We start from the raw sequence: 54,780 nt of genomic DNA, 5'->3' as shown, positions 1-54,780 counted from the left end.
CCGACCGCGCCGTCACCGATGACGACAGCTGTGTCGCCGGGCTCCACGTCCGCACAGACCGCGGCGTGATGACCTGTTCCCATGACGTCCGTGAGCGGGAGGAGTGCTTCGAGCGCGTCCTCGTCGTCGGCGTACCGGTCAGGGACGCGGACGAGCGTGCCATCGGCCTGCGGTGCGCGGATCTTTTCACCCTGCGCGCCGCGGCCCTCGCCGCCCCAGAAGCCGCCGTTCACGCATGATGTATGAATTCCCTTGCGACAGAACTCGCATTCGCCACAGCTGATAGCGAACGGAGCGAACACGCGATCTCCCGGTTCGACCGACCGAACGTCGTCCCCGACTTCCTCGACGATACCCATCGGTTCGTGGCCGACCGGAGCGCCCTCTTCCTCCTCTTCTTCACCGCGGTAGAACCAGAGGTCTGACCCACAAACGGCTGTGTGGGTGATGCGAACGATCGCGTCCGTCTGTTCTTCGATTTCTGGTTCGGGTGTGTCTTCGATACGAATGTCGCCCGGTCCTCGGTAGACTGCTGCTTTCATGGGTAGTGTACAGTATACTGTGAGGCCGCGTACCGGATGTGCTTGATGCTATTTTGAAAGGGCGTTTAAGTGCGTCTCCGTATTGAGCGCGGATGTGAGGAGCTGCCGTTCGCCACGGCGAAGGAGGCTTGACAGAGAGGGCTGTGAGATGTCTAATTCTTCGGCGAGGTCCCCTGCTGTCACTTGGCGGGGGCTCTCGTAGTAGCCACGGGAGATAGCGAGAGTGAGAGCCTCTCGTTGTCGGTCAGTCAGTCCATCTTGTGACGAGTTGTCAGCTGTAGACGGATCGGGGGTAATGGAGACGAGATCGAGAGAAATACCGTGGCTCTCGCAGCTCCTCCGGAATTCGTTGAAACTCTCATACTCTTTGAAAACCTTCGTTTCGTACCATCCCTCTGTAGTGATGGTCGTTGGTTCGAGCTGTGCACCTTCGAAGTCGGGGGCGAATGCCCGCGATACTGATTCCTTTAGCTCGACAGTGAGCCTGAAGACCGCCTTATCACCTGTTTCTCCTAACGAATCTACCTCCACGACTTCGTCAAGAGGCAGGAGGTCTTCTTTGGAGACACCGTCATCAAGATCGAATTGAACTGTGAATATCTGAACATCTGGCTGCAAACAAAGTGCGTGAATGCACTCTAATTCGTTGGGTTGTAGCGTATTCGTGATACTGACGAGGGGGAGCGATGGAGACCGAAGGACGAACTCAGTAGTAATGGTCATGTATAGGTCCACGCTGTTTGGACGGTTAATCTTCTGGGTCTGCTCAGAACGAGTAGAAGGGGTGGCTTGATAACTCGTTCAATGGCGGTTTTTATTCACCGTCGCATGTATAGTATAAAGGCACGCATCAAAATCATCCTCCGAGGTTGTGCGAGGTCCACAGTTTCGGAGGATGGGCCAGTTCTTGGTTGAATCGCCGTCGACTTGTGGTTCTTCTCACCGATCACGCATCGACTTTGAATCCTTATGGTCGTAGTTATCGGGCGAGCGTAAGAAATTGCGTAGATTTTGGCGCTGCTGAATAGCGTTTCCACTCCCGAACAGCTAACTCGGCGAGAGCCCACCGGTCGTCGCTTCCGACCGCGTCACACGCTGCTTTCGCTTTTCGTTCGGAAACGTAGTAGTTGGCCTCCGCTTCGCCGAAGATGCCGAGGCCTCCCTTCCGGGTCTTCCCACTTGATGCTGTCGTGAACGTAGTGTCTGTCCCTGTTTGGACCATTAGATATCGCCCCCAATCGGGACGCTTTCGATCTGTTCTTCGAGATTCTCACTCTGTGATTCCAGCCGCTCGATCTTCGTTTGCGTCACTTCTGTATTATACGACTCTCCTTCAAGCCGGAATACGAACTCGTGACGTGCCGTCCGGTGTCCTACTAGCATGAGGTGTAACAGTAGAGTAACAGGTATCCGTCGGAGGGACAAATGCCGCCTGCTCGCAGCGGCGCGGGCACCCCACCTATGGCGAGGGCGATCACATTGGCACTCTCCAGTCGCCCTTCGCACCTCCCTTCCGGCGAGCGGCGAGCGACCGCCGGACGTCCCCTCCCTCCGGTCGGGGGGACGCTCAGGCTTCCGGGTCGGGGGGCACGCCCCCGCTTCCGGCCGCTCCGCGCGGACTGGGACCCGCGCTCCGCTGGTCCTTCGCTACGGTGAATAGGGTGAGAACCGACCGCCGTGATCACGCCGGGGCGGGTTCCTCGCCGGGGTCGTTCCCGACGAGTTCGACGTCGAGGTGGATCCGTTTGTAGGGAAGGTACGGCCGCTTCGACTGCCCCTCGTCGACGACGAACACCAGGCCGTAGTCCGCGAGTAGCGTGACGTCGTCGTGGACCGTCCGGTAGTCACGATCGAGGTCCTCGGCGAGCGCGCTGATACTCTCGGCGGCGCCGTCGGTGTTCATGAGCGCCCGGAGGAGTTCGATCCGGCGGTCGGTGAGGATCTTCCGCAGCTCGCCGACCGTCGCGAACGACACCACGGCGGGCGGTGCGTCGCCCTCGGCGATCGCGTCGGCCGCGTCGACCGTCGCCTCACGCATTTCGTCGAACGTCTCGACGGTCACGCGAAGGGTGTCGGGGTGCGGGCGGTCGCGAGGGTCGCGGTACTTGTCGGGCCAGCCGTCGTGGTCGGTGTCAGTCATGGGGTGAATCCTCGGTGGTGGTGAGTTCAGCAATGTCGGTCAGGAACCGCGCGACGTGCAAGACGATCCCGTGAAACTCGATGCCGGTGTCGTCGCCGAATCGGATGTGTCGGTGGTGCCAGCCGAGATCGACGTCGTCGTGTGCGTCGTCGTAGCGGAGTATTTCGCCGCCCTCGGGGTGGTAGTACTGGAACCGATAGAACCACCCGCCGGGATAGTCGTCGTCACGGATCGCGAACATCTCGACGCGCCCGCCTGGAACGGCGCGATTCAGTTCAAGCGGGTGGGTCTCCGGCATCCTGCTACCTATTATGACCTATGACCCCATAGACCATAAGCATTCGGGGCTGGCCGACGGCGCCGTCAGACATCGAGTCGCGGCCGGGACCGTACCGCTCGGCATACGCTGCCATCATGGCGAGGGCGTCTTCGGGGTCGTCGATCCCAGACCGGCACTTGCGCACGATCATGCGCGCCGCGCGCTTCGTCAGGTCCTCCTCGTCAATCCACTCCTGTGCCTCGTCGGGTAGGAGGAGGTACGAGAGACGTTCGCTGATGGTCGAACGGCTCTGACCGAGTTTCTCGTGGAGCGCCTTGACATCCGGGTGGTTCTTCCCCACAACATGTATGCCGTCTGTGGGGTCATGACCCCACAAATTGTTAATGTATTCCGCGTACGCCATCTCCTCGCCGTCAACGGTGACGCTGACGTTTTCGGCGAAGGCCCACGCTTCTTGCATGGGGGTGAGGTCTTCGCGTTCGAGGTTTTCGGCGGTCGGTGAGGAGAAGAGGCTCGTTAGGCGAGGGCGTCGAGCAGCTCGCGATCCTCTTCGATAAGCTGTCGAATCCGGTCGCGGTAGGCCGCGCGTTCCTCGTCGGCCTTCCGCTGGTCGTGGTGGCTCACTGTCTCCCTGCAGGCTCAGTCGGAGTCGGCAGACTCGCGATCCGCACGGGAGGGCGTCCGCCCGCGCTCCCACGCCCGGACGTCGACGCCTTCGCCTTTGAGGTAGTCGCGAATCTCATCACGCTGCTCACGCATCGCGTCGCGAACTGCCTCGATCTCGGCGTCCGTTACCGGCTCGTGATCCCGTGCCATTGTTCAAATCTCCGTGTAGGCCTCGCGTTCCTCGTCGGCCTTTCGCTGGTCGTGGGGGCGTTCACTGGGCATCGCGGTGTTCCCGGAGGTCGCGATCGAGGCGCTCGCTCACGGCGTCGACACTCTCGGCGATATTCGTCCCCCGGTACTTCCCGAAGCTCTTCACGTGCTCTCGGGGTCGCTCAGGGGATCAAGCCCCCCGACACACTCCCCGTAGCCGACGACCGTCCCCTCTTCCGGCGGGGCGATCTCAAGCTCGGCGGCCCCGCGTTCGATCTCCTCGGCGGTGGTCCCGGTCGCCTCGGCGAGGACCTCGCTCAGCTCCTCGGGCGTGAGAACCTCGTTCTCGGCCGGAGCTTTGCGGCTCATACGTCCTTGTAGCGGATCCGCAGTGATAAATGTGCGTGCAGAATCGCCCCCGTCGGGAGACCATCGGGGCGGTCTGCCGGGCGGGCGACGCTCCTCGTAGACGTCACTGAAATAGTCAGCTTCGCGTCGGAGGTACTGGTCGCACCCACGAACCACTATCCCCGGGTTCGACGGCAGCGGTGCGTGCCGGACCTGGAGGTGTACCGGCCGCTTCGAGCGTCGGGCAATATCGACGTGCAACCCCTCGCGATAGACGTCGTGGCCCTGAATCGACGTTTCGTTGTGGTCCATCCGCTGATTGGTACGGGCTCCCACCTGTGCAGGACAATGGCGGGGGGATCCCTGCTATTGTCCTTGGCCAGGTAATGGGGTCGGCGCGACGACACCACCGACTCGGGAGTGCTTTCCCGGCTGTCGACCGTACCGACGGCGATCACGAGATGACTGTCAGCTCCCCCGGGGGAGAAAGCTTATGCCGAGCAGGCCGTGGATCTGTGATATGGTCCCACGCACATTCGTGGCCGGATTTATCCTCGGAGCAGCTGCCACGTTCTTCGCCCTCGGGCTGCTGGGCGTGCATCTTGACGATCACGACGTCGAGACGGCACCCGACAACTTGGTCACTGTGGAGGTTGGCGACGGATCAGGAAACGTCTTCCCGTCTCCCGATGCTCGCTGACGGTCGTGTGCCCGTCGGGCCGATCCGACGCGTGGCTGCCGTGGCGATAACGGACCACGCGCGTCGTCTGTAGCAACAATGACGACGACAACGAGTTCGACAGTGTCCGCCTCAACGAGGAGACACTTACGGCATTCGGTGAGGAGGCGGTTGGGGCTGTCTCGCTCAACGTACCTCCACTAGTTTGTCGAGTCGCGTGACGATTCCTCCGACGACTACAACCAACTGCGCGTAGACGACGAGTCACCACTGACTACGAGCAACTACTGGCCAACGACGAGCGACTCCAGCAGCGCGCGGATCGCCTCGAACGGGAGAACTAGCTGATGCTCGAACAGCACGAAGAGCACAAAGACCATTGGGAACTCGTTAACTACGCCCAGGAGGAGCGGTCACTTTCTCGTCAGCGGGCGAGTGCAGAGGGGAAACGCGGCTCAAATGGTGGCTCTTCGGGACGCCGGACGACTAATGATGATCGGATGAATACACACGCTCAAGTCAATATAGGTGTTTAAGCACGGTCTAGTTAAACCGTTACTGGCGATTGCGAACAGCTGCGATGAGTTCGATTTGTGTCCTCGTTCACGATCGGATCCGACGGTGAGCTGTCAGCCCCCGCTCGGCATACACATGTTTCGCGCTATCGTAGCCTGTTGAAGGTGTGCTCATCTCACTCAGCGTCCTTCTCGGCGACCATCCAGACGAGTTCTCGCCCAATTTTCTTACTCAGAACGAACCCTTCTGCTTCGAGTTTCCGGTGCCGATAATCTGCCCCTTGTCGGGTGACGCCGACGGTCTCCGCCACCTCTCGGGTCACTGCTAGGTCGTGCTCGCGAACGGCGGCGCGGCACGACCGGGTCCTGTCGAACACCGAATTCCTACCGGGTCGCTGAGCACATCTCGGCGAGGATGGCCGCCATACGCTCCTATTCGTAACAACAGCTTCGCAGGACGTCACGGATTTGTCTCCCCCGGTACGCGGGTGAACCCGAGCGTCGCAAAATCGCTATCGAAGGCGAATACGTGTTCAATGTCATGCTCTTGGGCAAGAACGGCGCTTATATGATCAACGAGTGAGATCTGTTGATCGTCGTATCGAGCGAATTCGTCACAGGCGGTGGCGAACTGCTCCGGGGAGACTGAGAGAACGGTGAACACACTCGAGGTTCGTATCCGTTCGAGTGCGCTTCGGGCCGGAGCATGCCCCTTGCGATACAAAATCAGCCGGGTGAGTTCGGCCAGTACGTACCGACTCGTATAGAGTGGTCGGTAGGGGAGGTCAGCCGTTTGAATCCCGTGAAAGACAGCCACAGCGCGGTCGTGCTGCTCGTCGTCATCGTCGTACCATGCGTAGAACGCGCCGGTGTCGATGAACAGCGGGGTGGGACCGGGCGCACGACTGCTCATGTGTTCCCGTCAGAGGCCTCCCGATCGGCCTGCCACGCCTTGACGAGATATTCATCAACGTTCGTGGACACATCAGTCGGTTCGCCCCCCGAAAACAACCCGGCCGACGACCAGAACGGATCGTCAGGGTCAACCGCCGACGTGGACGCTGCTCGGCGAGCGACCGCCTCGTCGAGATTCACAAGCGCCTGGGTACGCGTCGGCCCACGAGCACGCACCCCGGTCTGTTCGTCGATTGCGATCCAGTCGTTGTCGTCTCTGCGGGTCAGGGTGATCGTCTCGGTGCTCATGGGGTGTCCTCCGGACGAATCCAGATCGCGCGCCGGGGTTCGGGCTTTTTCTTTCGAATGGCGCCGTGGGTGGCGAGTCCATCTAGGACCTCATAGGCTGTGCGGCGCGGGACACCGAGTGCGTCGGCGAGTTCGCGCGTCGTGTAGGGTTCGAGCGCATCCATCGCCGTGAGGAAATCCTCGGCCGTGATATCGTGCGACGCCTCGAACCGACCTTTGTTATCCCGTTGGCGCGGGTCGCTCATAGTTGTACATACGACGGCTACCGGTTAATCCTTGCCCTGTAAGGTACCGGTGGATTTATATTCCATGCCCTACAAGGCATGGATGGAGACAGCCAGTCCCTCCGGGGCGTTTCACTTGATAGGAAACGCCCACGTGGTAGGAACACGCGGGCTGGCTGTCTAATGGACTAACAGCCATGCCGACACACGAGATCACAGCAGAAGACTGTACCGACTATAACCTCGCTCAGCGCGACGTCCGAGCGCTCACTGAGTACCTGCTGGTCGTCGCGGAGGCGCCCGACCTGTACGTGGTGTACGGCGAAGGTGGTGATGAATACACGGTGGATGCGCGGACCGGTGCGTGTACGTGCCCCGACGACGAGTACCGCCAGCCCACGGGTGGGTGTAAGCACGTCCGTCGCGTTGCCTTCGAGACGGGTGCACGCGACGTCCCAACCTGGGCACATCGCACTGCGATGGATCCGCTACTCGTCGAGGCACTTGCGGAGCACGAGGAGAAGGGCGAGGACGAGACGGCCGCTGGCGCGGCCGTCGAGGGTGAGACAGAGACGGAGACGGCTATGCCCACGATTGCGACGGACGGTGGCGAGCTCGTCATCGTCGGCGATGACGAAGAGGTCCTCGACGGTTCGGCGTTCACCGAGTCCGTCGAACCGCTTGCGCAGGGCGGTGAGCGCTACGTCCGCTGCGAAGGGTGTGGTCGTGAGCTGCTGATAGCGCTTGGTGGGCGCGATGCACTCCTCCACACGGAGGGCTGTCCAAACGCGAAGCGGGAGGACGATGGGCAATGATTGCTGCGTGTGACTGCTGCGGCGGGATCAAGCGCGACGTTCGCCGGGTGAAGATTGACGGCGGACTGCGTGAGCTCTGTTCCGACTGCCGGGACGATCTCGAGGTGTGTGAATAACGGCGAGTTCGCCGTTCTCGCTCTTGACGATCAACCGCGTCATGTCGCTCTGCGCGGAGTGCTGCCGGCCTGCCATCACGACGCTTCGACTCCCAGTCGTGCTGACAGCGGCGGTCGCTGCGATCGGCGTAGCGGGCTCTGCGATCGAGCACTACACGAACTACGTACTCACCGCGCTTGTTGTCTATGTCGCGGTGCAGCAGTTCCACACCGACGTCTCGCGGGCAATCGCGGTCGCTAGACGGACTGGGATCGGCTGACGTCTGGACGGCAGCAGCACGGCCGAGAGCGGCTCTATGTGCTCAGGTAAGGAGCACCCCGTCAAGGTACTAACGACTGCGGAACGCAATTCGGTTCAATCCTTTCTATGCTACCCCTCTTATCACGCGAAATTTCTGTACATCGTTACCTTGCAGAGTTTGAGAGACGGACTCTCAGAGATCTCCATGAGTCCTACCTGTACCGTGCGATTCAGAGATCTTGGCCGAAGATAGATCCAGGCGAATCTGTCGACGTAATATCGTCTGAATCACCGCTGAAGATAATAGGACTGGCGTCCCCTTCCTAATCTGTTCATACTGATTCTCAGCCCAATTGAGCGCCTCAACTGAATCGTTGACCAAGATACCGCTGATCCCACCTTCCTCAAAGATGATGACACCTGCATGCGCATTGTCTGCAATCCAAAGTCCGAATGAAAATGGTATTGAGGCACTGAAAAACGAAATACAGGGATTGTCAACAGCTTCGCTCATCAAATTAGGATGAAGACTATAGAGTTGCTCGAAGAGAGTTGATGAAACTACTACTTCAACACAGGAGTCATCACCGTTCGTGACTCGATCATAGAACGGCTTGACGTATGCGGAAATTGCAGAGGGAGTGAAGATACGGAATCGAGTTGCAGTGGTAGCTGCCTCTAACAGGACGTGCATTACCTCATCGGGGACCGGTCCCCTGGAATCGTTAAGATCTGCGCCAATGAGGAAGGCAGAGTCAAGCGGACTCTTCGAATCGAGAACATCAGTTATTGATGAAATATCGCTAAGGCTAGTCAACTGGGCTAAGTACTCCTCGTGGACCTGAACCATGCACTGGCCAATGATTGTAGTATACCATTGGCCCTTGGTGAACGTGACTAGTTCAGCTTCACTAAGGTCACGGATAATATCATCAAGTGTTGAGCGAGGAATACTAAGATCATCAACCAGATCTCGTTTCGTTTGTGGTGTCTGAGTAAGGGCCTGAAGAACACCGTAGCGGGCAAGGAGGAGTCGTCCAAGTTCAGTCGAACTATGCATTAGGTCAATCCCTCACACTCCAAGATATTAAATCCTACCTATATGTGTGATAATAGTGAATGGCTAGCTACGAGTCTATCGTGTGAGGGAGGAAGTTTGGGAGGGGGTGGTGATTTTTCGTTGTAGTGCAGATATTTCGTGATTTTCTGGAGAGTTAGAGTAAATATAATGGAGTTCATCGGTGTGCCTGTGAAGTCCCCGTGACGAAAGGAAATGAAAAACTATCGCGTCGCAAGGTCCTGCAAACAACTAGTATCGCTCTCGGTTCGCTGAGCGTAGCTAATACGGTCAATGCTGAGGAAGGAGTGACAAACTCCAATACAATCAATCTCGACACTTCTTCGATTGATTATGTCGATAATGCGCAAATCGTGGTTTTTAGTGATGGGAATTATACAATCACTGCAAGCGGATCCGAAGTCCCCCAATCCAACGAAAAAATTCCCGTGCTGCAGATCGAGACCAAGTACGGAGATGGTCCTACAAGCAGTAAGCCTGTGCCTATAGAGGATTTTCAACCTGATCGAGTAGAAGGCACAATTGAAATAGTTGATACGGAACAAGTGATCAAAAAAGGCGGATCTGGAGGTGGATCAAATAAAGAGCATGCTTCCGGTCGAGATCCGAACACGCATTCATTCTTCTCGAGTAGCTCAGTGGAAGCGCAAGCGGAAGAGAGTGACAGTGGTACGGACTATACGACCGACTATGAGGGAGGACTACAGGTCGGGTTGAGTGAGGCGTCCTACAATGATATCAACCATGGGCAGACATCTCGGTGGTCTTCCTCTGGTGGAGAGGTCACTTCATACAGTGACCGATACTGGTGCTGGTACGTTGGACCCAATGCAGCTGGTGCTGATCACCAAGCTGGGGGTTTCCAAGAAACGGACTGGGGTGGAGATACACTGTATAGCAAATCGTTCTCACAGTACTACCGCGATCTAACTTACAAATCGTACTACGCGTATCTCTATGCCGCGTTGACAATGAACCCAGACGGAACTATGGGATGGTGGGGGCAAACAACCACACAGGGCAACGAGGGACAGTATGATCCACCTACATCGTACTTCAGCCTTAAAACACAATATTGGTCATACTGCAAGAACTGGGCATAACAGTACCAAGGTTATCATTTTTGCTCAATGATCTATGGCCCTACTATCGCAGTCAGTAATGGTTAAAGCTTTCAACAGGGTTCGTCAATCCAAATATACCGGAGAAAACCGATGTGGACTGTGTACCGTATTTAATCTCACCCTCGCGACTTTCATTAGTATTTTAATCGCATATAAATGTTTGGTCGGTGGTTTTTTAGCCTTTACTGGATCAATCATACTTATCTATCTCCGTGGTTATCTCGTACCCGGCACTCCAAAACTAACAAAACAGTATTTCCCATTAGAAACCCTTCGATGGATTGAAAAAGAGCTGATACCGATCGCTCGTAGTCATCTTAATCCAAATATTTATATAATTCCGAACGGACCAGTTGAATCAGCAGTCACAAAATATTCAGACAATAATAGAATGATTGAGGTTGATTCGTACAATTATTTCCTCAAAGAAGATATCCTTGAAGTTTGTAGAGATGGTAACGACCTTTGTCTCACTGATCAATTCAAAGTCAGATGGCACCGTGAGATGGAGCAGTTCTACGATACAAACCTAAAGGGGGGTGAGATAGCGTCTGTAATTGGTGTTCAAGTAAACCATAATAGGTGTGAAATTAAGAGACATGGTGAGGAGCGGTTACTTCTAATAGAACAAAAGATGGTTGGGAGATGGCCATCCTACGAGGCACTTATTGCTGATGTTGGCGCTGCACATGTGTTAGACGAGTATTCAAGGATCTGGAACACCTATTCTCCCAACCAAAAAGGGATAATCCTCGATAATTTACGTCTATTCATTGAACAGTGCCCAGATGGAAGCGGATCAGTCAGTATGAAACAAGAAACGATAGAAACGTGTTGCTCTTCTCAGGATATAATCACGATCAGGTGTGATAGCACGGGCGCTCGGGTCTTTGAACGTCCAACTGCTGATTAAATATTGATCTAGATATCTATCTAACACACATGGTTAGTTACTCAAAACATTCGAGATCAGAACAAAGGAGATAGCGACCTAACACTAAATAGTGTTAGTATTGGATGGCCCCTTCGTCACATCTCATCAATTCGATAAACTATGATTTGACTTTAACCAAAAAGTATGTCAATATGGATCTATTTCACTTCCATGACTCATTTATCGATTACCGGAGAGGGCAAGTTCGGTTGGTATCTATTACTCGAAACTACTGTTGGTAGAGCTACTGTTGAACCGAGCCTGTAAACCTACCAAAAGGTACTTATCCTCACCAAGTGTATTAGAATATATGGTCACACACTCGATTGGAAACATGACGAATACGAGCCTTCGGAGTGTTTTGTTTATGCTCGTAGGTATTCTCCTAATAGCTGAAATAGCGTCTTTGATAGCGTTAGATGTACGATCCCCATTAATTGCCGTATCAGTGATTGTCATTGGCGGACTACTTGGATATGGTGCAAATCGGATCGTTAGTTCCCGACCGAACCATTAGACTTGTCTGGCACTGTCTAGTGCTTCTTCAAGCGTGAATAGATGAGTCGATACCGGTTCCACTACCAATGTTCTACGTACTCAGTTTATGCTTGAAGCACCACTAGTTACGCCAGTTTGAGGAGCGAGCAGGTCGTTGAGTCGATCGACCAAGATGCTCACAGACCTGCTCAGCGAGTCGTTTGCGGTGAATGTAGAAGAAACTTGGGAGCGCGAGCGGACGGCAATTGCGTCAGAGCGGTCGCCGTCTGCCTCCACGCCCGGACACCGTGATCTCTTGGAATCTGCGCTCATTCCTGCTGCCGACTGAGCTGCCCTGTTGTTCCCGATTTCTACTGTCTCGCCGCCTCGCGTCCGTTCCGGGGAGTTGTATGGGTGGTCGAAGAATAATGACCATGAACCAGACACTTGAAGCGGTCGCTGCCGTGCTATCGTCGGGGGATACAGGGCGTGGTTCCCCGGCCCTGAACCGTCGTTCCTGTAATCGTACTCTGTCGGCGACATTGGGACTAGCGGATATCTCTGTTGTTCAGCTTCGTCAAAGCTTAGGAAACGATGGAGGGTGCGACACCGCGGTAACATTCGATCTGTTAACCAACAACTGCGATTTCCTGCTGGTATTTGTAGGTTAATCGTGGCTGCACCTCCAGACTGCTAGCTCTTCGGACGACAACTCAATCTACCTCCGACGCAGCTCCTTCTATCGGCTGGTCTCCACGTCATATCGATCTTGAACTGCCTCGAAAAACTCACTTGCGTTTACCAACTCAAGGCGATCCTCGTACCCGTGCGTCGCGAGCGCCCGATCGATACCACGAAACGCCGCTCGATCGTTCGTGTAGACGGCCACCGACACCGTATCACCCTTCGCGAGATGCTGTGCGGCTACACCGCCAACTTCGCCGTCAGCCTGCTCGATATCGTGTTCTGGGCGATCATCGGCGACTGCAATATACCGTCGTATCATATCCATCGTCGTCGAGACAACCGGATCGGCGTACTCAACGTTCTCAATAACGCGGGCCCAGCAAGCCGCAATCGCCGCATCGATCGGGGGTCGATCATAGGGCGCCTCCGCTGGTGTCAGTTCCGCGTAGACGCGTGGCGGGACGAGCAACACCGCGTCGGCTGCGGTGACGGGGCGTTCGAGCAGCGAAACGGCGTCCGCTCGCTCAAACTTGATGAATAGATTAGTATCGATGACGTGTGCCTCAACGTCAGGAACGAAGCGATCTTTCGCTCGTGATCCCTCCTCATCCAACTCTTCGACGGCAGCATCAAGCTCGTTGAGGTCGAGCTCACCTTCACCAGTACTGGAGATAACCGTTATATTCTCTGACTTCTAGAGGTAGGCATGAATCGACGCAGGTTTCTTACCGCCTTGGTTAGTCTATCTACCGTTCTTACGGGGTGTACATCGACCAGCGGTGATCCCGAGTTTGCGACCACCTCAACGTCTATTACTGCACTCTCTCGCGAGTGTAGCACTACGGCTAAGGACACGGCGACGATCCATCGAGGTGATACTCAGAAAGATATTATCATTAAAGGAACACTCGCAACTGATCAGGTATGTGATGATCTCTCGCTGACTGTGCCTGTAGCCATTGATGATAGCAATCCACGAGCGGCAGAGATCGAAATCAGAACGGTTGACTCGACACCGATAGATGGGTGTTCCTCGTGCGCTGGGCTAATCCAGTACCAAGTTGATGTTTCGTTTACTGAACCACCAGCGTATATTGCGGTCCAACACAAGAATAGTGCAACTACAGACGGTTATATCGTCGAGAAACAGTTTGGGATGAATACTGAATCTATAATTACGGAAAAAGAGTAATTACAGTGCAGTGTACCTTTATCAGAGCCGTGTTCAGTTAACCATCCATACGTTCCGTTTTTGTTGTTCTTCTCACTGCTACTCCGCGATAACTGAGGACTCTGCGGTGACTGTAATCGGCGGGTTCGTCGCGATGTACGTTGATCCATGATCTTTAACGTATTGGATGGATTTTGGCGTCATCGTGATATCGCGGCCATTAACACGAACAGGGATTTTTCCGCCCACTACGTTCCGGGCGACGTTTAACCCTCTTATATCAGCGCGCGTTACTTTAATTACACCGAAATATTCTTTTTCCTCAGGAGTCATTGACTCAGGATGTCCCCATTCATAGCGATCCGTCCCACCGACAAGACTTGCCGTCGCATAGATATCCCCCTCTGTGAATCCAAGATCCCAGCGCGTTTGAAGGATTCCTGCCTGTGAGTAGATGGACATGTTGTCTGTCCAATCGTTACTGGCATAATCTTCGTGAATATCGAAATCGAGGTGGTGACCGACCTCGTTTTTTGCCCCTGAATCATTATAGATTCCTTCCCACGTCTTCGGCATTGACGAGCTTGTATGGGTGAATGCATCAAGCAATCCATCGGCCAATGATGCCGCTGTCAGAACATTGGCTGCGACTGCTCTCCCCAGTGCGTCCGCTGCCGTCGCAAGCGCATCGGTCACCGTGCCCCAGGACTCACCGTTATCGTCATCAGGTTTTGGATACATCCGATTACCAGTCGCATCAATCGCGGCTAGCGTTGTGAGGTCGCTATCGCGCTCATCTATTGCCATAACATTCCGTTGCATATCTCGTTCCTTCCGCGTGCCGGCCAGATTCGTCGAGACACCATGGCCAGCGAGATGGAACTCGTGGTTCCAGTGTGTACTACCAAGAAACGTATCTTTCAGCTCAATACTTGATGAGAGTGTGATGAGCTTGTCTGTTACCGTGTTAGCCGTTGCAGTCTCTTGCCACGTGTGAGGAGCAGTAGCCGCTCTCACTGGCGGCGAGTACAACAGCGCTCCGGTAGCGAAGCTGGTGACCCCGAGTGACTGGAGGAGTGAACGACGACTCATTTTACTCTCCTGGTGTCTGTCTGGTCTCATAGTAGACGAACAATAAACATCTCCGATTATTAAAAACTTTGCTTAAATTGAATATAATCTATGAGATTATTTCTTAGATAGATTACTATCAATCTTATCAGGGACACGTTGATTGAGGATGGCGGAGAGCTTTGTTCTCCCGGTGATCGAAGCGGTCTCATCCCTTCTACGTCAGCCAGGACGGCAGCTAGTACACCGAGCGTTAAACTTGTTAATCGATGATACGCGATGGCTCACCCCGCTCGCCGCATGCCGCCCCTCCGCCTGCTCACGGTTCCCTTCGGTCACCGTTCGCGGCGAGGCGCTCTGTACCGTCGCGCCGCGCTTCACTCGCGACCGACCATTCCGGGTTGTGGTTCGCTCCTCACGTCGCTCACCGGTCCGGGCGTCTGGTTTCGACGCCAGCGGGTACCCGCGAGGGGTTGCACCCTCGTTGGCGTCTGGTCTATTGAGGAGTCGATACAGGAGAGATACAACTTTTCCGAAGACGAGTGTGACTCCGTTATGGCTCTTCGCCGGGCGTAGTTGCGGTTTGCTGTTGAAGCGTCACTGCGAGTGTTTGGGGAACTGCCCCGTCACGGCGGTACTCGCGAATCAGATTCGCGACGTACCACCCGTCATCGTCGGCTGACTCGGAGGAACGATACTGGCGACGCTGACGTGTCTCTGATTCGTCGATGATCCGTGCCGTGAGACTGAGTCGCTGTTCGGAGAGTGTATCCCGGACAGGATCCATCACCAATCCACGCGGGAGCACCACGCCGAACAGCGCCACGAAGGACGTCTGCAAGTCCACGGTCGTGAACGAGTTTACGCTCGCAGGATCCGTCTGTTCTATCCAATACTCCGAACGGAGGGCGTTCCAGTCATCGGCATCTCGGATCACGGTTCCGAACGTGAGTGCCTGCGGAACCTCATTTTGGGGTGTTCCCTGAAGATTGACGCGTCGGTTTCGAATTGCCAGGACTGTTTGACCCGCGGTTCGACGGGTGTGATGCTATCTGCGAGTGCGGTACAACCACTGAGTGCGGTAAGTCCGCCAAGGGAAAGCACTCCTCCTACCTCAAGGAATCGGCGGCGTGAGATCATCTCATTTGGTAGACGTCACATTACAAAATAACAGTATCTCCTCTATTTACATTATTCTGACATAGATTATATAAAAATGTAATATCTCTTGATCCAATAGATTATCGAGAGTGATAATACCTCAGAATAGACAATCAACAATCGGACGACGTTCGTTCTTAGCTGGACTCGGAGCGACGAGCGTCGCACTCAGTGCGCTTCCCATGACGAGCGCTCGCCCTCCGCGTCATGCGCGGATCTACCAAAACGCCCTCGACGTTCGTGACCGGACGCATAACCACGCAGATTTCGTCAAGTATCTCACGAAGCACGGTGCTACGGTGTCTACGCAACGAACGGTCGATGCGTTCCCGAATCGCGACTCAACGACCACGCTGGCGAATGAGAGCAATGGGAGTGACGCCACAACAACGCAGAATGGTGGTGTGACAACGCAGAAGATCGATACTGACGAGATCACGGGCGATATCACGTTGACGCGATTCCACGGTGGCGGTCAGGTCGATACCTATGTCGACTATTATTTCGACATCGAAACCCACCAGTTCGTCGGCGAAGGGAACGCGGATCATATCGGTGTCGGATGGAACGACGACCACTACCTCATCATCGACTACACGTGGTACTGTAACGACAGTAGCCACATTGGCTTCGAAGAATCAGAACCAAATGGCTTCGATCACTGGTTCAACGACAAGTGGGCAATTACGACGAACACGACGTGGTATGATTACGTCGGCTGCCGTATCGAGGAGCTTTCAACGAGCCAAGAGCGTTATGTCCGTGGTGAACACCTTCACACATGGAACGATGCAAGTCTCGCGGGCTTTGGCGTCTCGCCAAGTGGTGGTATCAACTTCAACGTGAACAACTCGAGTAGTTCGTGGGAAGGTGCGTACGCAACCGTCAGAGAAAGCGATGCAGACGACGTCTGGTGTTGTTGACTCTGGTATGCCTGCACCGGGCCACTTCTCGTTGTCCTGTCACACGGCGAACTACAGCCACCAGATCGCGGTCAAGGGGGCTGATACGTCCGCCATGAAGCCACGTTGCTAGCTGGTGCCGCAACGTGAGTTGGGTTCCGGTAAGCATTCGAGAGGAACGTCACCACTCTACTGCCAGTGACTCAAGTGGCCATTTTGTTGGTCTTCGACCTCCTCTCAAATTCAGCGAATGGCACGCTGATTCTGACGAAAGTGGTGTTAGAGATGCTTGAGCGACAGAAGATCGTCCTAGGAACGATCGTTCCGATTGCGGAGGTGCCGGACGTGCCGGTTAGCGAGGTGACGGTTCAAGGTGAGATCACCACCTATGGGATCCTCCCTCACCGAGTATCCAGTAGGTGGGATTGATCGAAGACGAGAGCGGGCGAATCAAGTTTACGTCGTTGACCCACGACGTAAGGGTCAAGCAGCCGATCGTTCGAGAAGGCCAGACGGTGCGATTCCGGGCGGCAGCGAAGAACTGGTACAACGGTCGCTGTTCAATCGCGTTGACCGGATGGAGCCGGGTAGAGTTCCCCGAACGCGGTCGGTGGTGGGAATAGCCGGTCGTCGCAGTCTTCTTTTTTGCTGGTGCCCGATCACCCACTTCCCACCACCCCACCCTCCGCTCCGTGCTCGCTTCGCTGCGCGCGCAGCCACAACCTCGGTGACTAGGTCGTGCGTGCTAAAGCAGGAGATTGTAATCACCCGATACTGTCGAATTTGGCGTGTTTTTCTGCGCCCTGCTGGGTGCGGGCGCAGGACTGAGTGCTCACATGAGGGTGTCAATGAATGTCCGAGAGCAATCACGTGTACCGATGCGAGATCTGTGGAAAAGTCTTCGACACATCCGGTGGAAAGGGCTGTCACAAACGGTGGGACCATTCAGAAGTATACACGCGTGAGTCGATACAGCGCGAAATTCAGCGACTTGCCAAACAGAAAGGACGAGCTCCCATGGTCGCAGAGATGAACGACGAAGGCCGAGTTTCTGCGGCGACTGTTGAGAACCAGTTCGGTAGCTGGAATGCCGCCGTGCAGGCTGCCGGATTTAAGCTAAATATCAACCAGAACGTCTCGCAAGTAGATCTTCTTGATGAGCTTCGTCGACTGGCCCAGCAACTCGGACATCCGTCGACATCAACGGAAATGCGAACTCAGGGAGCGTATTCGTGTAAAACGTACCAGAACAAATTCGGGAGCTGGAACGATGCACTTCGACAGGCCGGATTCAAACCACATCGTGAGGCCGGGGTGACTAAACAGGACCTACTCAGTGAAATCCATCGGCTGGCTGAGGACCTAAACCGAGTGCCGACTGTGACGGAGATCAAATCTATCGGGATGTATTCCCACCGCTGTTACTACGACCTCTTTGAGGGGTGGGAGGCCGCCGTCAGGACCGCAGGCTACGAGCCAGTCGGACGAGTAAGTGGAGAGGATCATCCCCACTGGAAGGAGGAAACCGAATCCTTGCCTTGGGCACCAAACTGGTCCCAGCAACGCCAGCGCGCGCTCAAACGCGATGGGTTCCAGTGTCGGACACTCGGGTGTGGCGTAACTCGTGAGATCCATCGAGAACGCTATGAGAAAGATATCCATGTTCATCATATCATCCCGCGCCGGCAGTTCGTCGACAGCGAGGGGAACTACGACGCAGAGCAAGCTAATACGCTGGATAACCTCGTGACTTTCTGTCTCGAACACCACCAGTTCTGGGAGCAGGTGTCCCCGCTTCAACCAGATATCCGGTAGTGGCGCCGTAACCTGAGTCGTTTATTCACCCGTTGAGGAGCGGAGGGCGGGTGATTCGCCCTCTGGAACTACGATGGCTTCCAAGAACTCAACGACAGTCCGGGAGAGAATTCGAATGCATCTCACCCAAGCCTTCACACGGGTCGAGTCGGACGATGCACGAGAACACATTCAAGCAGCGCTGCGAGAATGGGACAACCTGCCGCCAACGCCGCTGCAGGAGTGTCCCGTCTGTGGGAAGGTCAGTCTGCCAGAACGCATCCAGCAACATCAGTGTAGAAGATGAAATATGACTGAGAGCGTCCTCGGAGCTCAGATCATCTCTTCCAGCGCTGCAAGGGATTCACGATAGGTATCAATGGCTCGCTCAATCGGGGTCGCGGAGGTGAGATCGACACCTGCATCCGCGATTAGTTTCACAGAATACTCGCTCGATCCGCTTCGCAAGAAGCGAAGATACCGTTCAGCCGTGTCACCTGGTTCACTACCATCCCATTCGGTGCGGATATCCGTGGCCAGCGCGAGTGCAGCACTGAACCCGGTTGCGTATTGATAGACGAAGAACGGTTCGTCGAATGCGTTGAGATACCCAGTATGCATCCACTCGCCAGCTATCTGGTCGTCGCACTCAACCGGTGCGTTGAACGTCTCCCAACTGTCGACGAAACACCGGTCGAGCCGCTCCGCCGTCAATTGCTTGCCGTCGGCGACCTGTTCGTGCATCTGGCGTTCACAGACTGCATACCGTGTCCGGCGATAGAGCAAGTCGCGGAAGCGTTCGAGCCACATATCGAGTACCACCCGCCGAAGTGCAGAATCGTCAGTCGTCTCCAACAAGTGCTGAACGAGCAGGATTTCTGTGAGCGTGCTTGGTACTTCCGATACGAATCGGTCAAAATAACCGTAGACCATTGGCTGCGAGTCACTAGTGAGTTCAGCGTGCATTGCGTGGCCAACCTCGTGTGCAAGTCCGAACAACCAGTTGACGTCTCTCTGGTAGTTCAAGAGAACGAATGGTTGGGTGCTGTACGCTGGAATCGTGAACGCGCCAGAAGCTTTGTTCGGAGTTTCGTAGACATCGACCCATCCCGATTCTAATCCACGAGCTAACCGTGTTTGATACGCATCACCGAGGGGTTCGACGGCCTTAACGACGTATTCTTTAGCCTGCTCGTAGGAAATCGTGGGGTCATCGTCAACCAGTCGGACCGTGATGTCCCACGGCCGAAGCGTCTCTATGCCAAGTCGTGCACGCTTCCGGAGGAGATGGTCGTGAAGCGGGTCAAGATTGGCCTGTACCGTCTCAACCAGCGTGTCGTATACTCCTGTAGGAACATTTTCTTCGCCGAGCGCGGCAGCGAGCGATGAGTCATAGCCACGAAGTTCAGCCGTCCTGACTGCCGCTTCGACGTGCTTGTTGAATGTGGCTGCGAACGTGTGTCGGTACTCGCCGAGAGAATCATAGAAGTGTTTATGGACGGTTCGACGAAACGGTCGATCAAACGAACGAAGAAGCGTCCGCTGGTTGTTCAGCGTCAATTCCGTCGACTTTCCATCCGGTTGTTCGACCGTCGGGAACGAGAGGTCGGCATCCCGTACGGTCTGATAGATATCACTACCTCCGGTCGCAGGTGCGAGCGTTGAGAGTGCGTTCTCAACCTCTGGTTCGGCGGTGTGTTCTGCCCTCCGTAGAATGTCGTGAAGATATTGCTTATACTTCGAGAGGAGAATAGAATCTGTGAGCATCTGCTCAATACACTCAGTGTCGGCCTGCTGGATCTCGGTTTCGATGGTTGAACGCGTGGTTTTGAGCCGGGATTCGAGATTGCTTGCCCGGCCTGAGAGTTCTTGAGCGTGTTCGTCGGTAGCATCGACACAGGAACGAAGAGAGGCATAGACGTTCACCCGCTCGAAGGCAACCCAGATTTCGAAGTAAGCGTCAAGTATCTCAGCGAGTGTGGCCGCGGTCGCCGTCACGTGTTCGGTGTTCAGGTTGTTGAGATGAGTTTCAACCTGCTCTGCGGCGTTTTCCCATTCTTCTTCGTCTGAGAAGAGGGTCTCTGGGTTCCATTTGTAAGGCTGTTCGATATCGGCTCTATCTTTCAGTTGTGTCATTAGCTACTGTCAGCTAGTCGGCTACAAGACGGTGCGAACGCACGCCAATCCCCGCGGCGGTAAGCACGGCAGGGTTAGAAAGAGATACGGGTCATCGTTCGCCTTAGCTACGAATTTCATTGGCAGGTACTTAAATATGGGGTACCCATCAGGATTTTGAGTCTGGGAGCGCTCGAACCATACGATGGTCAGCGAGGGCAAGCAATGAGCCATCCCAGGTCACTACATCCGTATTCTAGCTGCGAGTAACGCGGATTCTGTAAATTAGGGTCCTGGGGTCGGCTATTCATCCGCTCAGGTGTGCATTCAGGTCGGGGACCGTTTCGAATGTGACTGGAGTTTGGATGCTCTTAACCAACAACTGACCAATGCAATCGGGATTGTTGGTTAAGTCACATGTATCGTCAAACGTTAATTGTCGTAGCTGATACCATTCACCACCCATCTAAATCAGCGCTAGCCTTTTGTATAACTAGCACGAAGTAATACAATGAGAAAGCATGAGCAAATCAGAGTCTGAACGAGTGGTTTCGGTGTCCGCTCGTGGGCAGGCGACGATTCCCAAGGAGTTCCGCGAGGAACTCGGCATCGATACCCCTGGTCGTGTGAAGTTCGTCCGTACTGACGAAGGCGATATCGTCGTGCGTCCTATCCGATCAGTCAAGGATCTTCGCGGAATTTTGACCGGCAAAACCGACGCACAGGGCCGGTCGGCGACCGAGCGCCTGCGCGAAGAACGCAAGCGAGACAACGCTCGCGAGGATGAGCTCCGACGCCGGTATGCTGATTCAGACGAGGACGAATGACGGCAGCTGAGGAGATCCCCAAGACAATCGTCTTCGACACCGAACCGCTTGTTGCCTACTTCTGTGATGAGCCCGGCAGTGACACCGTCGAAACGTACGTCGAGGCGGTGATGGGATCGTCCGAGGGATACATTTCAGCAGTCAACATCACCGAAGTCCACTATATCGTGCGCGCCATCGAGGGCGAAGAGCGTGCCGACGCGGTTGTCGACGTCATTGAGGAGACGGGTATCAGACAGGTCGATACGGCGGAGACGTGGCGATTTGCGGCAGACTTCAAATACCGCCATTCCCCAGCACTCGGGGATGCCTTCGCGCTTGCGACTGCTGAGTCTGTCGATGGGATGTTGCTTGTCGGTGCCGACGATGACTTCGACGATATCACCGATGTCTCACTCAAACGGTTCCGAACGAAACCAGCATAGCTTCTCTACCGTATCGTTCTTGAGTGGTCATTGCGTACGTCTCGTTCATGCAGGGACTCTCTGACATTCTCTCGTCTGCGAATTGTCTCTGAACACTTAGTAAGATCTGTATATTACCATGCATGGCACTGTCTAGATAAGCGGCAACCGTCCGATCAGCCCTGCTCTTGGCAGACTGGAAGGACGAGTATTCTGGGGAAGGCGGCCGACGCACGCACTGCGCGAGCGCCAGCGAGCGCGGCGTACACCGGCCCCCGACCGGCGCGCAAGGGCTTCCTGGAGCAGACCGCCGGCCTCCCCCTCCCTACCGATATCTCGTAACTAAACAGTGCCTACAGAACCAATAGACAAACCCGATTATGAGAAATCGAAATGCCATTTAAAACTGCTCAGCGTAGTATTGATCCTGAAGCCATGGTTTACAGTCGTCCATTGCCCAGTTCACGCATCGGCTCCGCGTCTTTTGATGAACACTGTCAATTTCGTTATCCTCGAATCTGCCCCAATGACACGCTTCGAGGCCGACACGACCTGTGACGAGACTCCCGGTTTGGTCATAGTTGCTCTCCTCGAAGAGCACCATCGTTCTTGCAGCCTCCATCTCCATCTCACGAAGCCAGTAGTTCAGCTCCTCGATGACAGACCCGTTCGCGTCCTGTGGTGTCTTGTATGTCGACTGCCCGTGGAGATGGTCTTTCTGTGGGTCGTTTTTATCTTGGAAGGCTGACGGTAGATTCGACCGGTTAATCGTTGGGTCGAGAAAGAAAAAGACTGCCACGTCTGCGTTTTGGAGGAAGCGATAGCTCACTGTGGTCCAGAACTCCCTTAGCTCTTGTTCTTCGGTGGATGAGAGGGTGTTGCCCTGAAGATGAGCTGGCGGTGTGTCGTCTCGATCAGTACAGAGCTTGGCTCGCTTGAAGCCTGCTTCTTGGAGGCGGTATTTCACTTCATTCAAGAACGGATGACAATCATTGATATACGGACCGAGGATGTGTACCCGGAGATATTTGTAGAGCGCCCGGTCGGAGACTGCGTCTACATTCTGTCGTTCTGCATCGAATCCGTTCGGGAACCGACCTGCCATTTACGTTGACAGTCGACAATGGATCGCCGCTATCTTTAAGGTTGTGGGTCAAGTACATTTGACTGGATAGAGTGGCCCAGTACGAGGCAAGTGGGCCGGCTTGGATCTGATCGGGGGATCCATGGCCTAAGAACTAAGACGGTCCAGTCAATCTAGATTGACAATGACGACGCATACGGTACGCAACACGGCTGACAAACTCCCATTTGAGATCAGAGCTGCAGTCAGTGCATTCGATAATGGGACGCGACAAGCGATCATGATCACACTCCTCAATGAGGGTAAGTTGCGTTTCTCGGAGCTTCGTGACTCGCTGAGTGATGAAGACGAGCAGCTCCACAATCAGACGCTTACGAATGCACTCGAAGCACTCCAAGAGGGCGGCTTAGTAGACAAGCGTGTTGCTGATACTGCTGGTGAGCAAGTCCGATCCTATTACGAAGTGAGCGAGTATGGGGAGCGGTTTGTTGATTGCCTTCTCAACTCCCTTGGCTCGGTTGATAGCTTCACACCCCGATTTCACTACGAGCAGGTTGAAAACATACACAATCAAGAATATGGGCCAGTAGCTGTCGAAGCCCCTGTTGACCTTGGTCTGAGCCGCTCCGAGGACGATGAGCCTGCTCCAATACCGGATCAATGATTCCAAGCTTCGAACTTCCAGAGTACTATTTGAAATCAGTCGATATTGACGTCTCTCCAACCGTCGGTGAGACGGTCATTGGGGTTCTTGGGAGTAACCTCCAGGTTGAGCCACCCATCTTTGAGGAGGATCCGGAAGGGTTCCAGTGTGAGGCAAGCCTCTCATTACATCTCTTTCACAATGGGAAGGCACCATGGCAAGTAGATGAAGAGAAAGCAGAAGAGCGGTTTGGGACAGTAGACACCGAGTTTATTATCCATATCCCGGGGGAGATGGCCACGTTTGTGCCCTACGTTGACGAGTGGATCACCACTGAGGAATACCAGGATGCAGACCAGAAATTTAGAGATCATCTTGAATCAGGAATCCTTCAATATATCCTTGATCCAATCGGTGAACTGCTTGAGAATTCCTATAACGGCATTGTCCCGAGAATTTCATTCACATCTAGGGTAGGAGCGGAAGACAAAACAGCGCAGTAAATTCATGTGGCTTCATATGAAGCCCAGTTCCCTTCACATAACTTCCCATTTTGAGTCCGCCATAATGGTGGCTGGGTCGCTGTGCGTTGATATCAAATTAAGATGAGTCGTTACGGCCCGCCCCACTCGCCGCATGCCGCCCTCCGCTTGCTCGCGGTTCACTTCGTTCACCGCTCGCGTCGAGGCGCTCCCTGCGGTCGCGCCTCGCTTCGCTCGCGACCGACCATTCCGGGCTGCGGTTCGCTCCTCACGTCGCTCACCGGTCCGGGCGTCTGGTTTCGACGCCAGCGGGTACCCGCGAGGGGTTGCGCTCCGGTCGGTGCTCACCCCCCACGCGTACTCCGCTGGTCGCTCGCTCCGGGCGGACGGCGCGCGGGGCTGGTTGACTGTGCTCCTCGAGGCGCGCTCGCTCGCGCCCACAGGGCGCTCGCGAAGGCGCGAGCGAGCGCGCGTCGTAGGTGAGTTGGTCGTTGTCGAGAGCTACGGCTGGAGAGTCGTAGTGTCGGAAGAAGACGCCGAGTGAGCGCCTTCGGGTTTGGAACCCATGTCGAGTACGAACTTTGTGCGGTATGAATCTTCGGTTGAACAGGGAACAAAACATGACGAGGAGCACAGCCAGGCGGTCGTCGAGCACGAGCCAACGTGGCAGTCGACGTGTCTCGAGTGCGATGGACAGGTCGTCACCGGCGATCAGGAGTCCTACTGCGTGGATTGTGGGCTCGTGGTCTCTGCGGAGCATGTCGATCACCGGCCGACGCGCGGCGTGCACGGGCCGTCCGAGGGGAGTGGTCCGGCAGAGTGGAGCTGTGAGTCGATCAATCCGCTGCGGGTGGACAAGGGCCTGCATACGACGTTCTTCCTCGGCACTGACGGCTACGGACGGGCACTGTCGAGCGAGCAGAAAGACAAGTTCGGTCGGTTGCGGCGGCGGCACAAGCGCTTCCAAGTCGAGGACAAGCGGGCCATCCGGCTCAACGAGGGCTTCCGAGACATCGAGTCGATCACTGGTAATCTGTCCCTCCCCGGCTACGTGGCCGAGGATGCGGGGTTGATCCTCAAACAGGCGGCTGCGGCGCGGCTTCCCGGTGGGCGGATGTCCTGGGAAGCACTCGCCGCGGGCGCGGTGCTGCTCGCTGCGATCGATGCGGGCGTTCCGCGATCCGACGTGGAAGTGACCCAGTACGCGAAGGCGGACCGCGAGCGAGTGTGCGCAGCAGCGCGGAAGCTGCGGTGTGCACTCGGTCTGGATGTACCGCCGGTGCGGGCGGCCCCCGTCGACGCGGTGGTTGCAGCACTCGGTGAGGATGCGCCGGACGTGAAAACGTGTCTGGAGCTTCGACGGCTGGGCGAGCACCTCTTGGAGATCGCTGACGAGACGCCAGTTGGACCGGGAACGTCGCGGCTGACGATGGCGGCGGCGGCCGTCTACGCAGCTGACCGGCTCACCGACGGGAAGACGCTGACCCAGGCGGAGGTGGTCACCGCCGGACGGACGATTCTCGACACCACCAAGAGCCGCATTAGTCGATACTCCCAGGCACTGTACGACGCCTACGTGGCCACGCATGGGACGGACGATCCGGCAGCCGTCCTTGAGCGCGGGCGCGTCCAACTGCACTGAGCGACGTACCACTCTTTTTTGCCGTGCCAGACCACCCATCCCCGACCGCCCCACCCGCCTCCACGGTCCGGGCGCGCTCCGCGCGCCGGGCTTTCGCTCTATCGATGCGAAGTGAACTGTCCCCGAGGACTGAGATTAGTTCTGCGTACAGACGTGGCACCCAATGCAATCTACTCAGCTTCGATCCCGTGCAGCGAACGCAGTCCGTAAGGGAGTGACCGACACCGATCGGTTCCTGGTTCTCGTCGTGATTGTTCTTCAACAGTCACGGTTCGGTTGATGACGTCTCTGTCTCGTCGAAGAGCCGTTGTGCATAGCGGTAGATCGGCGCACCAAGCCAGTCTCGACCCTGCGCAATAGTGTTGAGCGCGGAGTGCGCCTCGGCCTCTGTAAGCACCTCTCGTTTGACGAGTGCTCGGAGGAGGATAGGTGATAGCGCCACATCGGCAGACAGCAATGTGGTGAGTTCTGGAAGTGCTCGAAAATCGTCCGTAATGAGAAATGGGGCGTCGATCTCTTCAACAGCGGCGACACAACTCGCTTCGCCAGCATCGATCTGACTCGACGAAAACGCTGGGGCAGGAAGCTCCAGAATCTCGAAGCAATCAGCGCGTTCGAGAACGGCTGTGGCCCCGCGGCCATGCACATCGTCGTATTCTGCGGTCGTTTCGAGTTCGTCGATGACGAGTGCCGTTGTCACGACGTCAAATTCGGCGAGTACATCATCAAGGACATCACCGATTGCGAGAGAAATGAACGCGCTTGTGTCGATGACCAGCATTCAGCGATCCGCAAGTTTGTCAGCGAGGGCATCGCCTTGATCGAGGAGCTGCTTCGACGTCCGGACTGCTTCTGCGTCCTGGCGACCGATAATCTTGCTAAGCGATTCAAACTCGAGTTCGTCTTGAAGGTAGAGTTCAACGACTGCCTCTTGAAAACGCTCGCTCGATTCGATTTCTTCGAGGTACTCGCGCAGGGCTTCGATTAGGAGTTCAGTTCGGTTTTTATGGGTGACTTCTGCGGCTATATCCGCATGCGTCACCAGGTCCTCTGGGAGCCGGAAGTTGACTTTTCGGGTACTCATACTGTGGGTACGTTGTACCCACAGACGCAAAAAGGCTTCTCCGGGAGTAGACCACCAGTCAGTTGACGGGTACGAAAATAACGACTAGTGGAAGGCCCACGTTCTTTATCTTCCACTTCGACCGTTCATAAGACAGCCCTCCGACTCCTCCCTGGGAGACATGGGCTCTTGGCGCTGGATATGACCGGCAGCGATTGTGGAGAAGAACATTCAGCGAGCGTTTAACCAACAATGTGTGTTATCGAGGCCGCTGTTGGTTAATCAGCGCTATACTCATGCATTGGATACGGAGAACAATATCCATAATTTTTCTAACGAGGACTCATTCAGGTGAGTCGAAGTGCTTATTTGAAGCTGCCCCTACCTTTCGTCTGTCTTCTCTCGGCCGTAGCTACAGCACTCACTACGGCCGATCGCCGCTCGTCACGCGGTGGCCATAGTATGAAACGAGACGTCCACGACACACTCGCAGCGCAGTTTACTACCCACAGCATTGTGCGCCAGCTTCACGACGTACCGCCTCACGAGGTCTACGAAGTCTTCGTGGATGGCCAGCGTGCTGTCTACAAGGGTAATACCGGTCCAACGGGGAAAGCAACACTCGAGGGGCATGTGATCGCGTTCGTTGGCGATCAGACGTCGGTACCTGTACCTGAGATACTACTGGTCGGAGACGGCTACTACGTTGCTGCGTGGCATCCGAATGCTCCAGCGCCTGACGAAGGAGGGCAGGCCGACGAAACGTGGGCCTACGCCGCGGGACGGGGCTTAGCAACACTGCACAACGAAACCGACCCGTTAATTGATCGGTACGGTCGATTTCGGCCGTCGGTTAACGGAACCGTGGTCGCTGAGGATGATGACTGGCATGCGGCCGCTCTTGCGTACGTCCACCAGTACCGTCCGACGCTTGCCCAACATGGACACGCTGATGTCGCAGATATGGTCCTAGAGTTTCTGAAGGACCACCCAAGCGTGTTCAGTGGCGCAGATGGCCCTGTTTGCTGCCACGGTTGGGCGACGCCTGAGCACGTCACCGTTGTCGACGAGCAAGTTGCCTGTATGGTGGACTTCGAGCATGCGATCGCTGCGCCGGGTGAATTCGACTACTGGCGGACGGGGCTTCCGACGTTCGGTCGTGACTGTGACGCCTCAGGAGAGGCGTTCCGAGCAGGGTACGAATCCGTCCGTTCACTCTCATCGGGATTCGAACGCCGAAAACCGCTCTATACGATCTTGAACGGGGTCTACTACTTTGAGTCGCTGTACGTACAGGATCAGCACGGACCAGAGGAGACCAGGGAACACGCTCAGAAGCTTCGAGACGGTGTTCTTGAGGCGGTTGAACAGGTTTAGAGCACTGATCACCGAATTAGCTCTGTTAAAATGACCAATATCTGGTAGGAATTGGGTGCTGCATAGAGAGGATGGATTCAGCACGGACCGATTTCTTCGTCCTCAGAATCGCGGTGAATTGATTGAGAGGGGTGTAGCTCAAGAGTAGATTGACTATAGACCTATGTGCTTTATCGATTAACCGAATGCATGTACGTCAACGGTGTCCATCATCTCGTTCTGTCGGTGGATGATGTTCCGGACGGTGAATCATATTACAGGGAACTGTTCGACCTTGCAGTGCTATTCCGCGAGGCAGGGATTGATGGTGACCCTGGAACCGTTCCAGACGACGTTTCTTGGGAGGAGGCCATCAATAGAGGAGTTACACCGTATATGTCGTTTCTTGGGCGAGATGAGTTCTACATGGCAGTTGCCGACATATCGGACCAACAGGGAACTGGCCGACTCGACCACATTGCGCTGGCTGTCGATGACGAAGCATTTGACGAAATCACTGAACGTGCCGACTCGCTCGGGTGCAACGTAGAGGAGAACGCTCCCCACCACCGAGTCTTTCTCGACAGGTACGACGTTGAGTGGGAACTGAACGCAAACCCCCGACCTCCCGAGCGGGCGTTCGATGAATTGGATCTGTAACGATGGGGGCCGACACAGACCGACCTAATTTATCTCCAGCCATCCGATTCTTGCTGCTAACTATGCGCCCTGTCTGCAGCAAGGGCACTGCAAATTCCCCCAACCGCTATCAGAAATTGCATGCTGACTACAGTGGGTATATTCAGCAGGGCAAAATCAATTGCTGAGATAAATCGCGGTAAGTGGGAATAACGTTCAATTCCTGTCGCGTCCTACCACGTAGGGTATGGAACGATACGTCGATGGATTCGTTATCCCGATCCCGACCGATGAGCTCGATGCGTACCGTGAGATGGCCAGCGAGGCCGGACAGCTCTGGATCGAACACGGCGCTCTCGAGTATTTCGAAGGGGTCGGCGACGACATGGAGCCCGACATGGACGGCATGCCGATTCGAACCTTCCCACAGCTCGCCGAAACCGGAGAGGACGAAACGGTCGTGTTCTCGTTTATCGTGTTTGAGTCGCGGGACCACCGCGACGAGGTGAACGCGAAGGTGATGGAAGATCCCGCGATGGATTCGGAGAACTTCGATGAGGAGATGCCCTTCGATACGAAGCGCATGGCGTATGGCGGCTTCCGTTCCATCGTCAGCTACGAAAATTGACGAACGAAACTAGCGGTGAAGATCGGCTTGTGTCGCGATAGTAGTATACCGGTTCGGCGTCCAGTAACGGCGGATCCGCAACTCCTGACCGTGCGAAATACGCGTTCTGTATTCAGCAAGGGTACGAAAAATCCCCTAACCGCTATCAGAAATTTGCATGCTGACTACAGCGGATATATTCAGCGACAGATCGGTTCCCCGCCTATGCCAACCGATCTGAATCCGTTCGGAGAGGACGAGACTATCCCACGACGACAGCTTCCATTACTGCTCGTTCCGCCCGTCTCAGAAGGGTGGAGGCTGTCCCGACGGTACACCCGAGCTCGTCGGCAACGTCAGCGAGCGTCGCGTCATGGGGCACACCGTAGTACTCCACAGCCAGTGCGGCGCTGACCGCCTCACGCTGGCGAGACGTTAGTCGCCCGGCAAGGGCCCCGTGGTGGTGATTGAACTCCCCCACTTGCAAGATCTCAGTGTCCAAGTCCTCGGGGATGTCCTCCAGCAGTGCCTGAAGCGCTTCTTGTGGGCCAACGAGGGTGAATTTCGCTCCCGTTCTGTCCGTCTCTACGGGCGAAACGACTACGACCCCGTGTTTCTCGAACGCCTCGGCGAATCGTTCGTCCGTTGGTCGCTTCCGAAAAACGACGTACGCGCAGAACGAGCGTGCCTCAATAGGGTTCAAATCGAAATACTCGACCGTCTCCTGTTGCTCCAACATCGCACGGTAGGCTTCGATCTCCCCCTCAACATAATAGAGATGCGCCCATCTCGAATCGGGGAGGTTCGACACCCCCAAGTTCTGCTCTCGCCGAACCGCGTCCGACTCCTCGACGAAGCGTTGCATCTGATGCTGTGTTTCCCGTGGGCTTGTGAGGGTAACTCGGACGAACCGCATACGAGGTGTCGGAGCACTACTAATAAATAACCTAGCATATTCCACACAACGCTCACTCGGACTCCGGCCGTCTCATCACGTGTAATGGACGTGATACTGCTGCGGTACGAAATACCGAGTGACCGGATTAACGACCTCCGTAAGTTGTTTTCGGAAGCGAAAAACCGGGAGTCGGAGGTAGCAGATATCCTCCAGCGGGAGGAGATGTTGACAGAGTCAATTTTCCTCGAAGAAGGGCCTGACGTGAGCTATCTACTCTGGTATATGGAGACGCCGGACATAGAGAAAGCGTGGGAGACCTACGAGGAAGCGACAGATGCCTTGATTGCTGAGTCTCGGGAGGTGATGGAAGAGGCTCTCAATATCGACTTTCACAGTGCCGTCAGTGAGTGTGAGTGTCTCTTTCACGCTGGCCAGCGCGACCGTCCGGCAGTGATTCAGTAGCCAAACGGCGATGCGGTCGCTACAGGTGCTGAGCGTGTCGTAGAATCATCCTCAGGAGATTGTGTTCACCCTGTCCTTCAGCGAATCAGCTGATAGATAGAGCGTGCGAGTATATCAGCGACAATTTCATGCCTCGGGTCAGTTAGTTCTTGTACTTATGTCTACAGAAAATATATCAGAACTAGGGAGCACAGTCGAGGCATGTCTACAGTTCAGGTCACGTTTCGAATGGAGGACACGGATGCGGAAGCATCCTTCATCAGGAACTATCTCGTATCCGCCTGGAAGCGCTTCGAAACGATGGAAGCCTTCGAGAAGGGTTGGTTCTGGCGAAACGGGCACTACGGTCGTCACGGAATAGAGTATTTCAAGGGAGGACGGATTCTCCTGATGATCGACGGCGACCCCGAAACCGTCGTCGACGAGGAGTGTGATCGGTGGGATTCCCTCGTCGAAGACGGGGCAATCGAGTCGTGGAGCGTGCTACCGTTTGAGGAAATCGGATACGACAGCGTGTATTCGAAAGCAGTCGATAATGTCGGCAAGAGGGGTGCCGACCTGTTCATGCGGTTGAAGCCACTCCTGACTCAAACGAGTCTAGACCTGTACGAAGCGCTAGACGAGCAGATTGCTATGGTTGGTGACGAAGGTGACCACAATCCCAAGGGAATCGGATTCTGGGTTGTCATCAATACGTTGATGAAACAAAACGGATACGACTGGTACGACGAGATAGATGGCTGTACGAAATCAACGAAGAACCGGCTCAAATCCATGACCGCCTACAAGGGGGGAGGAGGCGGCCCAAGAGAAGCTTCAAGAAACAATAAACGAACTACAGGCGTTTTCAGACGAACTGTCCGAGTGGCACGATAACTGTTAGATGAACGACTGGCATCGCTCATTTTGGTCACTTCAAAGGGTACGAGAAACGTTCTGACACGCTCTCGGTGCTGGCTATTTTTCCGATCGTACACTGGCGGCATCTGGTTACGCTTTGACTAGGTCATAGAGTGGATCATTGTGATGGATCTACGCTCTGTATCTTGTACGCCCTATGAGCAAATGTCGAGAAGAGATCGGGAAACCGTGCAAGATGTAGAGAATACATTCAGCAAGCCGACTGTCCCCCGCTGACCCACTGAGAGATCCTAATCGCCGATTCGAACGCGAGAAGCGCCGGTCTATTCGGGCTTCCGGGCGACGTAGAGGAAAGAAGTGGAACAGGAGAGGAACTGGCCAGTCTCGTTGAGCTCCCTGATATCCTGCTCCCACGCGTCGATCGCTTCGCTGTCGAAGGCATCACTCGCCTCTAAAAGCCCACGTTGGACACCGATTCCTTGCTCTATCTGGTCGTCGATTTCAGTCTGAATCTTTGCACATGGCGTGACTTCTTCGACCGTGAACCCCGCCTCAGGAAGCCGACCAATAAGACGCGTCCCGAGTTGCGAGTGGTTGATCTCGGCACGATATACGTTGTCGGCCCGTTGCATCCGGTCGGTCGGCGTGTGCTTCACATGGGTTCGTCTATCTCCTGCCGTGACCGCTACTCGGCCACCCGGTGCAATCACGCGGAAGAGTTCGTTCAGCGCCGCTTCGATATCCGAGACGGCATACAGAACCTGTTTTGCGATAGCGAGGTCGTAGCTCTCGTCTGCCACCGGGAGGTCAACGATGTCTCCCTGCTCAAACGACGCCTGCGGCAAGTCCCCGCACCGGTCTCTCGCTGCGGCCAACACCTCTTCGTTCACGTCAATGCCGGTGATCGTCCCGCCCTCCCCGACGTACCGTGCAAGGGCTGCCGTCTCGAATCCGGGGCCACATCCGACCGAAAGGACTGATTCATCTTTACGCGGCCTCACCTGTTCGAATACGAAGTCTCGAAACGTCTCTTCGGTACGAGTCGAAAGAACTCTTTCCCATCGGTCTCGCTCATCATCGTCTGAGGGCGGGCGTTCTGACATAATTGTAATTTTTTCTCCGAGGACAAAAAACCGCGGCGTTCAGCCGGTTCTTACCTCGCCTTGGTGCGCGAGTCTTAGGGCTGATTCAGCGAAAACAACAACTGAGGTGTATAGGTCGGGTCGAGAATGCGACCACTACTCAGAGCACGTGACCGACTTGCGCCCTGTATTTACCACGACTCCTGCAACCTATCACCGATTGAGGGTTTCAACAAGGCCTGCATGCCCACCTTCGCTCGGTTCCCCCTCGTATCTCTCAGGATAGCTATCTGAGCATGGGGATGTAGCCGTGTGCCCAGCCGTCGGGGCGGACAACCACCCCAACGCCAGGATCGAACGTCGTGAACTCCCCCTTCGCGAACGGGTGCTCCTCCTGTTCTCTCGTTTCGCGCCTCGTTTCGACCTGATGCTCGCCAAGTGCAGACGGCCGTTTCTCGACGTGTTGAGTGTACTCTTCGAATTCGGTCCCGATGATTGCCCGGGCGTACCGGATGCTCTCGGGATCAGAGAGCCGGAGAATGACCGATGTGACCAACCCCGAGAGGATTGCCGTCCCGCGGTCTTTCCCGTAGCTGTCGTACAACTGGCTCACCGACTGGAGCGTCAGAATGACCTGTGTCCTCTGCCCGGCACCGGTGTTGACCAGATCGCCAATGCGACGAAGGCCAGGAATTCGTGCGACTTCGTCGAGAATGAAGTACCCACCTCGTTGCGGCGATGCGAGAGCGTGCATCGCCGCTCGGTCGAGGAAAAACCGGAACACGGGCGTAACGACCTGCCCGTATCGCTGCGGAAAGTCAAGCACCAGCACTCGGCCGCGGGGATCCTCCATATACTCTCGAATCGAGAACTCACCATTCTTCGCAAAATCGTCGATAAAGACGTCCGTGACGCGTTGCTGGACCGTTGCGTAGACACCAGCGGCCTGTTTCGACGCATCGGGGTCGATCGCCGACGCGGCGCCAATGAGGTCTTCGTACGAAGTGAGATCCTCGTACAGTTGCTTGGCGTCCGTTCGCTGGAAGTAGCGAACGAGCATCGCGTTCGACGGGACCTTGCCCGCGTCCGCTGCCTCCCGATCGAGGTACTTCAGCGTCGCGACGAACAGCTGGCGCGCTGCCGTCGAGAAGAACTCCGTACTTCCTCGACTGCTCCCGGTATCGGTGGGGAACAGCGCCCGTCCGAGTTCGTCGAAGTCCCGTTCGGTTTCGGCCTCGCGAAAGAGGTTCCAGCGGTGCGTCGAATCGCTCCCTGAAAGCCGGATGATTTCTGCGCCCCACTCGTTGAGGCACTGCTGATAGTCGGTCTTGTAGTCGAACACAACAATCGGTTCATCCGGCTGGGTCTGGAGTTGTGCAAGCAGGTGCTTGCCGACTTCTGTCTTCCCGGAGCGCGTCGCGCCGAGACAGAGAATACTCCCTTCGTCGGAGATCCCGAGGATGCCACCATAGGTCGAGCCGATGTTCTTCTGTCGAATGACATCCATCGGAAGTCGGTATCCCATTTCATCGGCTTTCCTGGCCGCACGTTCAGTGAGCTTCCGTCTCACTCGACGCTTCACTGCGACTCCACTCGCGATGAACGGGAGCGTCAATCCCGTGAGACCGACGACGAACTCGCCGAGGAGTCCGCCGCCGAGAAACAGCAGCGTCGAGACGACGAGAACGATCGGGTAGATAGCGAATCGATGTAGCTTCCCGATACTTTGTTCAGCCGTATGCAGCCACCGGCGTGGCCATGCGAGTACTCGTATCCGGAAGAAGAACTCGATGGCAGCACCGACGAGTACCAGGAGCGTGACGGAGGCGATTACAGTCGAGAGGACGTTCATCGCGACCACCCATCGCGATCCCGCTCCCGATCGTGCGCCTGTTCCTGCTCGTCCTCCTGTGCCTGAGTGACCGCCTGGTCGAGTGCCTGGGTACGTGCACGGTGTTGTTCGACCATCCGTTCGTTTGTGAGCGCGCGGACGTCTCTGATATCCTCACGGTCCATGTACAAGTCTCGACGCTCGCCGGTGAGCGCAACGTGGACATGCGGGTGGTCAGTGTCGCGATGGACCGCATAGCAGTAGTCGACAGTCGGACGATCTTCGAGGAACTCGCCCATGATTTGGCGGGTATGGAGCGAAAACTCCTCGTTCGATAGCTGATGCCCGTTCTCGGGGGATAGGATCATATCGCGCTCGAACATGTGGCGTCTGCTCTTCTCGATGAACGCTCGGACGTCACGATCAGACATTGCGTCGCCGAACCGGTTTCGGAGGGCGGTGTCGCGCTCGATATACGCGAGTAATCGTGACGCATCGCGGCCGTCGCGGTATGTCGTTTGCAGTACTGCAGCCATACTCACTCTAGGCGATCGAAGACGTTGTCGTCTCCAGTGGTACTCTCGTCGGTGTCTCTACCTGCATTGCTGTCGGGGGTATCTGTGGTGGGATCAGGGTCGACGTCGACGGAGTGGTCACCGAGCGGAGTTCGGAGTCGACGACGGCCTGTTCGCAGTGCCTCTTGACGCAGCGAATCGGGATGCTCCTGCTTCAACAGTTCCCAGTTGGCGACGGCATAGACGCCGAGCTTTGCATTCATATCTCGGATATCGGCGGCAGTCTGCTGGAGTTCCTCGGTGGCGGTCGTCGCGATCTCGCGAAGCCGCTGTTCGGCGTTCAATTCCTCGGCGAGCTCCTCCTGTGCGTCCTCCTTGCGTGCCTGGTCAAGCAGCTGGTGACAGTAGGCAGAGAGGGAGAGCCCGCGGTCGTCGGCCTCCCGGTGGAGCTGGTCTTTCGTCTCCTGTTCGACGTACAGGGTGAGGGGGGCATCACGTGCCATCGAGCACCCTCGTATGGCTGCGATTCGTCCCACACCCGGACAGCCCTCGACGAGACGCCGGGGGGTAGTTCGTCTGTCGATGGCTGCCGAACATCGTTGAATGGGGACTAGTGTGTAACCTGACTCGTCGAGGGATCGTCGTAGCTGGGGAGGGGATTGGGGTGGGGGGTGAGTGCCGAAAATTCGGTTGACTGCTGTGCATGGCAAGATAAAGACCACAGTGGTCACGGAGAGAGCTCACTCCCCTCATTCGATTTTGGCTACAGCATGCCATAGTATCACTTACAGTGGTCCTCACTAAATAATTTCGGTGCTTTCTAAATTTTAGCTAAACGGTTCTGTTGAAATCCTATTACTTAGACATTATACTCGGTGAAATACCCAGTAATCGACTGTGCGTATCGTTCGATTTCCGTGCAGTATCACTCAATTCGGGGCTGGCTCGCCCGCCGTTTGCAGGGAAGAGTACAGCGAGGAAGCAGATGGGTTTTTGTAGGTTATCGAATAAGCATCTCTGGTGGAAACCCTGTTCGACCCTGAAAGCCTTCGTAGTCACGAGGGCGTTACCTTCCTTGAGGAGACACACATCATCGACAAAAAGGAGTTTGAAGCGGCCCGCGAAAACTTGGATAGCCATGTCGCAGTCGGCGTTACCAATGACGAGGGGGAAGTCCTGTTAATGAACGACGGGTCTCACGGGTGGACTTTAACTGCCTTCACCGTCGAACCCGATGAGAATTGGACAGATATCGGTCAGCGTGGGGTGGAGAAAGTAACAGGTGCGACAGTACAACTTGCCCGCCCGGAACGCGTCCGCCACATCGAACTTAGCCCTGAGGGAGAAGAGAACCGACAAAACAGCATCTATAACGTCGTTGTTCGAGCGGTTCCCGTAGAGGGAAGGCCCGTTGCTGATGAACAGACACTCAAGGAGGAGGACATTCAAGACATTGGTTGGTTCAACGAGGTTCCTCCCGAACAAGAGGGCGATGTCGCGGATGATATCCGGCTGTTCGTAGGCTAACGGACTGTTCACCACCAGCAGCGGACGGAGATATGCCATTCTCTTTCCTATTGCTCTCTTTTCAGGGATAGTGATACAGGGTGAAGGATAGACGCTCTGCATCTACCAATTAGAGTGATCGGTCGATATTATGAGTGAAACAGGCGATGGTGAGTTCTCGAAACTGTTTCCACCAACGCCGTGAGCGGACGAATGCCCCGAATTTCAGTTTGAGGCGGGAGTTTACGGTCTCGTTCTGACTGCGCTGACCGTAGGGACCAGCATCCAGCCGAGCATTCCACGCCTTATGAAGTGACAAGAACTCTTGATGTTTGATAAGCGGGCGAAGGTTCTCCTCACGGGCTAACGCCCGAATCTTCTGGTCGTCGTATCCCTTGTCACCGAAGAAAATCGCCACCTTACCGGTGTTCCGCTTGATGAGCGACGGTGCGGTCTTTGAGCCGTGTTTTCTGATTGTCGTAACGTGGAGATCGAGGATAGCATTCGCTCTCGTGTCCACGAGAAGTGTGACTTTCAACCGCTGAATCGTCAACCTCGCTCGCTTTGTGTAGTGTTTTGAGGCGCGACTACGGTCGAAACCGGATGCATCGATACTGACGACACCGTTGGTCGGAAGGAGTGCGACCGAGAGGTGGAGCAGGACACGCCAAACCGCCATATCGAGCCGATTGAACGCCTTACACAACGTCAAAGGAGAAGGGAGTTTCTCAAGTTCAATTGCTCTCCGTATCCGGGGCATTTCGATACGTTCGTCGAGAAGCGTCCGGTACGTCGCATTCTTCCGAACCTTGGGGCAGAGCAAGACAATGTGCTGGTGGAGTGTGTACCGTCGTTTCGAGAACTTCGAAGAGTAGCGAGCGACAGCTCGTCGAGCCAAGTGAAATCCCTGCTCAACGAACCGGAGCAATCGTGACCTCGGGAGGGCCTGCATCCGCTCACACTACTGACTGAACCTGTAACCTTCAGAGGATTTCAACAGAGCCAGCTAAACGTATATTTCTAATTTGTTCTCTCACAACACCCCATGCTAACCCGCGAACGTACGAATACACGAAAGGCTGTCTCGATCGTAGCCCGAAACGCTTTAGACCATAGTTCGCGTACTATGGACTATGTCGCGCGCGCCAACGTCCATCCAACCGCCGGACGCAGGACACACCGCCCACCGGTTTTTCGTCATCCAAGAGCTGTTGGGAACCCCCGAACTCGCGCGGTTTTACACCGATCTGCTGATCAACTCCCCAACGACAGTCACCGCTGTCCGTGAGCGGCAGGGCTTCTCGAAGAGTACTGCCTACAAGTACGCCAACACACTAGCCGAATTGGGCATCGCGGAGGAACTCGACCGGTATGAAGATGGGTCGTCACTCTGGCGGGCTGAGCCCGTGAGCGGTAACTGGACGGATGAAACGACCATCGAACTCGGCCCCGTTCTCATTGCCGTGTATGGGGCGACGAGCGTTGACGACGATCTCGACCTGTTCATCGACCGTCACGGGAAGGCGGCACTCGCGCCCGCAGTCATGGCGACACTTGAGTACCTCACGGGGGAAACAACGCGCCGTGGCGTTGCTGCCGATCTCGGCGTTCCTGCGGTTGAGGCGATTGCGGTCACGCAGGTGATCGAGCGGATCATCGCCGTGGTGAAAGCGTCCGATCCGACGCTCGATGACGTCACGTTTCGCGTCGACGTGCATGACCGGGCGATCGAACAGGCACCGTACCAGCGCGCCGATGCGTGAGGAGCATCCGACGCCGTTTCCGACGGCGCTCCTCCTCGATACGAGTTTCCTTCGAACAATCGGTGGAACGGAAAGTGATTCGTATCAAACGTTCATTCAGTACGTTCAAACCGAAGATCGAGACCTCTATTTGAGTCCTGGAGTTGTTGAAGAACTCACCGAACAGCGCGGCTACATTAGTATCGACTGGGTCGACCGAGCAGACACAGCAGACTGGATTACCCTCGTGGGCGACATCCAACCCGGTGTTCGGGTTCATGATGGACCACGAGCTGGTCAAGTCATGGATCGGGTTCACCAACGGCTGGCAACGTTCGAGCAAACAAATCCCGATGAACTACGGAAGACAGATTCGGAGCTGCCAGCTGTTGCCGTAATGCTCCTCGGTTCGACGCCGCATGACTCCGTCGGGATCCTGATGGATGACCGGAACGCTGAACGAGCAATTGCTGGCGTGATTGAGAATACGTACTACGAAGGACGAATCCGTGTCATAGCCCTCTGGACGGCCCTTGAATACATGGAAGCGCAAATCGAGTGAGAGAACAGAATCGAAATAGACATAGATACTCTCGGGCTGCTTCAAAAGGTACAATTACAGCCTTTGATTCCGAATTTAGCTGTTGGTAGCTGTATTCCAGCGCGAGAAACTAAACCCACTGGCAGTTCCGCATCATCTCCCGGCGAATGGACGAAACAGCACGATCAGAACTAGTGAGACCTATCTCGATTGGCAGATAGAAATATTTTTCTCAGGAAATTATTTGTGCTTCTGCGTCGTACAGCCTCCCATGACGGAGGATGAAACCTGGGATGATATCAACGAGCGCGTCACCGAGGAGTGGAAAGCTGAGACGACACCGTTCGAACGCATCTACGAAATTCTCGAGCAGACACACGACGGCCAATCCGCAGCCGAGATCGCCGAGCGTGCGCTCGTCAGCGAGCCAACCGCTCGCCGTCATCTCAACGCACTCGTCACAACGGGGTTCGCGACGACCACACAGGATGGCCGCACGACACTCTACAGGCGTGACGACGATCGCGTGCTGATGACGCGGATTCGGGAACTTCGAACCCAAGCCACTCGCGACGACCTCCTCGAGGGAATCAGGCAGATGAAGGCCGAGATCCGCGAGTACGAGAAACGATACGATGCGCTCTCTCCCGAAGAGTTGGCCCGGCAACTACCGAACGAAGCGCGTGAGGAATGGGACGACGTTACTGCGTGGAAGACGACGCGGCAGAACCTTGCCGTCGCGCAGGCGGCACTTGCCTACGACGAAGCCAGCGAACAACTTGCTGCATGACGGCTACCGATCGAGCCGGAGATTTTGGGACGATCTATCTCCCAGCGCTTCAGCGCATTCGCACCCTCTGGCTCGCCCTCGAACCGCTGGTTGCAGAGACCGGGTATGACGATCCCATTGACCCAACGGAACTGCGGATCGAGCTGACTGATGGACTCGATGCCGCTGACACAGCGCGGTTCGACATTCAATGGAGTACGCTAGACAACTACTCGTTTCACTACGTCGACAGCGCAGACGTGAACTGGCGGTTCGATCGACATCCGAACCCCCATTCTCCTGACTGGCATTTCCATCCGCCACCTGATGCGAGGACTGCCGATGCCGAACCATCCTGTATCCGTGTCAGAGAAGTCTCGCTCGTCACCCGTGCCGTCCACAAACTGTGGCGAGTCGCCTACGAGAGTGACGACCCGGACCGACTCAATAGTAGCTCGAACCCGCCATAATCTGGTTTCGAGTGGCGGTAGAGTCCGCCGGGTGAGTTGGTAGAGAGCAGGGAAGACCACAAGGATTAACCAACAACACTATGCTAATGGCGTCTATGTTGGTTAATACGAGCAGCGACTCATGTCCTCCGAGCCACCAACGCCGCCCTCAGAACTTCCTCCCGACGTCCGTGACACGCTTGACGAGGGTTCACCCGAACTCCTCCGAGACATTGCTGGGTATGCCGAGGAACTCGCTGAGTACAGAGAGCGGGAGGCCCATCTTGCCGAGGAAGTCGAGAATGTCGAGATCGATGACCGTCCGGAGGACCTCCCTGCTGACGTCCCCGCAAAGGCGACGATCACGATCAAGGAGATCAACGACAACCGCTACTACTACTGGCAGTGGCGGGATGGCGACACGATTCGCTCGCGCTACAAGGGCCCAGTCACACCAGATGAGTAGTGGACACAGTACGTAGCGACGGAGGATCGTAACGACAGCGCTCCACCACGCTCTGTTTTCGAATTGTGAGTTCCAGGAAGTAGAACCAGCAGTAGCGATTGGTGCAGAACGGTTTCAGGGAATCTCGAATACTAGCACCGATGGTCACCTCGTTAGAGGCTAGATCCGAGGGTGTCACCGAACTCTTCTCATAGGATAGTTTCACGTCAAACTTCGGAAATTGGCTGTTCAGTGAGCGGTGTAGCTACTCGTCGTCTCATATCAATATTAAACGAAGACGTCAGAAAATCGGGTGCTGGTGCTATTCAATCACGCCCAGTTCCTCCACGTATTTCTCGACGACTGAGCATGCCCGTTCGAACGGCTCTCGTGACTGGATGTCGAGACCGAGCGTTTCGAATGCCTCGACAGAACGTACCGTACCACCTGCTCGCAAGAAGTCGTGGTACTCATTCGGTGTGACGGTGCCGTCGAGAAGCTGTTCGACGGTGCGTAGTGCGCCAGCCGTCCCAAGAGTGTACTGATAGAAATGGTAGGGTAGTCGTCCGTGACTGCCGACAAGCCATCCTCGTTTCGCCCACGTATCTATCTCCATCGGGCCACGGAATTCGGACAGGAGGTCAGTATATATCTCCTCGATGCGGTCGAGCGTGAGGTCCTCCCCGTCTTCGACGGTCCGATACGTCTTATGCGTGAATAGCGAGTGTAGCGTCGAGCCGTATATACCCAGTAACACATCGAGCAAGCGGTCACGCGCATACTGGCGGAGGGCATAGTCGTCCACGTTGAGTAGGTGATGCGCGAGCAAGATCTCGTGGACGTAACTCGGGACTTCCTCGATAGGACGCGTCCCGGTCGCGTATGCGGGCGACTGGGCCTCTCGTAAGTACTCGGCGTGCATCGCGTGGCCAAGTTCGTGGGCGAGGATTGACATCGAACGGACGTCGTTCTGATAGTTCAACAGGATGTACGACCCGGTATCGTACGACAACGGTCCATACGCGAGAATATTCTGCTTGTTTCGCGTCTCATAGACATCGATGCGTTGGGACGCGAAGAACTCGTCAAGCTGATTTTTGTACGAATCCCCGAGTGGTTCAACTGCGGTGAGGATGTGGTCTCGTGCCTCCTCATATGCCACAGTCGGTTCGTGCGCGTCAGCGAGTGGAACATCCAAGTCCCACGCTTTGAGTTCGTCGAGTCCGAGGATTGCCTTTCGCCGCTCGTAGTATTGATGCAGTGGGTCAAGCGAGTCGCGGACTGCGGTTGTCAAGGTGTCGTGCACCTCGACAGGGAGGTGAATATGCAGGCCGGTTTCGGGGTAGCTCGGTTTATTGAACGCCATCTCCCGCACTGAGTCGTAGCTTCGAGCGTCCGCGAGTGCAACCTGCGCTTTCACGTTATCCGCGTATGCAGTCGCGATAGTGTGCTTTACGGCGGCGTATTCTTCGTATACCGACTGATAGGTACGACGACGGAAGGTGCGATCCCGATGGCGGAGATAGTTCCCGAGATTGACCCCAGTCACCTCGACCTGTTCTCCACCGGGCGTCTCCACAGACTGTGGCTCGATGTCGTTGTTCGTGAGCGAGGAGTAGACACGCGTCGGTGATTCGATGACTTCGGTGAAGTCTGCCAGCAGGTTCTCAACCTCTGAGGATCGTGCACGACTTCCCATCTGAAGCACGTCATCGAGTAAATGCTTGTACACCTCTAACTCCTCAGTCGTCTCTACCGCCTGCATGATTGTCTCACGGCCAGTGGCCTGTATCTCGCGTCGCACCATGTCGGTAACCTTCGTCACCTCCCGGTCTAACCGATTTGACTCGTGGAGTCGTTCCTGATGGGCGCTGTTCTCGGTGTCCTCGTTGCGTTTCAATTGGGCGTAGAGTCGAAGTCGCTGCGTGCGACGGAGGACTTCTCCGAACAACTGGAGAGCACGCAATAGCGCTTCGCCATCTTGCGCGACGCGCCCCTCGTATTCACGGAGATCACCGAGCCGGTCATAAACTGCTGACCATTCACTTTCCCACTCTTCGACGGAATCGAAGATGGCTGAGAGGTCCCACTTGTACTTCTCGTCAATGTCTGCTCGTGTCGGTAATTGATTCATACTTCGCTGATGCTTGGCGCAGTGAGCGATGAAATCGGACACACCGCTCTAATCGTTACAAAGACGGTTCTCGCGGCCCCGAAATGGGAACGCGACGACTTATAAGAGAGCGGAAATGGTCATCCTTCAGCCTCGTGTTTTCATTCAATAAGACTATGGCGTATAATCCTTCCGTTGTATTGAGCGATACGTGAGTTCTCTGTGTCTATCGCTTCTTCCGTTATCGAATAGCGAGAATGTGAACTGTTTATAACACCCTCTGGATTAGTGAATCGAGGGCCTTCCCCGAACAGAGCGGTACGCCGTGACCGGAGTTCCGCCTCGGTGGATGTAGACAAGGCCGCGAGTGAAGGGCGATCAGCGTTCTTCTTGATCCATCTCCGCAAGCCTCTTCCGATAGAGCTGGATAGGCTCGATGTCCAGATCGGTGTTTTCAACGAAATTCCTGAGGAAGCCCCATCGAGACATAGAGTATCCATGCTGGGTGAAAAACGCCAATGGAACCGGCGGCGGATAGGTCCCTTCGTTCCCTGGTGAATAGTCAACGACGGTGATCTCGGTCGTATCTGCGCTGAGGACACCGTTCGACTCGTTGATCGACAGCATCACGACCGCTTCCTCCCAGCCATCGGTTTCAGGTGAGATGGAGTCCACTTCGCACTCCCGGCACCGAGCAGCATCCAGCGCCCAGCCATCCGGAAGGTCGACGAGCGCCTCGAGATTCGGCATCTCATCGACGGAAGCAATATCGTACATGACAGGCTCACCGATCGCGATCGCTGCGTCACAGAAGTCACAACAGAACGAGCCGGCACGGCCAACCGGCTCGCCGTGCAGATCCCGTTTGATCTGCTGGATCTCCATTCCAGAAGGTGACCGAGACATAGCTCTACCGTGGATACTCTCCGACTTATGTATTTCCCGCTTAGCATCTCTCGAGCGAAGAGGCTGATCACTCAGCTATCAGTCCAGTCGGAAGACGCAGTCTCCATGAAGATCGAGAACGCTGTCGGTTCCTCAGTCAACGAGCCAGCCGCCGTCGATATCAACCGCCGTCCCGTGCATGAACGAATCGCGATGATTACCCCCAGTCTGCGTAACCACCCCGCCCTTCTCGACCGCTGGTGCTGACTCGCCAGCGACAGCACGTTTCGCCAACGCTACGAGTCGGTCTGTGAAACGAGAGAGACGAGAGGACACACTACTCGGTTCTGGGTATGACGCTGGTTAGTCTGTCGGAGGAAGCCGTTGTTACCGGGGTCTAAACAAGGCCGAGGAAGGTTTCCGCAGAGTGTGACCGCCACTACTCTCAATCTATGATCAGCTAGGGTCTCTCGATCGCTACCGAATCTCATGGTAATTTTATGATAAATGATAGTGTATCACACCTTATGACGGACACCGATCCGTTTGGTCGGGCGATTTTCGACTTCCAGCGTGACGAATTAGAGGAGCCGCTCATTCAGCGAGATGGCGACGAGGCACACGAGCATCCTATGAGGGAAAACTACTTCGGTGAACTCAATTCGACAAGCGGTGAACGCGGTCGGTGGCTCGTTTCGATGCTTGAAGGACCACTGCTGGACATCGGTGCTGGTGCGGGACGCGATACGCTCTACTTCCAAGAGCAGTTCGAGACCGTCGCTATCGAGGTGAGCGAGCACCTCGTCGAGACGATGCGTGAGCGCGGCGTGACGGACGCACGCCGCGCCGACATGTTCGAACTGCGTGGGACGTTCGAGCGCGACCGCTTTCGGTCGGCGCTCGTATATGGGACGCAACTCGGACTCGCCGGTTCGATGCAGGGACTTCGACGGTTTCTCGGCGACCTGGCGTTCGTGACGACGTCCGACGCGACCGCTATCGTCGACTGCTACGATCCAGAGCGCGAGGAAACCGCGGACCTCCTCGGCTATCGAGCCGATCCGACGCCCGGCCTCGCCTACCGGGTGATGCACTTCGAGTACGACGGCGCGATCGGCGAAACGCTACTCTTCCGGCTGTTCAGTCCGGATCGGCTGCGCGAGGCCGCGGTCGGTACCGGGTGGGACGTTGCCGAGATCAGGCGATCGCCCGCTACGCCCCACTATCGGGCCGCGCTGGAGAAGTAACGCACGTACCCTATGAGTTGGCTGATTAGTAGTCCGATTGAGCGTGTCGTAGCTCTCCCTGACACCGTGATGCTTGTACCTGGACTCCAACTCCCCAGTAGGAATTAGCGTGCTTCGCGGTTCCGTTCAGCCCATCTTTCATGAGCATCGAGGGCTGGTCCTCGGAAATCTAGACTCCACTCTGGGACATCGTCTATCGTCCAATAGTCGAGCGCATCGCCCTCGCGCGATAATCGTAACGTACCGCCAACGACCTCACACAGATAGAGCAGGAGGATGTGCCCGTGTGGGTTGAGCGCGTTCGGGTCCATAAAGTAGGCATCGACCACGTCGATCGTCTCGACATCGAGTCCGGTTTCCTCGCGCGTTTCGCGGACTGCAGTCTCGGCAGGAGCTTCAAACGGTTCGACTGCCCCGCCGGGGATATCCCACGTTCCAGCGACAGGCGGATCGGGACGTCGCATTAGCAGCATCTGTCCGCCTTCGTCGAAGATCGCCGCCTTGACGCCGATATTGGGCGTCACATACCCGAGCTCTTCGGTGAGACGGTCGTGGGCCTCCGCGGGCGGAATCTCGATCGTTTCACCATAGTACTCGGCGACGAGTTCGAGGATGCGCTCGTATCGTTCGCGGTCGTAGGGATTGTCGTTCCGTTCCGCAAAGAACAATCCGGCCTGTGCCATCACGCGAAGTTCGTCAAGCAATGGGAGAATGTCCATATATCAGTGCCCGTTCGCGACACCTTACCTGTTTGGAGACCCTCCACACACCGTCTTACGGTGTGCAGGCGACTGTACAGAGATGTGCTACTCATACCTCATTCGGGGCTGATCGGACGGCCCTCGCGTTTCTCTTAGTCAACTCCTGATCCACGGTATGGGACAAGAGATGATGGACCACCCTTATTCTTCTCGACGAACCATTAATTCACCTGGCTCAGTACCGACGTGCATGGAGACTGGACCACCGCTGAACTCCTGGCCAAACTGCACGGCTGATCAGGTGGCTGTACTGCTGCTCGGTACGTATCATATGGATAATCCGGGATTAGACGAGGTCAACGTCGACGCGGACGACGTCCTCTCCGACCAGCGGCAGACGGAACTCACCGACCTCGTCGACCGACTTGCAGAGTGGGACCCCCAACGGGTCGCGGTCGAACGTCCTTATGACAGAGCCAGCGACGTCAACGCACTGTATCGCGACTACTGTACCGGCAAGCGGTCGTACGCAGACGAGCAAGAAATCAATCCACCACACCCCTACCGTGACGAACGGGATACAGAGTGTCGAAGCGAGGTTATCCAGGTCGGCTTTCGACTCGCAGAGACACTGCATCACGAGTGCGTCTACCCGGTCGATTATCCGATGCGGCTCGCAAACGATGATGCAGAAGCACTGGAAGAGCGAGGATTCAAACCGGAAGCGAAGACGCAAATCACCGTTCCAGAACCGCACACGGTCGAGCGTGAGCGGAACGAGCGGCTCGCGACCTCAACCATTCCCGAGTATGTACGATGGATAAACCAGGAAGAACAACTCCGGTACAATCACGCAGGGATGTTCGACCAGCTCATCCCGTGGGGTGAGGGAGATAACTTCGGCGGCCCGCGAATGCTCGCAACGTGGTTCGACCGAAATCTCAGAATCGTCCACAACCTCTGGCGAGCGATAGAGCCTGGTGATGAGCGACTCCTCCTCGTCATCGGGTCGGGGCACGTCCGCGTGTTACGCTACTTGCTGGCCGAGACGCCGATGTTCTGTCCAGTAAGTCCCCTTCCATACCTGTAGCCAATCCTGATAGAACCGCCAATCTACGCACAAGTCGTCGAAATTCAACCGCCAATGCGGTACGACCACATCGCGTTCGCGATCGTACAGACCATCGTATTCCCGCTACTCGCGACGCTCGACGACGTAGGTCCGATCCCGACTCGTCCCTGTAATTGTGATGAGGTTGTACTGCGCGAGCTTTTGGAGGTAGTTCCGGACAGTACGATCGGTCTTCGGCTCGTCGACACGCTCCTGGTAGGCGGCGTACAGGTCAGCCGGTTCGAGTTCACCCTCCTCGGCCAGGATGTCATAGAGTGTCCGTTGGTGGGGCGTGAGCGTCTCGATACTCTTGCGGCGGACCTCGGCGCGCCCCTCGGGGATCGCCTCGTGGAGCATTTCGTAGGTGATCGCGCGGCTCTCGGCGCGCTGGGCCTGCCGGGCCGCATTCCGAAGGATGCCGATCGCGACGCGCGCATCGCCGGCGGCCGCATCAGCAATGATCGCCAGTTGTTCGCGGGCGACCGCGCCTGTTGTTAGCCCGGATTCAGCCCGATCCTCGAGGATGGCGACGAGTTCGTCGACCGAGTAGCGGTCGAAGTGGACTCGCTCGGCAGTATGCAACCGACTCTGGATGCGATCGTCGAGGCGGGCGAACAGTTCCTCCTCTCGATTGGCGATGAGGATCATCGAAAACCGCGGGAGGTGATAGAGGTCGTAGAGGATGCGCATATCCTCGAGTTGATCGACCTCGTCGAGGATCACCACGCAGGGCGGCCCATCGTACTGTTCGAGACGTTCGAGCAGTTCGTCGCGCGGCGTCGACTGGCGGTGAATGTCGATCGTCTGGCCGAGGCCGTCGAGGATGCGATAGAGCGCGCGAAAGCGCGAGTAGTTCTGCCAGCAGTTGACGTACTGCGTCTCGATATCGAGGACGCGCTCACGGAGCCGTGAAACCGTATATTGCGCGATGCAGGTCTTGCCCACGCCGGAGGGACCGGTTAGGAGCGCCGTCTCTGCCGGTTCGCCGTCCAGCAGCGGTGAGAGCGCCGCTGAGAGGCGATTGGTTTCAGCGTCGCGATGGACGACCTCGCGCGGGACGAATTCGTCGCGGAGGACGCGCGCATCGACGATCATCTACCCGACCGCTTGCACGCCGACTGGTATAATGATGGAGGGGTCGTTTCCAGAACTTCCAGAAGATGCTCCACTTCGTCGGTAGCATCCTCTTATCAAACCTCGGACGGGTGACTCCTATCGATCGTTGGTAAGAGAGGGAAGCGTTGGGAGAGTTACTACGGAAACGTGGCGTTTTCAGATCTATTTGAATGTCGCAGAAAACCAACCGATATCGGCAGAAGGACCTCAAGAGAAACAATCCCTAAAAGAGACGAGCTTGAATGTCGGTCACTCGGATTACTCTTTTACAAAAATATAACAGGCAAGTTGTTCAGACTGATTACGTATTCGATGTATTATCGAACGAACGTTTATTTCAATTGATCACCTGTAGGTCAAGTGACTTTCATGGGGGGTCAGTGACGCAGCGGGGGCGTCCCGAGTGGTGAAACTCATGTGTATCGAACTCAAGTATATCGAGCGGGCAGCTGACGGAGATATCGCGAAGGTCGGGGGAAAGGACATCTCTGGCGTATGGGGGATTACGACCCAGCGCGCCGTTGATCTTATCAACTCCGGCGAGTGGGCATTCTTCGTCCGGGGCGACGATTCCCAACGGACAGAAGTACTAGTCGTCACGAGGGGTGGCAAACGGCATCTTCAAACGCGTGGTGATAGTAGCACGCGAAATAACCTCGGGAGGCTCCCTGAGCGGAGCCTCCCGACAATGGAGTGCCCACCGTTTCACGTTCAGGGCGCTCGCATTCCGAGATTCATCCGAGTACTTAAGGGTGGACCCGAGGTGACCGGACCAACTCCGACAGTAGTTCAACCAGTGAGCAATGCCGTAGCTGCCTTCAGACACCTCGAACGGTTGCACGGGCAGAACACCGAGATCGCGCCTGGAGCATACGGCGTGCTTCCCGCTGGAAGTACGATCGTCGAGTTTACCGCCCCCCTCCTTGTCGAACACGATATTCGAGTTTTCGAGCATCACCACCACGGAACGGAGTCTCGACATTCAGCCATAGATACGCCGCTCCCAGAGGGGCCTCCCTCGGCGACAGAAGCGCGAGCGGCAGGGTGGTACGAAGTGCTCTCTGTTCATACCGAACACCAGTTTGAGCCGCTATGGCGTGTCGCCATCGTACCTCCTGCCCCACTCCGACGGGGCAGTGGGTATCTTCTCGTCATTGGCAACCGAGTCAAGCATGAAGACTGTTGGGGCCAAGAACGGAAGACGATCGAGCAGTACCGACAGCAGAAGAAAGCTGCCCGGCGGCCAGACCCGTATACCAAGGCGAATTATGACGTCCCGATGGTCGAGGAAAAGAACGGGCGCGTCGTCACACCAGTACGGCATGTCCCATTAACGATGGCTCTTCGCATCACGCGCAGTCGAGACTCCACGCGGCGACGACTGACCACGTTAAGTGACGCCGAGCGGTGGGAACTTTCCGGCGCCATCTGGGGGTACATCACGAACCGTGTTGTTAACCAACATGACGGGAAATCGCACACGGGAGTGGACTTCCTGATCGATCATCGTGAGATCCTCACGGAGTTAGAACACCACCTCTGGGAGATGGGCCTCACGCAGTACCTTCCTCTCCCTATGTGGTCACCGGATACGCCGATTCCTCTACAGTTCTTATGGGTGAAGCGGCGTGATGACGGAAGCCCGCAAGTCGCCCCGAATGGGGAGGAGCAGACGACACTTGACGATCCCGATCCTGACAATCCAGTTCCAGCGCAACTCACGACTCCGTACTCGTGTCTTATCCAAGACGTGACTGCCGTTGAAAAACCCGCTAGTGACCCACTCAATCCAGAGAAAAAGGTCCTCGGCTTCTCCGAGCGACTCCAACCCTGGCACGACGAAATTCACACACAGCAGTTCACTCATGTCGAGGCGCCTGATGGGACGGTCAAACGCCACGAAGATAGCGGTAATGGGAACGGTATCGGAGGAGCGATGGGATTCCAAGAAACGGCTGCAGCGGCGGCCATCTTCTACCCCTGGCATGCCTATGTCGACGAACTCTTTCACCGATGGGAGCACTGCAAGTAGCGCCAGCGTGAGATATGATTGACACCCCACCTCAACGCCGTTTCACTGGAGGGAGCTAGTATATATCATCCATCGGCGTGTGAGTATCGCTACGTCCAGATCCTTGAGGACTACTCTGAGATGGCATCGTCAACCTGCCAGGCCGTCTATCTGCAGTAGGCGTTATGGCACACCTAGTCGGCCGTCTTGATACGCGGGCGCTCATAGACATGAACCAACCTCCTCGTACATACCGTTATCAACTGGAGGAACGGTGAGCATCACGTCCGTGCCAACCTAATCCTGCTGAGAGGTGTGTGTGTCCTCGCCACTCTTTTTACTGAGTGTCCCTCTCTGGGTATCCTCTGCCGAATGTGTCAATGTAAATCTATATGCTGTCTGCCATCCATCACCGCTTCGAGTTCTTCCGGGGGTATCCGGGGGAGCGACAGCAAGAGGACACGACGATGGCAGAGATTCAGACATCAGCGAGGAGCGATCAACGAATCCGGCGACGGACCGTGCTACGAGCACTCGGCGGCATCGGCGCGAGTGCGTTCGCAGTGAGTGGACGTGGAGCAGCGCAAGCCAGTGCAATCCCGACGAATCCTACGTATTATCAGGTGATCGTCGAGGGAGCAACGACACACCAGCCGTTCCGCCGCGAAGTACTCCTCCTCGTTGCACCTCCATTAGACCGAACGACGGTCAACTTCGACAACGGACAGAACGCGCGTGATATTGCGCTTCGCTCCGGGAATCCGGCGGGTCTTCCCGAAGCTGGATCGATCTGGTTTGCGACGAACACGAGTCTCTACGATGCAGTCGGCATCCCGTCGAATACCGACGCATCCAACATCGATGTCGCGATCGTCGCGGCGGATGCCGCGAAAAACCTCCTCCAGATCACCGTCGATGGACGAGTCTGGGGGTTGCCGTCAGCTCGTTCGGCCGTTCTCAATAACTTCAACTCGCGATCTGGATTGACGGCCGGAGTCTATCAGATCATTCAGGGTGAAATCCTCCTCCAGTTCATGAACGGTGGTCAGACAGTCGAAGGAGAACTCAATCTGGTCGGAAACGGGTATATCGAGCCAGGAACGTTCCGCTACGTCGCCACCATCGCAGGCCAAGTCACCCAGCCACCGCAGGGCTGACCGTGATGAGATACAGACCTCAGTGCGTGATGCGAGGTTGATCAGGCGCTCTTCTGAAATGTTGATTATTGGAAATCTTCCGAACGGCGGCCCCCGTTCCAGCGAGTACGACCTGTGATCCCACCGGTCGATCGAATTCTAGCCCGTTTTGGCGTTGCAGTTCCTCTGTCCGATAATGGCTGAAATTCCGGAGTCACTGCGGCTGCTGTTCGAAACCTCGCTCGAAGCGTACGACGATCACTATGTCATCTCGATCCCTGCGTCCCTCGTTGAGAACGGCTCGCTCTCCGTCGACGAGTCGTACCGCGTTGCACTCCTTCCTGTCACGGACACCGCTTCCCAGGTGGAATCCACGACTGCCACAGAACGGGATGTGACCGAGACGAACTCATCCTCGTCGCATGAGTCGGCTGCGTCACCGTCGATGCCGTCGGAGCGACACCATCAGACCCCACCGGTTGCGGAGGGGGAGGTTCGCTCGGTCACGATCAATACGCTCGGCGATCAGGGCGACGGGATCGCGAAGGTCGAGCGCGGCTTCATCCTCATCGTCCCGGGCACCCAGCCGGGCGATCAAGTAGAGGTGGAGATTACGGACGTCAAGGAGACGGTCGCCTTCGCCGAACCCGTCAGCGAAGCCACCGTCCGTTAATTCGGTTGGCAATCTCATGCGCTGGCACACTTAGCCTCTACTACACCTACCAGTCACTACCTACGGATCGCGAACGCGGAATGAATAGGCCGTTGGCATCGGGCTCTACCACATTCTCGACATCATCGGCGTCTTTAGTGTACCTCTAAAGAATGTGTACCCGTTGTGGTAACCACCATACCGCCCATCAGAACATCACAGAGTTCTCGAGTGCGGCGCTTCAAGCAGACATCGGACGGACCGACGAGTTCTTCGAGGAGTGCGGTATCCCCGCCGGACGTGACCTTCACATCTACCCGTTCGGTGCGTACAGCGGACGGACGATGGACGTGCTGGCCGAGCACTTCGCACTCACGTTCGGGGGCGGCGGATCCACCAACTACTCGCTGACCAACCCAATCTGCGTTGGCTCGGTCGGCATCGGCGGCGATCTCGCCGGGGCGAAGGCGCTGGTCGATCTCACCGTCGAGCACCGCTCGCTGGCGATCCCCCTCGTCCACCACATGGAGCCGGAGCAGTTCGACCAGTTGGTCGCGCTCGTCCACGAGCAGGACCGGATGGGAACGCTCGATGTAGTCACGGCGCGTGACCTCCAGACGCATCTCCAATCGCTCGGGACCAAGAGCTGATTGATAGAGGGTGATGACGAGACGCCGGAGGTGGGCGACCGGACTCTACCTGCGGCCTCTGCCCCCAGCGGCTCCCTTGCGGTGGGGCTGTGAATCGGAGGCGCAGTCGAGTTCGACTATGTAAACAGAATCACTATCACCGCCTAAAGAGGTCAATCGGCGGTTCACCCTCTTATCTTGTAGACCGAGCTGTCTGGGCAAAGAAATCCCGGATAGCCCTGTTGAAAAACTCGGGGTTGTCCCAGGGGGAGGCGTGTCCGGCGTTCGGGACTTCCTGGACCGTCGTATTTGGAATCTCGGCAGCCAACGTCGGCACATGACGGCTGATCACCGATGACTCGTGTTCGCCATAGAGGATGAGCGTCGGGACGGTAATCGAGGCGAAATCGATGTTGGCGCTGTGAAAGGACATAACGGCCTGCAACGCGGTAACGGCGGCCACCGTCTCCATGTCCGGGAACGCCTCGATACGGAGACTCGTGGTATTACCCCCCTCCAGTTTCCGTCCGAACCACATCATGATGGCCTTGGCTCGGTCGTACCCGATGGGGTGAACGAGCCCAATCAAGGTGTTCAGCAGCACAGTCCGCTCGATGCGGTCCCGTCGGCTGACGAACGCCGGCGTGAAGGTATCGGCGAGCACAAGGCCACTGAGCTGTTCGGGATATCGACTCGCGTAGACTTGGGCAATCATCCCACCCATCGAGACACCACAGAGAACGGGACAATCGAGGCCCAGGGCGGTGATGAACTCGTGGAGGTCCTCGGCCAACCGGTCGATCGAATACGATTCGTTGTGTGGATTGGTCGTTTTACCGTGCCCCCGAACATCGTACGCAATGGCGGTGTACGCGTCGCTGAACGCCTCTAGCTGCTGGTCTGCTGCTGTATGATCGGAAAGTGCCCCATGGATGAAGACGATGGGTGGACCGTCTCCTCGTCGTTCGTAGTAGGTCGCAATATCGTTAGTCTGAACGGTGGGCATCTGACCATCGTTACGGCTCTCATCGAAATGAAGGTGCCGCGGATAAAGAAGACAGCTGGACGCACGCGCTCTCGGAATCCCAGAGCGATCCCCGACAGCTCCGCCGTCACGGATCGCGGTCGACGAGAAACAGATCGAGGAGGGCGGTGAAACGAAGTGGTTGTACGCCGCTATCGACACCACGTCGACGTTGTTGCTGGAGATCGCTGGGTATAGCCATACCGGCGGACGAAGGCTCCAACAATCGTTTTGATTCGGTGGTGATCGCAGAGTATCACCATCTTCCCTCGCCCTCTACTTCGCTCTCTGCCTCATCGGCTGTGATCTATAGACGGGATTCATTGGTTCATCAATCTCGATTCTTTCGAAATGGGGTAGACGTGTTTTGGAGCTGCCAGTGCGTTGCCGTGACCCCGCGCTTATGCGTTCGCGACCTCCGTCGTGGTATCCGTCGATTTGCTCGCCGTCCAGAGGTAGCGCCCGAAGACGATCCAGGCGAGCCCGTAGAACAGGAGCGGTCCGGCCCACGGGTCGGCGCCCTCTCCCATCACGTAGGTGGTGAACCCGATGGCGAGCGGAAGGCCCACCGGCAGGGCAGCGACTAGCAGCCAGGCGCCGAGTCGGGGTGTCGTCGCGGCGGTGGTGCGTAAGATCGCCACGCCGAACACGAGCGCGCCGAGCATCGCGACCAGCCACCCGAGGATGGTCGCGAGGAACGCGATCCCCGGACCGTAGGTGGCCACGGGAAGCCCGATGGCCGCGACGATCCACCCGACGGCCATGATCCAGAAGCCGACCGTCGCCAGTCGGCCGAACCAGTGACGTTCACTCGCGTATAACGCCGGTAACCCCAGCGCGATGAGGATCCCGCCGAGAATCCCCGGCGGTTCGACCAGTGCGAACTCCTGCGGATTCAACACGGTGAATAGATACAGATTGACCGCTGCCGTCAAGATCCCGCCGAGAACGGCACTCAGTGCACTCCAGCGCCACCAGGCGTGGCGACTCGTCGATTCCATTCGTTCCTGTCGTTCGTATTGAGCCATGATATTGTCTCCTACGGTGACACCGTCACACTCCTGTCGGAGTATGATGTCTCACCAGTGATAGATTGACGCTGGCCGACGTCATGTTACCCCGTGGGATTTACTCACGACGTGAGCATCATAACTGGGGATCGTCAGGTTCGAGGGGGTTGGACGCTTGCCAGTGGTCGTCGATCGTCGCCTCGGCCCACGCGTGGACGATCTCGTCCGTCGTTTCGAGCAAGCCGCGTGGCGCACCGTCCTCGTCGAGCAACCCGATCCAGGCGATGTCGTCGACGACGGCGAGCGCGTACGAAATGCTGCCGTCGTAGCGAGCGACTGATCCACGATCGGAAGCAGCGAGCTCCCTGAGCCACATCGCACACTCGGGATCGGCCAACATGACCTCCAGGACCGCCGCCGTGACGGTTATCTCTGACGTCTGGTCGCCGTGGACCGTCGCCTGCCAGATCGCCCGGGGGCTCTCGCGCACGAACACGGGCGCGAGGATACGCACGCGGTCGCCCGTTTCGAACAACTCGACCGCACGCCTGATCGGTGCGATGATATCGGTTCGGTCGGCCAGCGTGATCTCGGCGTCGACGAGACGGTCGAGGTCGAACTCGAACGCCTCGATCGGGAGCCACTCGCTCACTCGACGCAGTTTGTCGACGGTCACCGCGGTATCGACCAACGAGAGGAACTCCCGTGCGAGCAGTTCGCCGAGCGGCGAGGCGCGGTAGTCGGCTCCGCGCCGAGTCACGAGCCCTCTCGCTTCGAGTTCGGTGACGATCCGCCCGACCGTCGCACGCGGCACGCCGGTCACCTCCTGAAGGGCCGCACGGCTGTGTGCCCCCTCGGTGAGCG

61 protein-coding genes and 3 pseudogenes (2 of these 64 only partly in view) are annotated in these 54,780 nt (G+C 56.3%); 32 read left to right on the top strand and 32 right to left on the bottom strand.

Translation table 11 applies throughout. The features are described 5' to 3' along the window. From NKI68_RS22445 to NKI68_RS22415, 7 genes are all read right to left on the bottom strand, one after another. A protein-coding gene (locus NKI68_RS22445; protein ID WP_254547233.1) for a zinc-dependent alcohol dehydrogenase family protein crosses the window boundary here: on the bottom strand, positions 1-542 show its 5' portion. Its footprint begins 499 nt before the window's first position; only the first 542 of its 1,041 coding nucleotides appear in the window; it begins with the start codon at positions 540-542; its stop codon lies off the left edge, out of view. A gap of 48 nt (positions 543-590) precedes the next feature. Then, positions 591-1,265 (bottom strand): helix-turn-helix domain-containing protein, encoded by a 675-nt coding sequence (locus NKI68_RS22440; protein WP_254547232.1) that lies wholly within the window; start codon positions 1,263-1,265, stop codon positions 591-593. 958 nt (positions 1,266-2,223) lie between these two features. After that, positions 2,224-2,682, bottom strand: a complete 459-nt coding sequence (locus tag NKI68_RS22435) for an HVO_A0114 family putative DNA-binding protein (protein ID WP_254547231.1) — start codon at positions 2,680-2,682, stop codon at positions 2,224-2,226. Continuing rightward, positions 2,675-2,980: a toxin-antitoxin system TumE family protein gene (locus tag NKI68_RS22430; RefSeq protein ID WP_254547230.1), complete on the bottom strand. Its 306-nt coding sequence runs from the start codon at positions 2,978-2,980 to the stop codon at positions 2,675-2,677. Before NKI68_RS22430 ends, NKI68_RS22435 begins: the two co-directional genes overlap by 8 nt. 4 nt (positions 2,981-2,984) lie before the next feature. Continuing rightward, on the bottom strand, positions 2,985-3,422 hold the full coding sequence (locus tag NKI68_RS22425; RefSeq protein ID WP_254547229.1) for a ParB-like helix-turn-helix domain-containing protein: 438 nt from the start codon (positions 3,420-3,422) through the stop codon (positions 2,985-2,987). 179 nt (positions 3,423-3,601) lie between these two features. Next, the gene (locus NKI68_RS22420; protein ID WP_254547228.1) at positions 3,602-3,778 is read right to left on the bottom strand and encodes a hypothetical protein; all 177 of its coding nucleotides are present in this window, start codon (positions 3,776-3,778) and stop codon (positions 3,602-3,604) included. Positions 3,779-3,940: 162 nt separating this feature from the next. Beyond that, a complete protein-coding gene (locus tag NKI68_RS22415) occupies positions 3,941-4,147 on the bottom strand; it encodes a hypothetical protein (RefSeq protein ID WP_254547227.1) in 207 nt (68 codons plus the stop codon). 499 nt (positions 4,148-4,646) lie between these two features. Here NKI68_RS22415 and NKI68_RS22410 point away from each other — a divergent pair, with 499 nt between their 5' ends. Next, positions 4,647-4,826 carry a hypothetical protein gene (locus tag NKI68_RS22410; protein WP_254547226.1) on the top strand — a complete coding sequence of 60 codons (180 nt, stop codon included), beginning with the start codon at positions 4,647-4,649 and terminating at the stop codon, positions 4,824-4,826. A gap of 670 nt (positions 4,827-5,496) precedes the next feature. Here NKI68_RS22410 and NKI68_RS22405 read toward each other — a convergent pair. From NKI68_RS22405 to NKI68_RS22390, 4 genes are all read right to left on the bottom strand, one after another. Further along, the gene (locus NKI68_RS22405; RefSeq protein ID WP_254547225.1) at positions 5,497-5,697 is read right to left on the bottom strand and encodes a hypothetical protein; all 201 of its coding nucleotides are present in this window, start codon (positions 5,695-5,697) and stop codon (positions 5,497-5,499) included. Positions 5,698-5,780: 83 nt separating this feature from the next. Further along, positions 5,781-6,233, bottom strand: a complete 453-nt coding sequence (locus tag NKI68_RS22400; protein WP_254547224.1) for a type II toxin-antitoxin system VapC family toxin — start codon at positions 6,231-6,233, stop codon at positions 5,781-5,783. Continuing rightward, positions 6,230-6,523, bottom strand: a complete 294-nt coding sequence (locus NKI68_RS22395) for a type II toxin-antitoxin system HicB family antitoxin (RefSeq protein ID WP_254547223.1) — start codon at positions 6,521-6,523, stop codon at positions 6,230-6,232. Before NKI68_RS22395 ends, NKI68_RS22400 begins: the two co-directional genes overlap by 4 nt. Continuing rightward, a complete protein-coding gene (locus tag NKI68_RS22390) occupies positions 6,520-6,768 on the bottom strand; it encodes a helix-turn-helix domain-containing protein (protein WP_254547222.1) in 249 nt (82 codons plus the stop codon). The genes NKI68_RS22395 and NKI68_RS22390 overlap by 4 nt, the downstream gene beginning before the upstream one ends. Positions 6,769-6,944: 176 nt before the next feature. Between NKI68_RS22390 and NKI68_RS22385 the strand changes: the two genes are divergently transcribed. Together NKI68_RS22385 and NKI68_RS22380 are read left to right on the top strand one after the other, a co-directional pair. Beyond that, entirely contained in the window at positions 6,945-7,562 is a 618-nt protein-coding gene (locus NKI68_RS22385; protein WP_254547221.1) for a DUF8118 domain-containing protein, read from the top strand. Between the two features lie 157 nt (positions 7,563-7,719). After that, positions 7,720-7,938: a hypothetical protein gene (locus NKI68_RS22380; protein WP_254547220.1), complete on the top strand. Its 219-nt coding sequence runs from the start codon at positions 7,720-7,722 to the stop codon at positions 7,936-7,938. A gap of 174 nt (positions 7,939-8,112) precedes the next feature. On the opposite strand, the gene NKI68_RS22375 is transcribed toward NKI68_RS22380, so the two are convergent. Next, a complete protein-coding gene (locus tag NKI68_RS22375) occupies positions 8,113-8,979 on the bottom strand; it encodes a helix-turn-helix transcriptional regulator (protein ID WP_254547219.1) in 867 nt (288 codons plus the stop codon). A gap of 200 nt (positions 8,980-9,179) precedes the next feature. Between NKI68_RS22375 and NKI68_RS22370 the strand changes: the two genes are divergently transcribed. From NKI68_RS22370 to NKI68_RS22360, 3 genes and pseudogenes are all read left to right on the top strand, one after another. After that, positions 9,180-10,100 (top strand): hypothetical protein, encoded by a 921-nt coding sequence (locus NKI68_RS22370; RefSeq protein ID WP_254547218.1) that lies wholly within the window; start codon positions 9,180-9,182, stop codon positions 10,098-10,100. A gap of 34 nt (positions 10,101-10,134) precedes the next feature. After that, on the top strand, positions 10,135-11,034 hold the full coding sequence (locus NKI68_RS22365; RefSeq protein WP_497007291.1) for a DUF8054 domain-containing protein: 900 nt from the start codon (positions 10,135-10,137) through the stop codon (positions 11,032-11,034). A gap of 691 nt (positions 11,035-11,725) precedes the next feature. Further along, positions 11,726-11,832, top strand: a pseudogene (locus NKI68_RS22360) (IS6 family transposase); the annotation flags it as partial. 439 nt (positions 11,833-12,271) lie between these two features. Here NKI68_RS22360 and NKI68_RS22355 read toward each other — a convergent pair. Beyond that, a complete protein-coding gene (locus NKI68_RS22355) occupies positions 12,272-12,832 on the bottom strand; it encodes a PIN domain-containing protein (protein WP_254547216.1) in 561 nt (186 codons plus the stop codon). 657 nt (positions 12,833-13,489) lie between these two features. Then, on the bottom strand, positions 13,490-14,512 hold the full coding sequence (locus NKI68_RS22350) for a hypothetical protein (RefSeq protein WP_254547215.1): 1,023 nt from the start codon (positions 14,510-14,512) through the stop codon (positions 13,490-13,492). Between the two features lie 1,292 nt (positions 14,513-15,804). Here NKI68_RS22350 and NKI68_RS22345 point away from each other — a divergent pair. The 3 genes from NKI68_RS22345 (at position 15,805) to NKI68_RS22335 (ending at position 18,339) form a co-directional block, all read left to right on the top strand. Further along, complete coding sequence (locus NKI68_RS22345; RefSeq protein ID WP_254547214.1) at positions 15,805-16,545, top strand: hypothetical protein; 741 nt, start codon at positions 15,805-15,807, stop codon at positions 16,543-16,545. 177 nt (positions 16,546-16,722) lie between these two features. Continuing rightward, the gene (locus tag NKI68_RS24015; protein ID WP_438267825.1) at positions 16,723-16,953 is read left to right on the top strand and encodes a hypothetical protein; all 231 of its coding nucleotides are present in this window, start codon (positions 16,723-16,725) and stop codon (positions 16,951-16,953) included. A gap of 423 nt (positions 16,954-17,376) precedes the next feature. Further along, the gene (locus tag NKI68_RS22335) at positions 17,377-18,339 is read left to right on the top strand and encodes a homing endonuclease associated repeat-containing protein (protein ID WP_254547213.1); all 963 of its coding nucleotides are present in this window, start codon (positions 17,377-17,379) and stop codon (positions 18,337-18,339) included. 312 nt (positions 18,340-18,651) lie between these two features. Here the strand turns inward: NKI68_RS22335 and NKI68_RS22330 are convergent, their stop codons facing one another. Then, positions 18,652-20,454: a M3 family oligoendopeptidase gene (locus tag NKI68_RS22330; protein WP_254547212.1), complete on the bottom strand. Its 1,803-nt coding sequence runs from the start codon at positions 20,452-20,454 to the stop codon at positions 18,652-18,654. 500 nt (positions 20,455-20,954) lie between these two features. Here NKI68_RS22330 and NKI68_RS22325 point away from each other — a divergent pair, with 500 nt between their 5' ends. Both NKI68_RS22325 and NKI68_RS22320 read left to right on the top strand, forming a co-directional pair. Next, positions 20,955-21,260, top strand: a complete 306-nt coding sequence (locus tag NKI68_RS22325; RefSeq protein ID WP_254547211.1) for an AbrB/MazE/SpoVT family DNA-binding domain-containing protein — start codon at positions 20,955-20,957, stop codon at positions 21,258-21,260. Next, positions 21,257-21,685: a PIN domain-containing protein gene (locus NKI68_RS22320; RefSeq protein ID WP_254547210.1), complete on the top strand. Its 429-nt coding sequence runs from the start codon at positions 21,257-21,259 to the stop codon at positions 21,683-21,685. Before NKI68_RS22325 ends, NKI68_RS22320 begins: the two co-directional genes overlap by 4 nt. 379 nt (positions 21,686-22,064) lie before the next feature. Here NKI68_RS22320 and NKI68_RS22315 read toward each other — a convergent pair whose 3' ends face one another. Continuing rightward, positions 22,065-22,769, bottom strand: coding sequence for a hypothetical protein (locus tag NKI68_RS22315; protein ID WP_254547209.1), 705 nt, complete (start codon positions 22,767-22,769; stop codon positions 22,065-22,067). A 163-nt stretch (positions 22,770-22,932) separates the two neighbouring features. Between NKI68_RS22315 and NKI68_RS22310 the strand changes: the two genes are divergently transcribed. The 3 genes from NKI68_RS22310 to NKI68_RS22300 all read left to right on the top strand — a co-directional run bounded on the left by NKI68_RS22310 (position 22,933) and on the right by NKI68_RS22300 (position 25,515). Continuing rightward, on the top strand, positions 22,933-23,412 hold the full coding sequence (locus tag NKI68_RS22310) for a winged helix-turn-helix transcriptional regulator (RefSeq protein WP_254547208.1): 480 nt from the start codon (positions 22,933-22,935) through the stop codon (positions 23,410-23,412). Beyond that, complete coding sequence (locus NKI68_RS22305) at positions 23,409-23,894, top strand: hypothetical protein (protein WP_254547207.1); 486 nt, start codon at positions 23,409-23,411, stop codon at positions 23,892-23,894. Before NKI68_RS22310 ends, NKI68_RS22305 begins: the two co-directional genes overlap by 4 nt. A 544-nt stretch (positions 23,895-24,438) precedes the next feature. Then, on the top strand, positions 24,439-25,515 hold the full coding sequence (locus NKI68_RS22300; protein WP_254547206.1) for a transcription initiation factor IIB family protein: 1,077 nt from the start codon (positions 24,439-24,441) through the stop codon (positions 25,513-25,515). A gap of 265 nt (positions 25,516-25,780) precedes the next feature. Here the strand turns inward: NKI68_RS22300 and NKI68_RS22295 are convergent, their stop codons facing one another. Next, the gene (locus tag NKI68_RS22295; protein ID WP_254547205.1) at positions 25,781-26,296 is read right to left on the bottom strand and encodes a PIN domain-containing protein; all 516 of its coding nucleotides are present in this window, start codon (positions 26,294-26,296) and stop codon (positions 25,781-25,783) included. Then, a complete protein-coding gene (locus NKI68_RS22290) occupies positions 26,297-26,599 on the bottom strand; it encodes a CopG family transcriptional regulator (protein WP_254547204.1) in 303 nt (100 codons plus the stop codon). A 441-nt stretch (positions 26,600-27,040) separates the two neighbouring features. On the opposite strand from NKI68_RS22290, the gene NKI68_RS22285 reads away from it, so the two are divergent. The 3 genes from NKI68_RS22285 (at position 27,041) to NKI68_RS22275 (ending at position 29,201) form a co-directional block, all read left to right on the top strand. Further along, entirely contained in the window at positions 27,041-27,955 is a 915-nt protein-coding gene (locus NKI68_RS22285) for a phosphotransferase family protein (RefSeq protein WP_254547203.1), read from the top strand. Between the two features lie 189 nt (positions 27,956-28,144). Beyond that, positions 28,145-28,594, top strand: coding sequence for a VOC family protein (locus tag NKI68_RS22280; protein ID WP_254547202.1), 450 nt, complete (start codon positions 28,145-28,147; stop codon positions 28,592-28,594). 226 nt (positions 28,595-28,820) lie between these two features. Continuing rightward, positions 28,821-29,201, top strand: a complete 381-nt coding sequence (locus NKI68_RS22275) for a DUF1428 domain-containing protein (RefSeq protein WP_254547201.1) — start codon at positions 28,821-28,823, stop codon at positions 29,199-29,201. A gap of 241 nt (positions 29,202-29,442) precedes the next feature. On the opposite strand, the gene NKI68_RS22270 is transcribed toward NKI68_RS22275, so the two are convergent. Continuing rightward, positions 29,443-30,045 carry a helix-turn-helix domain-containing protein gene (locus NKI68_RS22270; protein ID WP_254547200.1) on the bottom strand — a complete coding sequence of 201 codons (603 nt, stop codon included), beginning with the start codon at positions 30,043-30,045 and terminating at the stop codon, positions 29,443-29,445. Positions 30,046-30,180: 135 nt separating this feature from the next. Here NKI68_RS22270 and NKI68_RS22265 point away from each other — a divergent pair, with 135 nt between their 5' ends. Then, on the top strand, positions 30,181-30,540 hold the full coding sequence (locus NKI68_RS22265) for a DUF6176 family protein (protein ID WP_254547199.1): 360 nt from the start codon (positions 30,181-30,183) through the stop codon (positions 30,538-30,540). Positions 30,541-30,741: 201 nt separating this feature from the next. Beyond that, positions 30,742-31,416, top strand: coding sequence for a hypothetical protein (locus tag NKI68_RS22260; RefSeq protein ID WP_254547198.1), 675 nt, complete (start codon positions 30,742-30,744; stop codon positions 31,414-31,416). Positions 31,417-31,724: 308 nt separating this feature from the next. Here NKI68_RS22260 and NKI68_RS22255 read toward each other — a convergent pair whose 3' ends face one another. The 4 genes from NKI68_RS22255 to NKI68_RS22240 all read right to left on the bottom strand — a co-directional run bounded on the left by NKI68_RS22255 (position 31,725) and on the right by NKI68_RS22240 (position 35,332). Further along, positions 31,725-32,504 (bottom strand): methyltransferase domain-containing protein, encoded by a 780-nt coding sequence (locus NKI68_RS22255; protein WP_254547197.1) that lies wholly within the window; start codon positions 32,502-32,504, stop codon positions 31,725-31,727. A gap of 265 nt (positions 32,505-32,769) precedes the next feature. Next, complete coding sequence (locus NKI68_RS22250) at positions 32,770-34,335, bottom strand: type IV secretory system conjugative DNA transfer family protein (RefSeq protein ID WP_254547196.1); 1,566 nt, start codon at positions 34,333-34,335, stop codon at positions 32,770-32,772. After that, a complete protein-coding gene (locus NKI68_RS22245; RefSeq protein ID WP_254547195.1) occupies positions 34,332-34,850 on the bottom strand; it encodes a relaxase/mobilization nuclease domain-containing protein in 519 nt (172 codons plus the stop codon). Before NKI68_RS22245 ends, NKI68_RS22250 begins: the two co-directional genes overlap by 4 nt. Positions 34,851-34,852: 2 nt before the next feature. Next, positions 34,853-35,332: a hypothetical protein gene (locus tag NKI68_RS22240; protein ID WP_254547194.1), complete on the bottom strand. Its 480-nt coding sequence runs from the start codon at positions 35,330-35,332 to the stop codon at positions 34,853-34,855. A 517-nt stretch (positions 35,333-35,849) separates the two neighbouring features. On the opposite strand from NKI68_RS22240, the gene NKI68_RS22235 reads away from it, so the two are divergent. After that, entirely contained in the window at positions 35,850-36,356 is a 507-nt protein-coding gene (locus NKI68_RS22235) for an NUDIX hydrolase (protein WP_254547193.1), read from the top strand. Between the two features lie 109 nt (positions 36,357-36,465). Here the strand turns inward: NKI68_RS22235 and NKI68_RS22230 are convergent, their stop codons facing one another. Then, complete coding sequence (locus tag NKI68_RS22230) at positions 36,466-37,287, bottom strand: IS5 family transposase (RefSeq protein WP_254547192.1); 822 nt, start codon at positions 37,285-37,287, stop codon at positions 36,466-36,468. Between the two features lie 181 nt (positions 37,288-37,468). Between NKI68_RS22230 and NKI68_RS22225 the strand changes: the two genes are divergently transcribed. From NKI68_RS22225 to NKI68_RS22205, 5 genes are all read left to right on the top strand, one after another. Continuing rightward, positions 37,469-38,098, top strand: coding sequence for a DUF7437 domain-containing protein (locus NKI68_RS22225; protein WP_254547191.1), 630 nt, complete (start codon positions 37,469-37,471; stop codon positions 38,096-38,098). Next, on the top strand, positions 38,052-38,639 hold the full coding sequence (locus NKI68_RS22220; RefSeq protein ID WP_254547190.1) for a PIN domain-containing protein: 588 nt from the start codon (positions 38,052-38,054) through the stop codon (positions 38,637-38,639). The genes NKI68_RS22225 and NKI68_RS22220 overlap by 47 nt, the downstream gene beginning before the upstream one ends. Positions 38,640-38,889: 250 nt before the next feature. After that, positions 38,890-39,408, top strand: a complete 519-nt coding sequence (locus tag NKI68_RS22215) for a winged helix-turn-helix domain-containing protein (protein ID WP_254547189.1) — start codon at positions 38,890-38,892, stop codon at positions 39,406-39,408. Further along, the gene (locus NKI68_RS22210) at positions 39,405-39,857 is read left to right on the top strand and encodes a toxin-antitoxin system TumE family protein (RefSeq protein ID WP_254547326.1); all 453 of its coding nucleotides are present in this window, start codon (positions 39,405-39,407) and stop codon (positions 39,855-39,857) included. The genes NKI68_RS22215 and NKI68_RS22210 overlap by 4 nt, the downstream gene beginning before the upstream one ends. Positions 39,858-39,978: 121 nt before the next feature. Next, positions 39,979-40,302 (top strand): DUF6788 family protein, encoded by a 324-nt coding sequence (locus NKI68_RS22205; protein WP_254547325.1) that lies wholly within the window; start codon positions 39,979-39,981, stop codon positions 40,300-40,302. 301 nt (positions 40,303-40,603) lie between these two features. Here NKI68_RS22205 and NKI68_RS22200 read toward each other — a convergent pair whose 3' ends face one another. From NKI68_RS22200 to NKI68_RS22190, 3 genes and pseudogenes are all read right to left on the bottom strand, one after another. After that, positions 40,604-42,415 (bottom strand): M3 family oligoendopeptidase, encoded by a 1,812-nt coding sequence (locus NKI68_RS22200; protein WP_254547324.1) that lies wholly within the window; start codon positions 42,413-42,415, stop codon positions 40,604-40,606. 357 nt (positions 42,416-42,772) lie between these two features. Beyond that, entirely contained in the window at positions 42,773-43,279 is a 507-nt protein-coding gene (locus NKI68_RS22195) for a hypothetical protein (RefSeq protein ID WP_254547323.1), read from the bottom strand. Between the two features lie 223 nt (positions 43,280-43,502). Continuing rightward, positions 43,503-43,615, bottom strand: a pseudogene (locus NKI68_RS22190) (IS5/IS1182 family transposase); the annotation flags it as partial. 191 nt (positions 43,616-43,806) lie between these two features. Between NKI68_RS22190 and NKI68_RS22185 the strand changes: the two are divergent. Continuing rightward, positions 43,807-44,526 (top strand): class I SAM-dependent methyltransferase, encoded by a 720-nt coding sequence (locus tag NKI68_RS22185; protein ID WP_254547322.1) that lies wholly within the window; start codon positions 43,807-43,809, stop codon positions 44,524-44,526. 104 nt (positions 44,527-44,630) lie between these two features. Here NKI68_RS22185 and NKI68_RS22180 read toward each other — a convergent pair whose 3' ends face one another. Continuing rightward, positions 44,631-45,245, bottom strand: a complete 615-nt coding sequence (locus tag NKI68_RS22180; protein WP_254547321.1) for an NUDIX hydrolase N-terminal domain-containing protein — start codon at positions 45,243-45,245, stop codon at positions 44,631-44,633. Positions 45,246-45,477: 232 nt separating this feature from the next. Between NKI68_RS22180 and NKI68_RS22175 the strand changes: the two genes are divergently transcribed. Then, positions 45,478-46,317, top strand: coding sequence for a DUF5694 domain-containing protein (locus tag NKI68_RS22175; protein ID WP_254547320.1), 840 nt, complete (start codon positions 45,478-45,480; stop codon positions 46,315-46,317). Positions 46,318-46,422: 105 nt separating this feature from the next. Here NKI68_RS22175 and NKI68_RS22170 read toward each other — a convergent pair whose 3' ends face one another. Next, entirely contained in the window at positions 46,423-47,433 is a 1,011-nt protein-coding gene (locus NKI68_RS22170) for a Cdc6/Cdc18 family protein (RefSeq protein WP_254547319.1), read from the bottom strand. Between the two features lie 424 nt (positions 47,434-47,857). Between NKI68_RS22170 and NKI68_RS22165 the strand changes: the two genes are divergently transcribed. The 4 genes from NKI68_RS22165 (at position 47,858) to NKI68_RS22150 (ending at position 51,903) form a co-directional block, all read left to right on the top strand. Further along, positions 47,858-49,486, top strand: coding sequence for a DUF3892 domain-containing protein (locus tag NKI68_RS22165; RefSeq protein WP_254547318.1), 1,629 nt, complete (start codon positions 47,858-47,860; stop codon positions 49,484-49,486). 446 nt (positions 49,487-49,932) lie between these two features. Beyond that, a complete protein-coding gene (locus tag NKI68_RS22160; protein WP_254547317.1) occupies positions 49,933-50,622 on the top strand; it encodes a hypothetical protein in 690 nt (229 codons plus the stop codon). A 175-nt stretch (positions 50,623-50,797) separates the two neighbouring features. Then, positions 50,798-51,274, top strand: a complete 477-nt coding sequence (locus NKI68_RS22155) for a TRAM domain-containing protein (protein WP_254547316.1) — start codon at positions 50,798-50,800, stop codon at positions 51,272-51,274. Positions 51,275-51,426: 152 nt separating this feature from the next. Further along, the gene (locus tag NKI68_RS22150) at positions 51,427-51,903 is read left to right on the top strand and encodes a polysaccharide deacetylase family protein (protein ID WP_254547315.1); all 477 of its coding nucleotides are present in this window, start codon (positions 51,427-51,429) and stop codon (positions 51,901-51,903) included. Between the two features lie 172 nt (positions 51,904-52,075). Here the strand turns inward: NKI68_RS22150 and NKI68_RS22145 are convergent, their stop codons facing one another. Continuing rightward, positions 52,076-52,888 carry an alpha/beta fold hydrolase gene (locus NKI68_RS22145; RefSeq protein ID WP_254547314.1) on the bottom strand — a complete coding sequence of 271 codons (813 nt, stop codon included), beginning with the start codon at positions 52,886-52,888 and terminating at the stop codon, positions 52,076-52,078. 53 nt (positions 52,889-52,941) lie between these two features. Here NKI68_RS22145 and NKI68_RS22140 point away from each other — a divergent pair. After that, positions 52,942-53,114: pseudogene (locus tag NKI68_RS22140) on the top strand (IS6 family transposase); the annotation flags it as partial. A gap of 193 nt (positions 53,115-53,307) precedes the next feature. On the opposite strand, the gene NKI68_RS22135 reads toward NKI68_RS22140, so the two are convergent. Beyond that, positions 53,308-53,808, bottom strand: a complete 501-nt coding sequence (locus NKI68_RS22135) for a hypothetical protein (protein WP_254547313.1) — start codon at positions 53,806-53,808, stop codon at positions 53,308-53,310. A gap of 244 nt (positions 53,809-54,052) precedes the next feature. After that, positions 54,053-54,780, bottom strand: partial view of a helix-turn-helix transcriptional regulator gene (locus NKI68_RS22130; protein WP_254547312.1) — the 3' portion only. 64 nt of this gene lie beyond the right edge of the window; 728 of the gene's 792 nt are visible here — the last part of the coding sequence; its start codon lies off the right edge, out of view; it ends in the stop codon at positions 54,053-54,055.

Source organism: Halomarina pelagica (genome assembly GCF_024228315.1).
GTDB classification, from domain to species: domain Archaea; phylum Halobacteriota; class Halobacteria; order Halobacteriales; family Haloarculaceae; genus Halomarina; species Halomarina pelagica.
Note: the sequence above shows the minus strand (reverse complement) of the source record. Positions and strands in the feature narration are given on the sequence as shown.

Excerpts from the sequence above, each read along its gene's own strand:
- NKI68_RS22350 (WP_254547215.1), bottom strand. The coding sequence starts at position 14,512 with ATGAGACCAGACAGACACCAGGAGAGTAAAATGAGTCGTCGTTCACTC.
- NKI68_RS22210 (WP_254547326.1), top strand. The coding sequence starts at position 39,405 with ATGACGGCTACCGATCGAGCCGGAGATTTTGGGACGATCTATCTCCCA.
- NKI68_RS22150 (WP_254547315.1), top strand. The coding sequence starts at position 51,427 with ATGTGTACCCGTTGTGGTAACCACCATACCGCCCATCAGAACATCACA.
- NKI68_RS22275 (WP_254547201.1), top strand. The coding sequence starts at position 28,821 with ATGGAACGATACGTCGATGGATTCGTTATCCCGATCCCGACCGATGAG.
- NKI68_RS22290 (WP_254547204.1), bottom strand. The coding sequence starts at position 26,599 with ATGAGTACCCGAAAAGTCAACTTCCGGCTCCCAGAGGACCTGGTGACG.
- NKI68_RS22195 (WP_254547323.1), bottom strand. The coding sequence starts at position 43,279 with ATGGAGATCCAGCAGATCAAACGGGATCTGCACGGCGAGCCGGTTGGC.
- NKI68_RS22160 (WP_254547317.1), top strand. The coding sequence starts at position 49,933 with ATGGCAGAGATTCAGACATCAGCGAGGAGCGATCAACGAATCCGGCGA.
- NKI68_RS22400 (WP_254547224.1), bottom strand. The coding sequence starts at position 6,233 with ATGAGCAGTCGTGCGCCCGGTCCCACCCCGCTGTTCATCGACACCGGC.
- NKI68_RS22175 (WP_254547320.1), top strand. The coding sequence starts at position 45,478 with ATGGAGACTGGACCACCGCTGAACTCCTGGCCAAACTGCACGGCTGAT.
- NKI68_RS22215 (WP_254547189.1), top strand. The coding sequence starts at position 38,890 with ATGACGGAGGATGAAACCTGGGATGATATCAACGAGCGCGTCACCGAG.
- NKI68_RS22205 (WP_254547325.1), top strand. The coding sequence starts at position 39,979 with ATGTCCTCCGAGCCACCAACGCCGCCCTCAGAACTTCCTCCCGACGTC.
- NKI68_RS22415 (WP_254547227.1), bottom strand. The coding sequence starts at position 4,147 with ATGAGCCGCAAAGCTCCGGCCGAGAACGAGGTTCTCACGCCCGAGGAG.
- NKI68_RS22225 (WP_254547191.1), top strand. The coding sequence starts at position 37,469 with ATGTCGCGCGCGCCAACGTCCATCCAACCGCCGGACGCAGGACACACC.
- NKI68_RS22255 (WP_254547197.1), bottom strand. The coding sequence starts at position 32,504 with ATGTCAGAACGCCCGCCCTCAGACGATGATGAGCGAGACCGATGGGAA.
- NKI68_RS22425 (WP_254547229.1), bottom strand. The coding sequence starts at position 3,422 with ATGCAAGAAGCGTGGGCCTTCGCCGAAAACGTCAGCGTCACCGTTGAC.
- NKI68_RS22345 (WP_254547214.1), top strand. The coding sequence starts at position 15,805 with ATGACGAGCGCTCGCCCTCCGCGTCATGCGCGGATCTACCAAAACGCC.
- NKI68_RS22385 (WP_254547221.1), top strand. The coding sequence starts at position 6,945 with ATGCCGACACACGAGATCACAGCAGAAGACTGTACCGACTATAACCTC.
- NKI68_RS22330 (WP_254547212.1), bottom strand. The coding sequence starts at position 20,454 with ATGACACAACTGAAAGATAGAGCCGATATCGAACAGCCTTACAAATGG.
- NKI68_RS22270 (WP_254547200.1), bottom strand. The coding sequence starts at position 30,045 with ATGCAACGCTTCGTCGAGGAGTCGGACGCGGTTCGGCGAGAGCAGAAC.
- NKI68_RS22155 (WP_254547316.1), top strand. The coding sequence starts at position 50,798 with ATGGCTGAAATTCCGGAGTCACTGCGGCTGCTGTTCGAAACCTCGCTC.
- NKI68_RS22295 (WP_254547205.1), bottom strand. The coding sequence starts at position 26,296 with ATGCTGGTCATCGACACAAGCGCGTTCATTTCTCTCGCAATCGGTGAT.
- NKI68_RS22220 (WP_254547190.1), top strand. The coding sequence starts at position 38,052 with ATGACCGGGCGATCGAACAGGCACCGTACCAGCGCGCCGATGCGTGAG.
- NKI68_RS22320 (WP_254547210.1), top strand. The coding sequence starts at position 21,257 with ATGACGGCAGCTGAGGAGATCCCCAAGACAATCGTCTTCGACACCGAA.
- NKI68_RS22390 (WP_254547222.1), bottom strand. The coding sequence starts at position 6,768 with ATGAGCGACCCGCGCCAACGGGATAACAAAGGTCGGTTCGAGGCGTCG.
- NKI68_RS22420 (WP_254547228.1), bottom strand. The coding sequence starts at position 3,778 with ATGGCACGGGATCACGAGCCGGTAACGGACGCCGAGATCGAGGCAGTT.
- NKI68_RS22435 (WP_254547231.1), bottom strand. The coding sequence starts at position 2,682 with ATGACTGACACCGACCACGACGGCTGGCCCGACAAGTACCGCGACCCT.
- NKI68_RS22250 (WP_254547196.1), bottom strand. The coding sequence starts at position 34,335 with ATGAACGTCCTCTCGACTGTAATCGCCTCCGTCACGCTCCTGGTACTC.
- NKI68_RS22145 (WP_254547314.1), bottom strand. The coding sequence starts at position 52,888 with ATGCCCACCGTTCAGACTAACGATATTGCGACCTACTACGAACGACGA.
- NKI68_RS22365 (WP_497007291.1), top strand. The coding sequence starts at position 10,135 with ATGGCCCTACTATCGCAGTCAGTAATGGTTAAAGCTTTCAACAGGGTT.
- NKI68_RS22285 (WP_254547203.1), top strand. The coding sequence starts at position 27,041 with ATGAAACGAGACGTCCACGACACACTCGCAGCGCAGTTTACTACCCAC.
- NKI68_RS22430 (WP_254547230.1), bottom strand. The coding sequence starts at position 2,980 with ATGCCGGAGACCCACCCGCTTGAACTGAATCGCGCCGTTCCAGGCGGG.
- NKI68_RS22200 (WP_254547324.1), bottom strand. The coding sequence starts at position 42,415 with ATGAATCAATTACCGACACGAGCAGACATTGACGAGAAGTACAAGTGG.
- NKI68_RS22240 (WP_254547194.1), bottom strand. The coding sequence starts at position 35,332 with ATGGCACGTGATGCCCCCCTCACCCTGTACGTCGAACAGGAGACGAAA.
- NKI68_RS22180 (WP_254547321.1), bottom strand. The coding sequence starts at position 45,245 with ATGGACATTCTCCCATTGCTTGACGAACTTCGCGTGATGGCACAGGCC.
- NKI68_RS22300 (WP_254547206.1), top strand. The coding sequence starts at position 24,439 with ATGTCGAGTACGAACTTTGTGCGGTATGAATCTTCGGTTGAACAGGGA.
- NKI68_RS22310 (WP_254547208.1), top strand. The coding sequence starts at position 22,933 with ATGACGACGCATACGGTACGCAACACGGCTGACAAACTCCCATTTGAG.
- NKI68_RS22315 (WP_254547209.1), bottom strand. The coding sequence starts at position 22,769 with ATGGCAGGTCGGTTCCCGAACGGATTCGATGCAGAACGACAGAATGTA.
- NKI68_RS22440 (WP_254547232.1), bottom strand. The coding sequence starts at position 1,265 with ATGACCATTACTACTGAGTTCGTCCTTCGGTCTCCATCGCTCCCCCTC.
- NKI68_RS22280 (WP_254547202.1), top strand. The coding sequence starts at position 28,145 with ATGTACGTCAACGGTGTCCATCATCTCGTTCTGTCGGTGGATGATGTT.
- NKI68_RS22325 (WP_254547211.1), top strand. The coding sequence starts at position 20,955 with ATGAGCAAATCAGAGTCTGAACGAGTGGTTTCGGTGTCCGCTCGTGGG.
- NKI68_RS22305 (WP_254547207.1), top strand. The coding sequence starts at position 23,409 with ATGATTCCAAGCTTCGAACTTCCAGAGTACTATTTGAAATCAGTCGAT.
- NKI68_RS22380 (WP_254547220.1), top strand. The coding sequence starts at position 7,720 with ATGTCGCTCTGCGCGGAGTGCTGCCGGCCTGCCATCACGACGCTTCGA.
- NKI68_RS22170 (WP_254547319.1), bottom strand. The coding sequence starts at position 47,433 with ATGATCGTCGATGCGCGCGTCCTCCGCGACGAATTCGTCCCGCGCGAG.
- NKI68_RS22265 (WP_254547199.1), top strand. The coding sequence starts at position 30,181 with ATGGACGTGATACTGCTGCGGTACGAAATACCGAGTGACCGGATTAAC.
- NKI68_RS22375 (WP_254547219.1), bottom strand. The coding sequence starts at position 8,979 with ATGCATAGTTCGACTGAACTTGGACGACTCCTCCTTGCCCGCTACGGT.
- NKI68_RS22395 (WP_254547223.1), bottom strand. The coding sequence starts at position 6,523 with ATGAGCACCGAGACGATCACCCTGACCCGCAGAGACGACAACGACTGG.
- NKI68_RS22260 (WP_254547198.1), top strand. The coding sequence starts at position 30,742 with ATGTCTACAGTTCAGGTCACGTTTCGAATGGAGGACACGGATGCGGAA.
- NKI68_RS22230 (WP_254547192.1), bottom strand. The coding sequence starts at position 37,287 with ATGCAGGCCCTCCCGAGGTCACGATTGCTCCGGTTCGTTGAGCAGGGA.
- NKI68_RS22245 (WP_254547195.1), bottom strand. The coding sequence starts at position 34,850 with ATGGCTGCAGTACTGCAAACGACATACCGCGACGGCCGCGATGCGTCA.
- NKI68_RS22185 (WP_254547322.1), top strand. The coding sequence starts at position 43,807 with ATGACGGACACCGATCCGTTTGGTCGGGCGATTTTCGACTTCCAGCGT.
- NKI68_RS22335 (WP_254547213.1), top strand. The coding sequence starts at position 17,377 with ATGTCCGAGAGCAATCACGTGTACCGATGCGAGATCTGTGGAAAAGTC.
- NKI68_RS22410 (WP_254547226.1), top strand. The coding sequence starts at position 4,647 with ATGGTCCCACGCACATTCGTGGCCGGATTTATCCTCGGAGCAGCTGCC.